Below are 54,629 nucleotides of genomic sequence, written 5' to 3'. Positions count from 1 at the left end.
ACGTTCCCTGGAGAAATCGTGCCCTGACCGTGATCCTGCACAGGTTCGACGCTGTACCACGGTCCGGAATGCGCGCACACCCGCGCGCGTTACCATTGCTCATCCGGAACCCGTCGCTGCGTTCCCGGTGTCTCGACCACTTCAGGTGCCGCCCCACGACACCCAGCCCACGAAGGGGACTCATGGACCAGCCGGATCCGTTCGGATTCATCGGACTCACGTACGACGACGTCATGCTCCTGCCCGGGCACACCGACGTCATCCCGAGCGAGGCGTCCACGACGTCCCGGCTCACCAAGCGCATCCAGGTGCACGTCCCGCTGCTCTCCGCGGCGATGGACACCGTCACCGAGGCCCGCATGGCGATCGCCATGGCACGCCAGGGCGGCATCGGCATCCTGCACCGCAACATGTCCATCGCCGACCAGGCCGCAGCGGTCGACAAGGTGAAGCGCTCCGAGTCGGGCATGATCACGAACCCGGTGACGACCACCCCCGACGCCACCGTGGCCGAGGTCGACGCGATCTGCGGTCAGTTCCGCGTCTCCGGCCTGCCCGTGGTCGAGGGCGACGGAAAGCTCGTCGGCATCATCACGAACCGCGACATGCGCTTCGTCGCCCCGTTCGAGCACCAGACCACGCTCGTGCGCGACGTCATGACGAAGGCGCCGCTCATCACGGCCCCGGTCGGCATCGACCCCGACGACGCCGTCGCCATCTTCGCCGAGCACAAGATCGAGAAGCTCCCCCTCGTGGACGAGTCCGGTCGTCTCAAGGGCCTCATCACCGTCAAGGACTTCGACAAGAGCGAGAAGTACCCCGACGCCACGAAGGACGACGCAGGTCGCCTGCGCGTCGGCGCGGCCATCGGCTTCTTCGGCGACGCCTGGCAGCGCGCGACCGCCCTGCTCGAGGCAGGCGTGGACGTCCTCGTCGTCGACACCGCCAACGGCGAGAGCGAGGGCGTGCTCGACATGGTCCGCCGGATCAAGGCCGACCCGGCGTTCGCCGGTGTCGACGTGATCGGCGGCAACGTCGCGACCCGTGCGGGTGCGCAGGCCCTCATCGACGCCGGCGTCGACGCGGTCAAGGTCGGTGTCGGTCCCGGGTCGATCTGCACCACCCGCGTCGTCGCGGGCGTCGGCGTCCCGCAGGTCACCGCCGTGTACGAGGCCTCCCTCGCGGCGCGTGAGGCCGGCGTCCCGGTCATCGCCGACGGCGGCCTGCAGTACTCCGGCGACATCGCGAAGGCCCTCGTCGCCGGCGCCGACACCGTGATGCTCGGCTCGCTCCTGGCGGGCACGGACGAGTCCCCCGGTGACCTCGTCTTCGTCAACGGCAAGCAGTTCAAGGCGTACCGCGGGATGGGCTCCCTCGGCGCGCTGCAGACCCGCGGCAAGAAGACCTCGTACTCGAAGGACCGCTACTTCCAGGCCGACGTCCCCTCGGACGACAAGCTCATCCCGGAGGGCATCGAGGGCCAGGTGCCGTACCGCGGCTCCGTCGCGAACGCCGTCTACCAGCTCGTCGGCGGCCTGCGGCAGTCGATGTTCTACGTCGGCGGCCGGACCGTCCCGGAGCTCAAGGCCCGCGGCAAGTTCGTCCGGATCACCCCGGCAGGGCTCAAGGAGTCGCACCCGCACGACGTGCAGATGGTCGTCGAGGCCCCGAACTACAGCCGCTGATCGGTCCGCGCGACCGCCCCGGACGCCCCGTTCCTCAGTGAGGAGCGGGGCGTTCGTGCATCCGGGGTACGGGACGGTTGTGCGGCTGCTCAGCTTTCATCACGGGTCTGTAACGAAACATCCAGGGGTGGATGATCGTCACACGGGCGAAACAGATCCGCTCTAGCTTTCTCGACATCCCACGCGGAGGACACCGCGCTCGACCCGATGCGGTCCGGCCCCCGCGCAGAGAAAGGGCTCCACGGATGATCAGAACCACCCGTGCCACCTCGGCACTGGCAGTGGCGGGGGCGGCAGCGCTCCTGCTCGCCGCGTGTTCCACCACCTCGGGCGGCAGCTCGCCTTCGGAGTCCGCCTCCGGCGGCGCGAAGAAGGACCCGGCCGCGAGCTGCAAGGCTCCGGACTCCCCCAGCACCGACGCGCTGAAGATCGGCACGATCCTGCCGCTCACCGGTTCGCTCGCGTACCTCAACCCGCCCGCCGAGTCCGGTGTGGGCCTCGCGGTCGAGGACATCAACGCGGCCGGCGGCGTGCTCGGCAAGGACGTCTCGATCAGCCCGGCGACGGACTCCGGCGACAGCAACGACATGACCGTGTCGAGCGCCGCGGCGACCAAGCTGGTCAATGCGAAGGTCCCGGTCGCGATCGGTGCCGAGTCCTCGTCCGTCACGCTCAACGTGATCGACCAGCTCACGAGCAACTGCATCGTGGAGATCTCCCCCGCGAACACCGCGACCGACCTCTCGGGCTACTCGTCCTACTACTTCCGGACCGCTCCGCCGGACTCGGTGCAGGGTTCGGCCCTCGGCCAGCTCATCACGGGTGACGGCAACGCCAAGGTCGCGTTCCTCGTCTTCAACGACACCTACGGCACGGGTCTCCGCAACTCGGTGCAGGCCGCGGTCGAGGCGTCCGGTGGCCAGGTCGTCTACGGCGGCAAGGGCAAGGGTCAGGAGTTCCCGCCCGGACAGACCACGTTCTCGTCCGAGGTGACGGCGGCGCTCGACTCGAAGCCGGACGCGATCGTCGTCCTGGCCTTCGACGAGACGAAGTCGATCATCCCGGAGCTCAAGGCCCAGAACGCGAAGATGTCGAGCATCTACATGTCCGACGGCAACACCGCTGACTACTCGAAGGACTTCGACAAGGGCACCCTCGAGGGCGCGCAGGGCACGATCCCCGGCGCCTCGCCGAAGGACGACCTGAAGAAGAAGCTCGCCGCGTTCTACAAGGAGTCCTCGGGCAAGGACCTCGCCGACTACTCGTACGCGGCCGAGTCCTACGACGCCACGATGCTCGCCGCCCTCGCCGCGGTGAAGGGCAAGGGCACCGACTCCGGCACGATCCAGGCCAACATGGCCGCGGTCTCCGGCGCGGACGGCGGCACCGAGTGCTCGACGTTCAAGGAGTGCTCGACGCTCCTCGGTGACGGGAAGGACATCCACTACACGGGTCCGTCCGGCATCGGGCCGTTCGACGACAACAACGACCCGTCGAGCGCCTACATCGGCATCTACAAGTTCGACGCGGACAACAAGCCCGTGTACCAGAGCGCCATCCAGGGCTCGGTCTCGAAGTAGGCACGACCAGGTAGGCACGACCAGTACGCGAAAGCGACAGTCCCCCGCAGTTCAACCGCGGGGGACTGTCGCTTTCGCGGTTGAGAGGGCGGATCGCGTCGCGTTCTCGGCATGACCGTCCGCCGGACCGGCCGGGAGGCACGGCGCGCGTCCGGCATGTCAGGCCGGGTCCGCCACCGGCGCGGCCTGGGCACGACGCCGCGACGACCGTGCCCAGGCGAAGCTGTCCACCGTGAGCACGACGAGCGCCAGCCACACGATCGCGAAGCCGATCCACCGCTCGGGCGGCATCGGCTCGTGCTGCACGACCACACCGACGAGCAGCTGCATCACCGGCGCGAGGTACTGCGTGAGCCCGAGGGTCGACAGGCTCACCCGCCGCGCCGAGGACGCGAACAGCAGCAGGGGCACCGCCGTCGCCGGGCCGGTCAGCACCGTGACGAGGACGTGCACCCAGCCCTCGCTCGTGAACGTCAGACCGCCGCCGAGGCCCGTCACGCCCATGACCACGAGGGCCACCACAGCGATCGGCAGCAGCCACACGGTCTCGATCGTCAGGCCGCTCAGCGCGTCGACCGTCCCGCCGACCCGCTTCTTCACGAGCCCGTACAGTCCGAACGAGAACGCCAGGGCGAGCGAGATCCACGGCACCTGCCCGTACCCGACCGCGATGACGACGACCGCGACGATGCTGATGCCCACGGCCGTCCACTGCGCCGGACGGAGGCGTTCGCGCAGCACGACCACGCCGAGTGCGATCGTGACGAGCGGGTTGATGAAGTACCCGAGCGCAGCCTCGACGGTGTGGCCGGTGGTCGTCGCGGCGACGTACACGGTCCAGTTCACGAGGATGAGCACCGCGGCGAGGCCCATCACGAGCATCACCCGACGCTGGGCGACCAGGGAGCGGGTCCGGAGCCACGACCGGGTCACGGCGATCGCGACGACGCAGAACACCAGGCCGAAGACGATGCGCCACGCCACGATCTCGAACGCGCCGGCCGGGGACATCGCCGCGAAGAGCAGCGGCATGAGTCCCCACAGCCCGTACGCCACGATCGCCTGGACGACACCGACGGATGCCTCGCTGCGGGCCGGGCGCACGGTCGTCGGTTCACTCACGGAACCATCCTAGGAAGCGGCGCCGACGCTGCGGATCACACCGTGCCTCCCGGCAGGAACGCTCGGTGACCACCCGCCGGACCGAGCGCGGACGCACGAACGCCCCGCCGACCAGGTGGCCGACGGGGCGTTCGAGGAGTGGGCTGGACTCAGCGCACGACGACCGCGAGGACGTCGCGGGCCGAGAGGACCAGCAGGTCCTCGCCCGAGTACTTGACCTCGGTGCCGCCGTACTTGGAGTAGATGACCTTGTCGCCGACGGCGATGTCCAGCGGGATGCGGTTGCCGTTGTCGTCGACACGGCCCGGGCCCACGGCCACGACCTCGCCCTCCTGGGGCTTCTCCTTGGCGGTGTCCGGGATGACCAGACCGGAAGCGGTGGTCTGCTCCGCCTCGACCTGGCGGATGACGATGCGATCCTCGAGCGGCTTGATGCTGACGGCCACGGTGACCTCTTCTTTCTCGGTACAGACTCGGTACAGATGAAAACCGGGTTGGCACTACGCACAGGAGAGTGCCAACGCCAACTCTAGGGGGTCGTTGGCACTCGGTCAATCCGAGTGCCAACACGGTGGACTCGGTGTGCACCTGGGAGGATCGGAGGATGGACGCCGCCGATCTCGCCCAGCTGCTCACCCCCGAGGGGATGGCCCTGCTCGACCGTACTCCGAGCGTCTCCGACGGCGGCGAGATCGTGCGGGTGGTCTCCCGGCTCCGCAGCGAGGGGCACGACCCCGGGCTCGTCGCCGCCGTCCTGACCCAGGCGAAGCTCCGACAGAAGGCGGGCGCGAAGTTCGGGCCGTTCGCGTCGCGCATGCTCTTCACCGAGGCCGGACTCGAGCAGGCCACCCGGCTGCAGGTCGCCGCGCAGCACGCCGGCCGGTTCGCCGCCGCCGGGCTCTCGCGGGTCGCCGACCTCGGGTGCGGCATCGGCGGCGACGCGATGGCGATGGCCGCGCTCGACCTCGACGTCACCGCGGTGGACCGCGACGAGGTCACCGCGGCGGTCGCGACGCACAACCTCGCGCCGTGGCCCGGTGCTCGTGTGGAGCTCGGCGACGCCGCAGCGTTCGACCTCTCCCGCGTCGACGGCGTGTGGATGGACCCCGCCCGCCGCACCGCCGGACACGGGAACACCCGGCGCCTGGCCGACCCGGACGACTGGTCGCCGTCGCTCGACACCGTGTTCGCCGCCGCGACGACCACCCCGACCGGCGTGAAGCTCGGCCCGGGCATCGACCGCGACCTCATCCCCGACACCGCCGAGGCGCAGTGGGTGTCCGTCGACCGCGAGGTCGTCGAGCTGGCCCTCTGGTTCGGCCCGCTCGCCCGCGACGGGGTCCGGCGCGCCGCGACCGTGATCGGGGCGCACGGGGTCGCCGAGCTGACCGGGGCCGCCGATGCGCCGGACGTGTCCGTCGGTGCCCTGGGTACCTACCTCTACGAGCCCGACGGAGCCGTGATCCGCGCACGGCTCATCGGGGACCTCGCCCGCTCGATCGACGGTCGCATGCTCTCCGACGGCATTGCCTACGTCACGTCGGACCGTGCCGTCACGACGCCGTTCGCGCAGGGGTTCCGGGTCGTCGACACCATGCCGCTCGACGTGAAGCAGCTCGCGGCACGGTTGGCCGCGGACGACGTCGGGACGGTCGAGATCAAGAAGCGCGGAGTCGACGTCGACCCCGCGCAGTTCCGGAAGCGGTTGCGGCTCCGGGGGCGGCGCGCAGTGACGCTCGTGCTCACCCGCCTGGAGGGACGGCACACCGCGATCCTGTGCGAGCGGCTGGGCGAGGTGGCCGGCTAGTCCCCCCGGACGCCGCGACGGCCCCCGCGGGTGCGGGGGCCGTCGTCGTGGGCGCGTCGTGTGCGGGTCGTGCGTCGGGTTCAGAGGACGAACGCGCCCGTGGAGCCGAAGTCGTCGGAGTAGCCCGACCCGCTGCGGGCAGCGATGGAGAGGGCGATCAGGAGTCCGATGATGAGGATCCAGAGACCCGTCAGCGCCCAGCCGCCGATGATGCCGGCGAGCGCCAGACCACGTCCACCCTCACCGGTCTGCTTGATCTTGCCGAGGGCGACGTGGCCCATGATCGCGCCGGCCGGGCTCGTGAGGATGATGATCGGCCAGATCAGGATGCCGGCGAAGGCGAACACGATCGACAGGATCGACAGTGTGTTCGTCTTCGGGCGCTGCGCGTAGGGCTGGTAGCCCGCCGCGGCGTACTGGCCGCCGTACTGCTGGCCGTACTGCTGCTGGCTGCCGTACTGCTGCTGGCCGTACTGCTGCTGGCCTCCGTACTGCGGCTGCCCGTACTGCTGCTGGTTCGGCGCAGCGTACGGGTTGCTCGGCGCGGCGTAGGGGTTCTGCGGCGCCCCGTACCCCGGCTGCTGACCCGGCGCGGCGTACGGGTTCTCCTGCCCGGGCGTCGCGTACGGGTTCTGCTGCGAGCCGGTCTGCTGCGCGCCGTACGGGTTCTGGCCGGACGGGTTCTGGCCGGACGGGTTTTGGCCGTACGGGTTCTCGGGCGGCTGCGGGGCGCTCGGCGGTTGCGGCGCGCTCGGTGCTTCACCGGGCGCCGGGGTCGACGTCGGGTCGGACGCACGGCTGCCGTCGGACGCACGGTCGCCGTCGGGCTGCGGGGCGCCGGAGTACCCGCCGCTCGCCTGCTCGTCGGACTGGCCGGGCCTCGGCCACTGGTTCTGATCGGACACCGCGTCCACCCCTCCCGGCACCCACTCGTCGGACACCGGCCCCCATCGTTCCACACGGAGCCCGAGCCCGTGCAGGACGCCGAGCCGCGCCGCCGGGCCTCAGACCTGGACGGTCGTGACCGGCAGCGTCGAGTCGGCGGCGATCCCGAGGTCGCTCGGCGCGTGCCCCTCGGCGACGAGCCGTGCACCGACTGCGGCGATCATCGCGCCGTTGTCGGTGCAGAGGTCGAACGGCGGGATGCGGAGCGCGACACCGGCGGCTGCGCAGCGTTCGGTCGCGACGGCACGCAGGCGGGCGTTCGCCACCACCCCGCCGCCGAGCAGGAGCCGGTCGACCCCGGTGTCGCGGCACGCGTTCAGGGCCTTCGTGAGGAGCACGTCGACCACGGCCTCGCGGAAGGACGCGGCGACGTCGGCGACGGGGACCTCGCGGCCCTCGTCGCGGCACTTCTCGACCCAGCGGGCAACGGCGGTCTTCAGCCCGGAGAACGAGAAGTCGTACCGGTGCGCCGCCATGTCCTTCGGCAGCGTCAGGCCGCGGGGGAACCGGATCGCGGTCGGGTCACCGTCCGCGGCAGCCCGGTCGATCTGCGGGCCGCCCGGGTACGGCAGGCCGAGCAGCCGCGCGACCTTGTCGAACGCCTCGCCCGCGGCGTCGTCGATCGTCTCGCCGAGGAGCTCGACGTCACCCACGAGGTCCCGCACGAGCAGGAGCGACGTGTGCCCGCCGGAGACGAGCAGCGCGACCGTGGGCAGTTCGATCTCGGAGCCGTCCGAGCGCAGCACGTCGGCGCCGACGTGCCCGACGAGGTGGTTCACCCCGTACAGCGGCTTGCCCGTCGCGACCGCGAGCGCCTTCGCAGCCCCGACCCCGACCATGAGCGCACCGGCGAGCCCGGGTCCGGCGGTGACCGCGACGGCGTCGAGCTCGTCGAGGGAGACGCCGGCGCGGTCGAGCGCTTCGTGCAGCGTCGGCGTCATGGCCTCGAGGTGCGCCCGTGCGGCGACCTCGGGCACGACGCCGCCGTACCGGGCGTGCTCGTCCATGCTCGACGCGATGACGTTCGCGAGCAGGGTGTTCCCCCGGACGATGCCCACGCCCGTCTCGTCACAACTCGTCTCGATGCCGAGCACGAGCGGTTCAGCTGTGCTCATCGAGCGCCTCCTGTCCGATCGGCCCGACGGAACCGGTGCCGGGTGCCGCGGGCAGCTCCGCGCGCATCACCCACGCGTCGACGCCGTCCGGCTGGTAGTAGCGGGGCCGCGTGGCGATGTGCTCGAAGCCGAACGCGGTGTACATCGCCTGTGCCACCGGGTTGTCCGCCCGCACCTCGAGGAAGACCTCGTGCACGCCGCGACGACGCGCTTCGTCGAGCAGCTCGGTGAAGAGCGCCCTGCCGATGCCACGCCCACGCTGCTCGGCGGCGACCGCGATCGTCTGCACGTCGGCGACCGGGTTGCCCGCGAGCGAGGACAGTCCGGCGTACCCCACGACCGTCGGCGCCGTGCCCTCGGCCACGGTCTCGACCACGACGTAGTACCCGTGCGGCGAGTACAGCTCGCCGGACATCTGCGACGCCGACCAGGCGTCCGTGGGGAACGACACGTGCTCGAGCCACATGATGTCGTCGAGGTCCTGCGGGTGGGCCGGTCGGAGCCGCAGCCCGTCGGGGAGGCCCGTCACCGGACGACCCGCTTCGGGGCTCCCGGCATCGTCACGTCGGGGTCGCGCAGGTAGAGCGGGGTGTCGTCGGCGAAGGGAGCGCCGGAGGCGAGACGTTCCGCGGCGAGCGCGCCGAGCCTCCAGGCCGGGATCGCGACCGCGGTGACGCGCTCCCAGGTGACCGCTTCCGGACGGGAGGCGCGGATCGCCTCGTCGAGGTCCGCCGGCTTGGCGAGTCCCGGGCCGGCGACGCGGACGCCGTCGGCGTCGTACGCCGACCAGTAGACCTCGCGCCTCCGCGCGTCCGTCAGGACGACGAAGGGGCCGGTCGGCGGCTGATCGGTCTGGGGCTGATCGGCCTGGGGCTGGTCGGTCTGGGGCTGGTCGGCCGCGACGGCGTCGTGACTCACGAGTGGGAGGAAGGGGACGCCGCGCGCCGCGGCGAAGGTGCGGGCGGCGGCGATGCCGACGCGGAGACCGGTGAACGGGCCGGGGCCCATGCCGGCGACGACGCCCGTCACCTCGGCAGGTGTGACGCCGGCCTCTGTCAGGACCTCGGCGAGGAAGGGTCCGATGACCTCGGCGTGACGGCGGGAGTCGTCGGTGCTGCGGCTCGCGAGCTGCTGCCCGGTCGACGGGTCGACGACGGCGACGGACGTCCCGGCGGAGGTGTCGATCGCGAGCAGCACCCGTCCATCGTAGGCGTCCCCGACGGTTGCTCCATCGCTGTGAGCGGAACGCCGGAACGGCGACCTCCCCACGACGTAGCGTCACCGACATGGAACTGCTCTTCGTGCACGGCGCCCTCGTCCGCGACGGCGACTGGTGGTGGTCGCCCACGGCAGCACTGCTCGACCGCGCCGGCGTCCGGAGCCGTTCGGTCACCCTCCCGAGCTGCGGCGAAGCACCGGCGGTGGACGGGACGTCCGGCCTCGTGGCTGATGCGGCTGCGCTCCGTGCAGCGCTCGACGACGTCGACGACCCCGACGGCGCGGTCGTCGTCGGGCACTCCTACGGCGGGACCGTCATCGCCGAGGCGGGCCACCACCCGGCGGTCGCTCGGCTGCTGTTCGTGTCCTCGTACCTCCCGGACGTCGGGACCGCCCAGGGCGCGATCATGGCCGACGAACCGGACCCGGTGTCGATCGGCGACGGGGGCGAGGGACGGCTCGCGGTCAGCGGGTACGACGCCGCGTCGTTCGGAGCGAGGTTCCTGCAGGACGCCGACCCGGACACGCAGCGGGCGGGCTGGGAGCGGGTGACGGCGCAGGACGCCACCGCCTTCGTCACGCCGACGACCGGTGCGGGATGGCAGGGCGTCGACTCGACCTACGTGGTGTGCACGGAGGACCGGAGCACCACCGTCGGCCTCCAGCGCTCCCACGCAGCGCGGGCGACGCGGACGGTGGACGTCCCCACGGGACACCACCCGTTCGTCACCCGACCGGACCTCGTGGCGGAGCAGGTGCTCTGCGGTGACGGGCCTAGAGCCGGACGCCGGCCCAGCGGCCACCGGTACCGGTCACGATGACCCGCCGGGGTTCGTCGGGCACGTCGTCCGGGTCGAGGTCCTCGTCGGCTGCCCGGTCACCGGCGCTGCCCGTCGCCCGGACGATCTCGACGTCGAGCACGTCGTCGGTGATGCCGTCGACGAAGCCGCGACCCCACTCGACCACCACGATCGAGCCGTCCCAGTCGAGGTCCAGGTCGTCGAGCTCCAGCGGGTCCGACAGGCGGTAGGCATCGACGTGCACGAGGTCCGGCCCGCTCGTCGTCGGGTGGGTCCGGGCGAGCACGAACGTCGGGCTGGAGACCTGCCCCCGGGCACCGAGTGCGGCACCGAGGCCCCGCGTGAGCGTCGTCTTGCCGGCGCCGAGGGGACCGGTGAGCACGACGAGGTCGCCAGCGCGCAGGACGCCCGCGAGCCGTGCACCGAGGTCGCCCATCTCCTCCGTCGTGGCGACGGTGGTGTCGAGGAGGACGCGCGGTTCGGTCATCGCTCGCCCCGGAGGTACTCGGCCACGTGCCCCTCGGCCTCGTGCCCCTCGTACACGCGGGGCACGCGCTCACCGATGCGGCAGACGATCTCCTCGCCGATGGTGTCGAGCGCCTCACCCCACTCGAGGACCGTCATCTCCCCGTGCTCCCCCGTGCCGAACAGCGTCACAGCGTCCCCGACCCGGACCTCGTCGTCGCCGACGTCCACGAGGAACTGGTCCATCGCGACCCGGCCCGCGATCGGGTACCGCTTCCCCTTGATCGCGACCTGCACCCGTCCCTGCGCGAGTCGCGGCACACCGTCCGCGTACCCGACCGGGACGAGCGCGAGGGTCGTCTCCGCGGTCGTGCGGTACGTGTAGTCGTACGAGACCCCCGTGTCGACGGGCACGCGCTTCGTCTTCGCGACGGAGGCACGCAGCGTCATCACGGCCTCCAGACCGAGGTCGGCTGCGGAGACGCCGTCCGCGCCCGGGATGCCGAACAGGTTCGCCCCCATCCGGACCATGTCCTTCCGGAACTCCTTGCGTTCGAGCCCCGCCAGCGATGCGGCGACGTGCCGCACCGGGAGGTCGAGCCCGGCGTCCTCGGCCTGCTCGACGGCCTCGTCAAACGCGGCGACCGCGGCGGTGTCCTCGTCGTCCGACGACTCCGCGAGGTGCGTGTACGCGGCGACGACCTCGATCCGACCGGCGCGCTGGGCGTCGAGTGCTGCGGCGACGAGGGCCGGCCAGTCCTCCGGCGTCGCGCCGTCACGGTGGAGGCCGGAGTCGAAGCCGAGGTGCACGCGCGCGGGTCGGTGGTCGACGGCGTCGACGATCCGCTGCAGCTCGGGCACGTTCGAGACCCCGAGGTCGACCGCGGAGTCGATCGCGTCGCGGAAGTCGAGGTCCGGGGCGTGCTGCCACGTGAACACGCGGACGTCCTCGTCGACACCGATGGCCCGGAGCCGGAGGGCTGCCGGGACGGTCAGGACGCCGATCCACCGCACACCGGCGTCCACCGCGGCGAGCGCGATCGGCTCCAGCCCGTGGCCGTACGCGTCGGCCTTCATGATCGCCATGAGCTCGACCGGTTCCATCCACTCGCGCACCAGGTCGAGGTTCGCCCGGTAGGCGTCGAGGTCGACCGATGCCTGTCGCAGTGATGCGCTCACGTGGTCCTCCGCTCGACGCTGCGGCCGACGCGGGCGACGATCTCGTAGTTGATCGTGCCGATGGCGTCGGCCCACTCCTCGACCGCGGGGTCGCCGTTCGCCGGGTCGCCCCAGAGGACGACCTCGTCGCCGACCTGTACGTCCGCGTCACCGATGTCGACGTGCATGGCGTTCATCGCGACGCGGCCCACGACCGGGAACCGCTGGTCGCCGATGCGCACCGACACGTGGTTGCCGAGCGCCCGGTCGAAGCCGTCCGCGTACCCGAGGCCGATGACCGCGAGGCGGGTGTCGTGCTCGGCGCGCCAGGTGAACCCGTAGCTGGCGCCCTCGCCGGCGCGGACCGGGACGGTCCGGAGCACCGCCGCGGTGACGCGCATCGCGGGACGGAGCCCGAGATCGGCCGAGGTGCGGTCCGCGAAGGGGCTCAGCCCGTACAGCGCGACACCGACGCGCGCGATGTCCCGGCGGGTCTCCGGCACGGCGATGCTCGCGGCGCTGGCCGCGAGGTGCACCATGTCCGGCACGATGCCGTTCGCCGCGAGGCCGTCGAGCGCACGCTGGAGCGCGGCGTCCTGGTCGAGGTCGTCCGACCGCGAGGCGTTCGCCAGGTGCGACATGAGCCCCTCGACACGGGTGCGGGAGCCGCTGCGGGCGAGCCGACCGGCGGTCTCGAAGAGCTCGGGCCACTCCGACTCGACGGCGCCGTTGCGGCTCAGCCCGGTGTCGACGCACACGTGCACGGCGGGCACCTCGGAGTCGGCCGCTGCCGACAGCTGCGAGACGCTGGAGACCGCCGGTGTGATGCCGTGCTGCGCGGCGCGACGGAAGTCCTCGTCTGGGGCGTGCAGCCACGCGAGGATGCGGGTCCCCTCGTCGATGCCGGCCTCGCGCAGGGCGATCCCCTCGTCGATGTCCGCGACGCCGAGCCACTCCGCCCCGGCGTCCACGAAGGCCCGCGCGGCGTCGGCCGCGCCGTGCCCGTACGCGTTCGCCTTGACGACCGCGATGACGCCGGACGGTGCCACCTGTTCGGCGACGGTCGCGTAGTTCGCGATGAGGGCCTCCCGGTCGACGGTGATCCCGGTGAACGCGCTCACCGCGCGTCACCCCCTCCGGCCTGGAGGCGCGGGTGCAGCCGCGCCGACCGGCGCGGCAACCGCAAGTGGCTGGTCAATCCGACTTCCCTTCGATGATCACGAACGCCGTCGCGATCCCTCCATCGTGCGACAGCGACAGGTGCACGCTCGTCACGCCACGCTGCTCCGCCACCCGCCGAGCACCCTCGTGGAGGGTCAGCGACGGGTTCCGCTGGTCGTCCGCGACGACCTCGAGCTCCTGCCAGCTCAGGCCCGCGCTCGTGCCGAAGGCCTTGATCAGTGCTTCCTTGGCGGCGAACCGCGCGGCGAGCGACGCGGCAGGGCGGGGTTCACCGTCGCGGACGAGCTCGGCGGGGGTGAACAGGCGCGTCCGGAGCGCCGGGGTGCGCTCGAGCACACCACGGAAGCGTTCCAGGTCGACGACGTCCACCCCGATGCCGATGATCACGAGCGACTACTCGACGGTGACCGACTTCGCGAGGTTGCGCGGCTGGTCGACGTCGAGGCCCTTGGCCGCGGCGAGCTCCATGCCGAACATGTGCAGCGGCGCGACCGCGAGCAGCGGCTCGAACAGCGGCGTCGCCAGCGGGATCCGCAGGACCTCGTCGGCGAAGGGCAGCACGGCGGCGTCACCCTCTTCCGCGATGGCGATCACCCGGGCGCCGCGGGCGCGGATCTCCTGGATGTTCGACACCACCTTCGGGTGCAGCGAGCGGCTGTCACGCGGCGACGGCACGATGACGAAGACGATCTGCCCGGGCTCGATGAGGGCGATCGGACCGTGCTTGAGCTCACCGGCGGCGAAGCCCTCGGCGTGGATGTACGCGAGCTCCTTGAGCTTGAGCGCACCCTCGAGCGCGATCGGGTACCCGACGTGGCGGCCGAGGAACAGGACGCTCCGTGTGTCCGCCATCCAGCGGGCGAGGTCCTTGATGCCGGACGCGTCGTCGATGGTCTGCTGCAGCTTCGGGGCGAGGCCCTCGAGCTCGGCGACCTGCTCGGCGATCTGCTCGGCCGTCAGCGTCCCGCGGAGGGTCGCGAGGTGCAGCCCGAGCAGGTACAGCGCGACACCCTGCGCGATGAACGCCTTCGTCGAGGCCACGGCGACCTCGGGTCCGGCGTGCGTGTAGATGACCGCGTCGGACTCGCGCGGGATCGTCGCGCCCTGGGTGTTGCAGATGGAGAGGACCTGCGCCCCCTGCTCACGGGCGTACTTGACGGCCATGAGCGTGTCCATGGTCTCGCCCGACTGGCTGATCGAGACGACGAGCGTGCGCTCGTCGAGCACGGGGTCGCGGTACCGGAACTCGTGTGCGAGCTCGACCTCGACGGGGACACGGGCCCACTGCTCGATCGCGTACTTGCCGAGGATGCCGGCGTACGCGGCGGTCCCGCACGCGATGACGATGACACGCTCGACGGTCGCGAGGCGCTCGGCGATCGGGTCGAGGTCCGTCAGGGTGACGGCGCCGTCGTGGACGCGGCCGAGGATCGTCTTCGCGACGGCCTCGGGCTCCTCGCTGATCTCCTTCGCCATGAAGGACGACCAACCGCCCTTGTCGGCTGCCGAGGCGTCCCAGTTGACCTCGAACTCGCTCGGCGACGCCGGGGTGCCGTCGAAGTGGATCACGTCGACGCCGTCGGGGCGGATCGTGGCGATCTCGTCCTGTCCGATCGCGAGGGCCCGCTGCGTGTACGCGACGAACGCGGCGACGTCGGAGCCCATGAAGTTCTCGCCGTCGCCGAGGCCGACCACGAGCGGGGAGTTCCGCCGGGCACCGACGACGACGCCGGGCTGGTCGGCGTGCACGACGAGGAGCGTGAACGCGCCCTCGAGCCACTGCACGGCCTGCTGCATGGCGTCCGTCAGGTCCCCGGTCTCGCGGAACGACCGCGCGACGAGGTGCGCCGCGACCTCGGAGTCGGTCTCGCTGAGGAACTCGACGCCCTCGGCCTGCAGCTCGGCGCGGAGCTCGGCGAAGTTCTCGATGATGCCGTTGTGGATGAGGGCGAGCTTGCCGCCGTCCGCGAGGTGCGGGTGGGCGTTGCCGTCGGTCGGCCCGCCGTGCGTGGCCCAGCGGGTGTGACCGATGCCGGTGCCGCCGTCCGCGATGGGGTGCGACTCGAGTTCGTCGACGAGCGCCTGGAGCTTGCCGGCCTTCTTGGCCGAGGCGAGGTCCGATGCGGCGTCCACGACGGCGATGCCCGCCGAGTCGTAGCCGCGGTACTCGAGCCGACGGAGTCCACCGAGGAGCACGTCCTGACTGCTGTTGCTGCCGACGTAGCCGACGATTCCACACATGGCCTCGATCCTACGGTCTGCCTGGGCGGTGACCCTGCGAAGCGGCCGGATCGATGCCGTCTCGTCATCTGTCGGTTTCTGCCGTAGTCTGATGTCCACCACAGACCGGATCAGATTGGGAGAGATGCGCGCCGAACTGAACCCGTACGCCCCCGGTGCCGGCTTGCGGCCGCCGGAACTCGTCGGACGCCAGCCCGAGGTCGACGCGTTCGACCTCCTGGTCGCGCGGTCCCGTCGCGGCCAGACCTCGCGCAGCCTCGTCCTGCACGGGCTCCGCGGAGTCGGCAAGACCGTTCTGCTGAACCAGTTCCGGGCGCAGGCCGACTCGGCCGGCTGGCTCGTGGTCGACGTGGAAGGGCAGACATCGGACTCGGGGCAGCAGACCACCCGTCGGCGACTCGCTCGTGAGATCGCCCTCGCAGCACGCCGTCTGCACCGAGGAAGGGCGCTGACCTCCGCGGTGCGGGACGCGTTGGCCACGGTGAAGGCGTTCAGCGTGCAGTTCGGGGGCATGGGGTTCTCCGTCGACGTCGAGGCCTCGGTCGGGCGCGCAGACACCGGCGTGATCGAGATCGACCTCGAAGAGCTCGTCGAGGACCTCGCGCCCGCACTCCGCGAACAGCAGCGGGTGCTCGCGCTGTTCGTCGACGAACTCCAGGACCTCGAACCCGCGCTGCTCGCCGCGTTGATCTCCGTGCAGCACCGGGCGGGCCAGCGCGAGTGGCCGTTCGTCGTGGTCGGAGCCGGGCTGCCGAGTGTGCCCGGGGCGCTCACCACGGCGAAGTCGTACGCGGAGCGCCTGTTCGACTACCGCGAGATCGGGTCGCTCCCCTCCGGGGCCGCTGCGGACGCGCTCGTCCTGCCGGCGCAGCGGTCCGGGGTCACGTTCGACCCGGACGCGCTCGACACCATCGTCGACGCAGCGGGCGGCTACCCGTACTTCCTGCAGACGTACGGATCTGCCGCGTGGGACCTGGCGGCGGACAAGCGGATCACCCGAGCGGACGCCGACGGAGCCATCGAACGCGGGAACGCCGAGCTGGACAGCGGGTTCTTCCCCGGGCGCTGGGCGAGTGCGACGCCCGCTGAGCGCCAGTACCTCGTCGCGATGTCCGACGACCCTGAGGGTGAGTCCTCGACCGGTGAAGTCGCGAGCCGCCTGGGCGTCCCCGCGAAGGCGACCAGTCAGGCGCGTCAGGCACTCATCGGCAAGGGCATCGTGTTCGCGCCGCAGCGAGGGCGGATCGCTTACACGGTGCCGCACATGCGGGCCTTCGTCCGGCGACAGGCTGATCTCGACCTGGTGGACTAACGTCCGTCACATGGGACGGTTCGACGACATCGAGATCACGACGCTGCACGGTGAGCACACCACGTTCGGGCAGTTCTCCGACAAGGCGGTGCTCGTGGTGAACGTCGCCTCGCGATGCGGCCTCGCGCCGCAGTACGAGCAGCTCGAGGCACTGCAGAAGGAGTACGGCCCGCGCGGCTTCACGGTCCTCGGCTTCCCGAGCAACCAGTTCCTGCAGGAGCTCGGCTCGTCCGAGGCGATCGAGGAGTACTGCTCGACGACGTGGGGCGTCACGTTCCCGATGTCCGAGAAGGTCAAGGTCAACGGCAAGGGCGCCCACCCGCTGTACCAGGCACTCAAGGAGACCCCGGACAGCGCGGGCAAGGCCGGCCGGGTCAGCTGGAACTTCGAGAAGTTCCTCGTCGCGCCCGACGGCGGGGTGACGCGCTTCCGTCCGACGACCAAGCCGGACGACCCCGAGGTCGTCGCCGCCATCGAGGCGGCCCTGCCCGCCTGACCGCACCGAGCGCAGACCGGCCCGCGTCCGGCGGACGCGCACCGGGCTCCGGACTGGAGGCACGGTGCACGGGAGCGCGCCTGCTCACGTGATCCGGGCCTCCCGTCGGTACGCTCGTCCCCATGCCGATCACGGACACCACCGTCGCGCACCCGACCCCCTTCGTGGAGATCCCCCGCGACGAGTGGGCACAGCTCGCGCCGCGGGAGCACCTGTCCCTCACCGAGACCGAGATCGTGCAGCTGCGCGGCCTCGGCGACCGGTTGGACATGCAGGAGGTCCAAGAGGTCTACCTGCCGCTGTCACGCCTCCTGACGCTGTACGCGGCCGGCGCGCGGAACCTGCACGCGTCGACGTCGAGCTTCCTCGGGGAACGAGCCGGCAGGACGCCGTTCGTCATCGGTGTCGCGGGCTCGGTCGCGGTCGGCAAGTCGACCGTCGCACGACTCCTGCGCGAACTCACGAAGCGGTGGCCGGACACGCCCCGGGTCGAACTCGTGACGACGGACGGGTTCCTGTACCCGAACGCCGAACTCGAACGCCGCGGGATCATGGACCGCAAGGGCTTCCCGGAGTCGTACGACCGTCGGTCCCTGCTGCGGTTCGTCAGCCAGGTGAAGAGCGGTGCGGCCGAGGTCCGTGCGCCGTTCTACTCGCACCTCGTGTACGACATCGTGCCCGACGCCGAGGTGGTCGTCCGGCAGCCGGACATCCTCATCGTCGAGGGACTCAACGTGCTCGCGGCACCGACCAACGGGCGTCTGGCGCTGTCCGACCTGTTCGACTTCACGATCTACGTCGACGCGAAGACGAAGGACATCGAGTCCTGGTACGTCGACCGGTTCCTCGCCCTGCAGGAGGAGGCCTTCTCCAGCCCGGACTCCTTCTTCCACCGCTTCGCCTCGCTCTCGCGCGAGGACGCCGTGCGCACGGCGACGGAGGTGTGGCGGGCCATCAACGAGCCGAACCTCATCGAGAACGTGCTGCCGACGCGCTCCCGGGCGACCCTCGTGCTCAAGAAGGGCGCGAACCACAAGGTCAACTCGGTGCTGCTCCGCAAGATCTGACGCGCGGCGGGCTCGCGCGGGAGCACGCGCACGCGGCGCGGATCGCGCTCGCACAACCAAAGGCCCTCGGAACCACGCGATGACGTGGTTCCGAGGGCCTTTGGTTGTGCGGCGGCGGTTCGCGCCGGTCGCAGCAGCAGGGTTCGGCGGGCGGACCCTACGCGGCGTCCTCGATCGCGAGCCGCGCACGCACGACGTCCGCGAGGTCCTCGGCGATGCGCTCGGCATCGGCCTGCGACGCCGCCTCGACCATGACCCGCACGACGGGCTCGGTCCCGGACGGGCGCAACAGCACGCGCCCGGAGTCCCCGAGCGCAGCGGTGTGCGCCGCGACGGCCTCCTGCACGCCCTGGTCGTCGAGGCCGGTGCGGTCGACGCCCCGGACGTTGAGCAGGACCTGCGGGAACACCGTCATGCACTCCGCGAGCTGCGCGAGCGACTTGCCCGTCCGCGCCATCTCCGCGACGAGGTGCAGGCCCGTGAGGATGCCGTCGCCCGTGGTGGCGTACTCGTGGAAGATGACGTGGCCGGACTGCTCGCCGCCGAGGGAGAACCCGCCCTCGTTCATGCGCTCGAGCACGTAGCGGTCCCCCACGGCGGTCTGCTCGACCGAGATGCCGGCGTCCGACATGGCCCGGAAGAGCCCGAGGTTCGACATGACGGTCGCCACGAGGGTGTCCGACGCCAGCTGCCCGCGCTCCTTGAGCGACAGCGCGAGGATCGCCATGATCTGGTCACCGTCGACGGCGTTGCCCGCGGCGTCCACCGCGAGGCAGCGGTCGGCGTCGCCGTCGTGGGCGATGCCGACGTCGGCCCCCGCCTCGAGCACGGCCCGCGCCAGGTTGTCGATGTGGGTCGAGCCGACACCGTCGTTGATGTTCACGCCGTCGGGGTCGGCGCCGATCAGGGTGACGCGGGCACCGGCGTTGACGAAGACCTCGGGCGAGACGGCCGAGGCCGCACCGTTGGCGCAGTCGAGCACCACGTGGATGCCGTCGAGCCGCGCCGGGAGCGTGCCGAGCAGGTGCACGACGTAGCGGTCCTCGGCGTCGGCGAAGCGCGTGATCCGCCCGACGTCGCCACCGGTCGGGGTGGGCGCCGAGTGGTCGTGCATGGCCGCTTCGATGCGGTCCTCGACCTCGTCCGGCAGCTTGCGGCCGCCGGCGGCGAAGAACTTGATCCCGTTGTCGGGGGCCGGGTTGTGCGACGCGGAGATCATCACGCCGAAGTCGGCGTCGATGTCCGCGACGAGGAACGCGGCAGCGGGGGTGGGGATGACCCCGGCGTCGAGCACGTCGACGCCGGCGGAGGCGAGCCCGGCGGCGACGGCCGCGCCGAGGAACTCACCGGAGACGCGTGGGTCGCGCGCCAGGACCGCGCGGGGGCGCGGTCGACCGGACGCCCGACGGGCGTCCGCATGGTGTCCGTGTGTGAGCACGGCCGCGCTGGCCTGGGCGAGACCCAGAGCCAGCGCGGCCGTCAGCTCGCCGTTGGCGAGACCACGAACACCGTCGGTACCGAACAGACGCGGCATTGCGATCGGGTTCGGTGAGCGACTAGCGCTTCGAGAACTGCGACGCCTTGCGGGCCTTCTTGAGACCGGCCTTCTTGCGCTCGATGACGCGGGCGTCACGGGTGAGGAAGCCGGCCTTCTTGAGCGCCGGGCGGTTGTTCTCGCGGTCGATCTCGTTCAGCGCACGCGCGATGGCGAGGCGGAGCGCACCGGCCTGACCCGAGGGGCCACCACCGGTGATGCGGGCGGTGACGTCGTAGGCGCCGAGGAGCTCGAGCACCTTGAACGGGTCGTTGATCAGCTGCTGGTGCAGCTTGTTCGGGAAGTAGTCCTCGAGCGTGCGGCCGTTGACGGTGAACGCGCCGCCACCGGGGACGAGGCGGACGCGGGCGATGGCCTCCTTGCGGCGCCCGACGGCACCGCCCGAGACGTTGAGGATCTGGCGGGGAGCAGCCTCGGCAGCGGCGGGTGCGCTCTCCGTGGTGAAGCTCTCCGGGGTCTGGTCGAGGGAGTCAGCGATCTGTGCCATGAGTTGTATCAGTCCTTGAAGTCGTCGTGGCCGTCGTTACTGCGCGACCTGGTCGAAGGTGTACGCCTTGGGCTGCTGCGCGGCGTGCGGGTGCTCCGCGCCGGCGTAGACCTTCAGCTTCTTGAGCTGCTCACGGCCGAGGGTGTTCTTCGGCAGCATGCCGCGGATCGCCTTCTCGACGGCGCGGGTGGGGTGCTTCTCGAGCATCTCCGGGTAGGAGGTCGCCGTGAGGCCGCCCGGGTAGCCCGAGTGACGGTAGTAGACCTTCTTGGCGAGCTTGGAGCCGGTGAGGGCGACCTTGTCCGCGTTGATGATGATGACGTAGTCACCCATGTCCATGTGCTGGGCGAAGGTGGCCTTGTGCTTGCCGCGCAGGAGCGCAGCCGCGTGGGTGGCGAGGCGGCCGAGGACGACGTCGGTCGCGTCGATGACGATCCAGTCGTGCTGGACGTCTGCCGGCTTCGGGGAGAACGTACGAGTCACAGGTGTGCTGCTTTCGTGTCGAGGTGAGGAGTCCGTGAATCCCGCTCCGGTGGGTGTTCCCCGCGCGATGCACGTGGAACTGCCCGGTGGAGGGCTCATCTGACTGTCCGGCGCACGGGGCGCACAGACCAAGGAGAGAGCCTACCCGACGCGACTCGCGTTGTCGAACGCGCCCGGCAACGGACTGGAGGCACGGTGCCCGCTGGCACCGCGCCTCCAGTCCGTCAGGTGGTCACGTCCGTCAGGACGGCCGTCACCCGAAGAGGCCGCGCAACCAGTCGATGAGCGCCGCGATGGCCGCCGCGATCGGGCCGGTCCCGCTGTTGCCGGGCTTCCCGGGTCCGTCACCGGGCTTGCCCGGACCGTCACCGGGCCCGCCGGGCTTCCCGACGCCCGGCAGGTCGATGCCCACCAGGATCGGGTCGTGGTCGCTCGCGCGGAACACGTCGTCGCGGTAGAGGTCCGTGACGTTGTAGTCGTAGCGCGAGTACTCGAGGCCGACCGACTCCACCGAGTTGATGTTCCAGATGTCCACGCCGGTGACGGTCTTCACGGCCGCCTTCGACGCGAACACGTGGTCGAGCGACCCGCTCAGCCCGCTGAAGACGTACGACCACTCGGTCGGGTCCTCGGTCGGGCCGAGGTCCGTGTAGCCGGCGTCGTCGAGGACCTTCACCGGGTCCTCCTGGCTGTAGGCGTTGAAGTCGCCGAGCATGAACACCTTGTCGGTGCCGGAGGTCTTCTGCATCGCGGTCGAGAACGCCACGAGCGCCTTCGACTGCGCCACACGGGAGGCGTTCGACGCACCCTGGCCGTCGCCCTGGTCGGCGTCGGCGCCCTCGCCGGAGCCCTTCGACTTGAAGTGGTTCGCGATGACGAGGAACGTGTCCGCCTTCTTCGGCTTCTCGACGCCCTTGCCCTTGCCGGGCCCGGTCACGACCGGCGCGAACGCCTGGGCGAGGGGCTGCCGGGCGTTGGCGAACGCCGTCGAGTCGGTGAGGATCGTCGACCCGCCGACCGGCTGCACGCGGTCCTGCTTGTAGATGAGTGCGAGCCGGATGACGTCCTCGCTCGACGGGAGCTTCGCCGGCGACTTCGCGTAGGCCCAGGTGTCCTTGCCGGTGGCCTCGTTGAGGGCGGCGACGAGGGCGGCCACGGCGGCGTCGCGGTCCTGGCCGAAGCGGGCCGAGTTCTCGATCTCCTCGAGCGACACGACGTCGGCGCCGAGGCCGTTGATCGCCTTGACGATCTTCACCTGCTGGCGGGCGAGGTCGTCCGCGTTCGCCGCACCACGGGCGTCGCAGCCGCCCTTGACGGTCACGGGGTCGCCGTCACGGTCCGTGTAGTACGTGCAGCCGGTGAGCTGGTCGCCGGTCGTCGGGAAGTAGTTCAGGACGTTGAACCCGGCGAGCTTGACGTCCCCGCCGACGTTCTCCGGCGCTGCGGTGCGGACGTTCGAGAACGACACCGGCAGGTCCGCTGCCGGGGTGGCCCCGGTGATCGGCGAGGTCGGCTGGAACTTCCACGCGTCGTTCCGGAAGTCGAGGACGACGGGCTCGTCGAAGGTCGCGGCGGCGCCGACCGTGACCGGGCCCTGGGTGAGCCAGGAGACCGGGATCGACTGGTTGGCGGCGCTGAGGAAGTTCGTGCTCGCGCCGTCGTCGAGCACGACCTTGCGCGCGGCGTTGTCGGCGACGACCGCGGCGGCTGCGGCGCTGCCCGGACGGGCGGCCTCCGTCGGCTGGAGCAGTCGCTGCTTCCCGCTCGCGAGCACGACCTCGCCGTACTGGTTCGTCGTGTAGTTGTCGGCGACCGTGTAGTCCCCCTGCGGCGCGACGAGCATGCTCTCGAGCGACTCGCGCTGTGCGTCGGTGCGCGGGAACGTGAGCGTCGCGGGCACGGGCTTGGCGACGCCGTCCTTCGGGAGCTGCTCGAGACCCGCGGCGGTCGGGACGGTGAGTTCGGTCAGACCGTTGAACTCGGAGACCGCGCCCGTGAGGCGCACGACGTCGCCGATCGCGACCTTCGCCGCGGTGGCCGAGGAGTACACGAAGACGGCGTCCGACGCCGTGTGCGTCGCCAGGTCGAGCGCCCCGCCGGTGCCGGCCGTCTGGATCGTGTAGCCGTTGAACCCGCCCGTGGCGTACACGGCGGTGACGACGCCGTCCGTGCGCACGGTCTTGCCGACGTACGGCGAGGTGTCCGCCGTCCCCTGCAGCTGCGCGATGGTGACCTGCTCGGCCGGTGTCGCCGGCGTGCCCGGGTCGGTGGGGTCCGTCGGGTCGGTGGGGTCCGTCGGCTGGGTCGTCTCGCCGGCCGCGTTCTCCGGGGTGACCGTGCTCGTCAGCGAGAAGTCCGCCGCGTTCGAGTCCGTGTCGGTCGTGCCCGTGCGGGTCAGCGCGTCCGGCACCGAGTTGGCGGTGCCGGTCGTGGCGGCCGCGGTCTCGAAGGTGTTCGACGTGCCGTAGCCGAGCAGGTCGACGACACCGGGCGTCCCGGTCGTGACGGCACCGGCGGGGAGGGTCAGCGCGGTCGCCTGGTCGGCGAGGACGAGCGTGCCCGTCGACCCCGACGGGTTCAGTCCCGTGACGGCGTCGGCTTCGGGCAGCGCCTGACCGGTCGACCCGTTGGACCCCATCTGCACGAGGTACGTGCCGTGCGCGGGGACCGAGCCGGCGAGCCTGCCGACCGACGGCGCACCCGTGCTGGTCGCGGCGCGGTACTGGAGCGACCACCCGTCCACGCTGATCGGGGCGTCGGTCGGGTTGCCGAGCTCGACGAACTTGTTCGTGAACGGCTGGTTCGCGCTGCCGCCCTTGAGGTAGGCCTCCTCGATGACGAGGCCGGTGCCGTCCGGGTTCGCCGACGCCGGGGCGGCGGCGACGAGCGGGGCGGCGACGAGGGCTGCGGCGGTGACGGCGCACACCAGCGTGCGGCTCGTCACCCCCGCCGAGCGTTCGGTTCGGAGCATGAGGACCTTCGCGTTCGTGGGTTGGCTCCCCCCGGTCGGGGGGCAACGACCCTCGGAACCTACCTGCCTGGACGGTCGCTCAGGTTGCGGACAGGTAAATGATTGCTTCCCGGTACGAACGTCCCGGGACGACTCAGTGCGGGACGGGCAGCCACTCCGACCCGACGCGGTGCACCGCCGGGCCGTGACCGGGGAGCAGGATGCCCGGCATCGGCAGCGCTCGCGCCGACTCGAGTGCCCGTCCCGGGTCGGCCGTGAAGAACGGCGTGATCATCCGGGGGCGCGGCGCCCAGGACGCCGGCTGCGTGTCGTGCCGCGACACCACCGCGTCACCCGTGACGATCGCGTCCGCGGCCGGGAGGAGGTACGCCGTCGACCCGGCGGTGTGGCCGTCGGCCGGGAAGGGGGTGATCGCGCGGCCGTCGAAGTCCGCAGCGGTGAAGGCGCGGACGGTCGGGACGGTCGTCGGTCGGAGCGCGTCGGACGCGATCGCCCGGGCGAGCCACCGGAGCACCCGTGGTGCCGCGAGCCGCCCGCCGATCTCCGCGGGGGTGACCTGCTGCCGCCCGGGACCGCGGACGTTGTCGACCTCGTCCGCGTGGGCGAGCACCTCGACGCGCGGGAACCGTTCGAGGATCCCGGGGATGCCGCCGACGTGGTCGACGTGCCCGTGGGTGACGTACACGCGGCGGAGGTCGTCGAGGTCGTGGCCCGCCCAGCGCACGGTGTCGAGCACGAGGTCCGTGTCCGCGGGGTACCCGGCGTCGATCAGGGCGACCCCGTCCTCCTCGGCGAGGACGACCCAGTTCGACACCGGTCCCTCGACGAACACCACACCGGGCGCGACGGAGACGACGGACCGGGCGGTGCGGGAGCTCATCCCCCGACCGTACCGGTGGCGGGTCCGTCCACCGTCCGGCGCGCACGGGTCTGGTCGGCCCGCGCCGCGAGCGCGTCGTCGGCCGGGTAGCCGACCTCGGTCAGGGTGAGCCCGCGGGCCGGCGCCACCTTGAACTCGCTGGTGCGCTGCTGCGCGCGCCGCAGCGCCTCGAGGCGCTCCAGGCCGAAGCGGCCCTCGCCGACGGCGATGGTCGCCCCGACCATCGCGCGCACCATGGAGTGGCAGAACGCGTCGGCCTGGAGGCTCGCCACCAGTGTGCCGTCCGGCTCGCGGTCCCAGCGGAACTCCTGGAGCGTCCGGATCGTGGTCGCCCCGTCGCGCGGCTTGCAGAAGGTCGCGAAGTCGTGCAGCCCGAGCAGCACCAGCGCACCGCGCTCCATCGCAGCGGGGTCGAGACGCGTCGGGTGCCAGGTGGTGTGTCCACGACGACGTGGGTCGCGGGGTGTGTCGGCGTCCGCGACCCGGTACTGGTAGCGACGCCAGAGGGGGGAGAACCGGGCGTCGAACCCGTCCGGGGCGATCGAGGCGCGCGTGACCACGACGTCGCCCTCGGGCGCCGCGATGCCGTTCACCCGCTTCACGAGACCGTCCAGCGGCGAGCGCCCGGTGGTGCCGCGCTTGGCCCGCAACGCCCCCCACTGTTCGGGCGAGAGGTCGAGGTGGGCGACCTGTCCGGTGGCGTGCACGCCGGCGTCCGTGCGGCCCGCGACGGTGAGGACCGGCGGCTCGCCCCACCGGGTGAAGACCGTGGCGAGCGCCGACTCGAGCGCGCCCTGCACGGTGCGGAGGCCCGGCTGGCGGGCCCAGCCGGAGAAGGCTGCTCCGTCGTACGCGATGTCGAGACGGAGCCGCACGCCGTCGGGGGTCTCGATGTCGGTCACGCCCCCACGGTAGCGGTGTCAGCGGCGCGTCAGTGGCGTGTGAGCGGGCGGCTGCACGATCGACCCCGACATCGACGAAAGGAACCTGCGATGACCACGACACCCCTCGCGGTGGAGGCATCCGGCCTCGTGAAGACCTTCGGGACGAACCGCGCCGTGGACGGTGTCGACCTCCGCGTGGAGGCCGGCACGGTGTACAGCGTGCTCGGCCCGAACGGCGCCGGCAAGACGACCACGATCTCGATGCTGGCGACCCTGCTCACGGCGGACGCCGGCGAGGCCCGCGTGTTCGGGCACGACGTCCGGCATGAGGCCCAGACGGTCCGCTCGCTCATCGGCGTGACCGGACAGTACGCGAGCGTCGACGAGACGCTCAGCGCGACCGAGAACCTCGTCATCTTCTCGCGGCTGCTCGGGCTCTCCCGTCGCGACGCGAAGGCGAAGTCGTCCGAGCTGCTCGACCGCTTCGGCCTGACCGAGGCGGCGTCCCGACCGCTCAAGGCGTTCTCGGGCGGCATGCGTCGTCGGCTCGACCTCGCGGCGAGCCTGATCGCGCAGCCGCCGCTCATCTTCCTCGACGAACCCACCACCGGGCTGGACCCGCGGACCCGGGCGCAGATGTGGGACACCATCCGGGAGCTCGTCGCGACCGGGTCGACGGTGCTCCTGACCACGCAGTACCTCGACGAGGCCGACCAGCTCGCCGACCGCATCGCCGTCATCGACCACGGCCGCGTCGTCGCCGAGGGCACGGGTGACGAGCTCAAGGCCTCGATCGGCACCTCGTCGCTGCAGCTCCGGTTGACCGACGGGCTCCGGCTGGACGCGGCGCGGACGATCGTGCGCACCACGCTCGGCGTCGACGCGGTCGCGAGCCCCGAGGGCTCCCGGCTGACCGCACCGATGACCGACCCCGACCGGGTGACCGACCTGCTCGTGTCGTTCCGCGAGGCGGGCATCTCCCTCGCCGAGATGAGCGTGCAGAAGCCGACGCTCGACGAGGTCTTCCTGACCATCACCGGCAGGCCGACGGACGCCGACGCGACCGACGGCGCCGACCGCGAGCTCGAAGGGAGCATCGCATGACCACCATCGCCCCCACCCCGACCTCGACACCCCGGGTCACGCCGCGCGCCGGCGTCGGCAGCACCGGACTCGGCGCGACCGTCCGGCAGTCGTTCACGATGGCCTACCGCGGACTCGTGAAGATCCGCCGGACGCCCGAGCAGCTCTTCGACGTCACGCTCATGCCGATCGTCTTCACCGTGATGTTCACGTACATCTTCGGCGGCGCGATCTCCGGCGACATCGGCAGCTACCTGCCCGTGATCATCCCCGGCATCCTCGTGCAGACGAACATCACGTCGTCGATCGTCACCGGCGTCCAGCTCCGCGAGGACATGGACAAGGGGGTGTTCGACCGCTTCAAGTCGCTCCCGATCGCGCGCATCGCACCCCTCGCGGGAGCCCTGCTCGCCGACACCGTCCGCTACGCCATCGCGACCACGATCACCTTCACGGTCGGGATCATCATGGGTCTGCGGCCCGAGGGCGGTCCCGCGGCCGTCGTGCTCGCCGGGCTCCTCGTGATCGTCGTCGCGTGGGCGATCAGCTGGATCTTCGCGTACTTCGGCGTGGTCGCGCGCACGGCGTCGAGTGTCTCCGGCATCGCGAACCTCGTGCTGTTCCCGCTGACGTTCCTGTCGAACGCGTTCGTCCCCGTCGACACCCTGCCGAGCTGGCTGCGCTGGTTCACCGAGGTCAACCCGATCTCGCACCTCATCACGGCGGTCCGTGAACTCGTGAACCACGGCGCGGTGACGGGTGACCTCTGGATCAGCCTCCTCGGCGCGGCGGTCGTCGTCGCGGTCTTCGCCCCACTCACCGTGCGGACCTACATGCGGAAGGCCTGAGCCCCCGCCCGCAGGTCCTCGAGCACCACGCGCGTCGCCGCCACGGCCTCGTCCCGGTCCCACCGGGCCGAGGCCGTCTCGGCGTCGCGGAGCACGTCGGTGCCGACCGCCGCGGCGATCACGGGCCGGAGCCGCTCGTGCGAGAGCACCGCGAAGTCCTGCCGCGTGCCGAAGCGCACGGCCAGTGCCCAGCACCGCGCAGCCGCATCGAGGGATCCCTCGCGGGCGGCGGCGAGCGCCAGTCCGGCGAGGGTCGTCCCGACCACGGGCAGGTCGGTCCACCACGGCCGGACCCGGAGCAGGGCGAGTGTCGCGTTCCGCATCCGTCGCGCGACGGCTCGCTCGGCCGGCCGGAGCCTGTCGAGACCGCCCGCGGTCTCGTCGACCGCGGCGATGCGGGCGGCGCCGGCCATCAGCCGCCAGTTCGGGGCGGGTCCGCGCCGCTCCGATGCCGCCTCCCACGCCGCCGTGTACCGGTCGGCGGCCGCTGCCGGGTCGCCCTCCGCCCGCCGGCACTCCGCCTCGATCGCCAGCGCGATCAGGGCAACCATCGCACCGTCGGCCTCGGGGCCACGACCGCTGGCCGGTCGGTGCTGCAGCTCGCGGGCGACCGACCTGGCTCGGTCGACGTCCCCGGTCGCGGCGGCGCAGAGCCCGACTGACCACGCGATCTCGGACAGGTCGTCGTCGGCGCCCAGGAGCTCGAGGCGTCCCCGTGCCCGTTCGGCCGCGTCCAAGGCATCCGTGTACCGGCCCGTCTGCGCGAGGAGCTGCGTCATCGTGACCGCGGAGGTCCCGGTGGTCCACACGTCGCCGGCACGGTTCGCGAGGTCCTGGGCGGCAACGGCGAAGCGGAGCGCCTCGGCGGGTTCCCCGCCGTTCTCGGCGAGCGGGGCGCTGAGCAGGTTCCCGATGCAGGCGACGCGGTCGTCCGGATCGGCACGGAACCCGGCGAGGAGTGCAGTCGCGGCATCCGGGCGGCCGAGCTCGACGAAGAGGGCGGCGAGGGCGTCGACGACGGGATCGTCGGCGGTCGCGGTCCGGCGCCAGCGGCGGAGCGTCGACACGGCCCACGCGGTCGTGCGGCGGTCGTCGAACGCGGACGCGCCACCCGCGACGACGAGCCCGATGTGCGCGGCGGTGCGGTCTGCCGCTGCCGGCTCGCGGGACCGCAGGACGGTCACGACGTCCGGAGCGACCGCGGTGATCTCCTCCTGCGTGCCACGGAGCGTCCAGTAAGCACCGAGGGCAGCGAACACCGCCGCGGTCGCCCCGGCGTCCTCGTCGCGGAGCGCCCATCGCAGGAGCCCGACGAGGTTGTCGGCTTCGCGGCGGACCTCGTGGAACCGGCCGAGCTGCTCCGGGCCGACGATGGCGAACAGGTCGTGGGTGGTGCCGAAGCCGTGGGCCCACCCGAGCATCGCACGTCGGACCTCGTCGGTGCGTCCGAGGTCGCGGAGCCGCGCCGCGCCGAACTCCCGGACGGTCTCGAGCAGGCGGTAGCGGACCGGCTCGCCCTCGTGTTCGACGAGTTGCACGAGGGACTGCTCGACGAGGTCGGCGAGATCGTCCAGTGCGTCGGCCTGATCCGGGGCCGCGACCGCCTCCACCGCGTCCACCGCGAGCCCGTCGGGGAAGAGCGCGAGTCGGGGCAGGAGGTCGCGGGCGCCGTCGTCGAGCAGGTGCCAGCTCCACTCGATGACCGCGAGCAGGGTGCGGTGCCGTTCCGGGGCGCTCCGGTCGCCGCCCCGCAGCAACGCGAAGCGGTCGTCGAGACGCCGTTCGATCTCGTCCGTGCTCATGCCTCGGATCCGTGCGGCGGCGAGCTCGATCGCGAGGGGTGAGCCGTCGAGACGGGTGCAGATCCGGCGGACGGCGTCCACCGGCAGCACCGCGCCGGGGCGGGCCGCGCGGGCACGCTCGGTGAACAGGCGCACCGCGGCACCGTCCGCCTCGACCGGCAGGGGCGCCAGGGGCGCCACGACCTCACCGGCGATCGCGAGGGGCGCCCTCGACGTGGCGAGCACCCGCAGGTCCGGGGCCGCGGCGAGCAGCTCGGCGGTCAGCGTGGCGACCGGCTCGAGCAGGTGCTCGCAGTTGTCGAGCACGAGCACCGTCGGCCCGTCCGACAGCGATCTGACGACCCTGGCCGACAGGTCGCTCACCACGGCGTCGCGCAGCGTCCGGGCCGATCTGACCTCCACGATCCCGAGCACCGCACCGAGCGCGGGGAGGACGTCCTCGGGCGCCGCGACGGACGCGAGCTCCACCACGACGACGCCGACGTCGTCCGGCAGCGCCGCCGCGACCGCCTGGGCGAGGCGGGTCTTCCCGAGCCCACCCGCACCGAGGACCGTGACCAACCGCTCCCGGGACAGGAGGTCCGTGACGGCGGCGAGGTCGGCCTCCCGTCCGACCAACCGGTTCGGCGCAGCCCGCAGGCCGATGTGTCGCGCCCGCCCCACCTGGTCTGCCGACCGGCGCAGGAGGTCCGCGTTCAGTCGGACGAGGTCGCCGGAGGGGTCGGCACCGAGTTCGTCGACCAGCCGGTCACGGTGCGCGGCGAACACGGCGAGCGCCTCGGCCGGTCGGCCGGCAGCGTCGAGCGCACGCATCGTGCCCGCGACCGTGACCTCGTCGAAGGGGTCCGCCTCGGCGGCGGACCGCCAGACCGCGACCGCCTCGTCCGCTCGTCCGGCCTCGAGCAGGACTGCTCCGAGCGTTCGACGCAGGGCGCCGCGTGCGGTGGCGGCCCGGGCGGCGAGCGCGTCGCCGAGGTCACCGTCGACGTCCTCGCCGGGAGCACCCCGCCAGAGCACGAGTGCGCCTTCCACGGCACCGACGTCGGTCGACGACGCCGCGCGCTCCGCCCGGAGCAGGTCGACGTCGTCCGCGTCGCACCCGAGGGCGTATCCCGTCGTGGTGGAGCGGACGAGCCCGTCGGCGGTCGTCCGGCGCAGGCGCGACACCATGGTCTGGAGCGCCGCCCGTGCCGCACGGGGCTGCTCGCCGGGCCAGAGGCCGTCGATGAGCGAGTCGGTCGACACGCCGAGCCCGGGCGCCAGGACCAGCGCGGTGAGGAACGACCGCGCGAGCGCGCCGGTGACGGCGGTGGGCGTCCCAGTCGTCCCCTCGACCAGCACGGGTCCGAGGACGGCGAGACGGGGACGCGCGGTCACGACCCGAGTCTACGGACGCTCGGGCGTCACGCCTCCCGCGCCGTTCTCCCGGTACCGCGTCCGGAGCTCCCGGTACCGGGCATCCCAGTCGAACGTCGCGGCTGCGGCCGTGTCGCCGTCCAGGTCGAGCTCGAGCAGCTCGAGGTACGTGTGCCACCCGGCGAGGTAGTCGATGCTGCCGACACCCTGGTGCTCGAGCCGGAGCGACGCACCGTGCTCCGTCGGCTCGACCGTGACCGTGATCGTGGTCTGCTGCTCCTCGACGGCGTGCCAGGTGGTCGTGAAGCTCCGGGGCGGGTCGCACGCTGTGACCTGCCCGACGGTGAACACGCTCCCGTCGTCGTAACGGGCGGTCCAGTGCCCGCCGAGTCGCAGGTCGCCCTCGTACGGGGCCATCCACCGGGAGAGTCGCTCGCGGTCGGTCACCGCGTGCCAGAGGTCTTCCGGGGTGGTCGGGTAGGTCTGGGCGAAGCGGATGAGGTACCCGCCCTCGGAGAGCGGTTCTGCGGTGCCGTCGGTGGTGCGCATGTCAGGACTCCTCGTCGTGTCGTGCGGGTCTTCTGGTCGTGTGATCGGGCTCATCTGCCGCCGGTCGAGCCTCGCGCTGCCCCCTGGCGATCTCGGTGCCCAGCGCATCGAGTCGTTGTCGCCAGAGCGCGCGGTAGCGTTCGACGGCTCCGTCGAGCTCGGCCACCACGCGGGGCTCGAGGCGGTAGATGCGGGCAGTCCCGTGTGCCTCCGACGATGCGAAACCCGCCTCGCGCAAGACCCGCAGGTGCCGCGAGACCGCCGGCTGCGAGATCCCGAACTCCGATGCGATGACGTCGACCAACTCGCCCGCGGGGCGATCGCCAGTGGCCAGGAGCTCGGTCAGACGTCGTCGAACCGGGTCACCGAGGACGTCGAAGGCGTGCATGCACGCACTCTATAACCTACGTGTTATCTTCGTCGAGGACCGCTGGCCCGCTCACCGTCCGGTCTGCTTCTTCCCGAACGGCCCGGTGTCGGTGTCGATGTCCTCCGTCGCCCGCTTCTCGGACTCGATGACACCCCGCAGCGCCACGATCGCACTCGCCGTCACGGTGACCTGGGACGGGTTCGACCGACTCGCGTCGAGCGCCGCCTCGAGCGTCGCGAGGGCTTCGTCCCCCTCCTCCGCCGGGCAGTCGCCCCGGACCACGCACGCCACCTGCCTTAGTGCGGCCGCGAACGGCTCGGCGAAGGCGGGGTCCGGCCGTCCGACGTTGTCGGCCACAGGGCCGGAGCGCGCGACGAGCTCGGTGAGGTCCGTCGTGTACCAGGCAGCACGTTCGACCGCACGGAACCGGGCACCGTCCGACTGCAGGCGCGCTCGGGAACCACGGAGCGCACCACGCGGGTTCATCCGCCGGCTCTCCTGTGCGGTGGCGACCCGGTCCCGCACGTCCGCGATGGCCTTGTCGAGCCGCTCCTGCTGCCGGTCCCACGCGGCGGTGTCGGGCTCACCGTCCACGAGCACGTCCGCCAGGTCGTCGAGCTGCTGCGCGAGCACCGCGTTCACCTGGTCGATGCGGCGCTCCGCGTCCCAGAAGTGCAGCGGCGGGAACACGGCGAAGTTCACGGCGAGGCCGATCGCGATCCCGATGGCCATCTGCACGATGTACGCGAACGAGTAGCCCTCCGCGTTGCCGCCGCCGACGAGCAGCACGAAGAGCGCGGCCATCGGCACCCAGGAGTACCCCTCACCGAGGATCCGGAACCCGCTCACGAGGACACCGATGCCGACCGCGAGGGCGACCGCGATCACGCCGGGGTCGCCGACGAGCATGGTCACCCAGGCGATGACGATCCCGAGGGTGATGCCCACGAGCGTCTGCACGCCCGAACGGATGCCGGCGAACACGGTCGTCCGCATGGCGACGATCGCGCCGAGGGGCGCGTAGTACGGGTACTCGGCCGCGACGCCCGGGGCGTACTTGGCGAGGACCCACGCGATGGTCGCGGCCAGAGCCGCCTTCGCGGCGAGCAGCAGGCGCGGCTGGGTGCCGGAGTCGCGGCTCCACCGCCAGATGCGGCGTCCGGCTCCCGTGATGCGTTCTGCTCGTGCCATGGCGTCGGCGAGGTTACGTGGGTGCGCCTGTGAGCCGTGGCCGTCCGGTCCGTGCTGCGCGGGGAGGGCCGGGAGGCGCGTGGCGGGCCGGCACCGTGCCTCCCGTCCGACGCGCGGTCGCGTCCCGACCCGCTTCCCGGCACCGGACACGAGGAAGCCCCCGCGACGTGCGTCGCGGGGGCTTTCTCGTATGGTGCTGGTGACTACTTGGCGTCGTCGGCCTTCGTGTCGTCCGCCTTGGCGGCAGCGTCGTCCTCGACCTCGGCGGCAGCCTCGGTCTCGGTCTCGGCCTCGACCGGCGCGGACTCCTCGGTGGTCTCGGTCTCGTCGACCGGGGCCTCGTCAGCGGCCGGCTCCTCGACCGGGGCGGCGGCGGCCGGAGCCGCGTCGCGCTTCACCGGGGCGGGCTTGCCCGACACCGGCTCGAGGACGAGCTCGATCGACGCGAGGGGAGCGTTGTCGCCCTTGCGGAAACCGAGCTTCGTGATGCGGGTGTAGCCGCCCTGACGGTCCTCGACCTGCGGGGCGATCTCGGTGAACAGCGTGTGCACGACGGACTTGTCGCGCAGGATGCTGATCACACGACGACGGGCGTGCAGGTCGCCGCGCTTCGCGAACGTGATGAGCCGCTCGGCGACCGGGCGGAGGCGCTTGGCCTTCGTCTCGGTCGTGGTGATGCGGCCGTGCGTGAAGAGGGCGTTGGCGAGGTTGCTCAGGAGCAGGCGCTCGTGGGCGGGACCGCCACCGAGGCGGGGGCCCTTGGTGGGCTTCGGCATGTCAGTTCTCCAGTGGTGATGGTGGTGCGCGCTGACTCAGCACGCGTGCGCTCGCGCGCGAGGTCAGTTGTTGGACTCGTCCTCGTCGTACCCGCTGTAGAAGTGGGCGCCGTCGAATCCGGGGACGGTGTCCTTGAGGGACAGGCCGAGCTCGGTGAGCTTGTCCTTGACCTCGTCCACCGACTTCTGACCGAAGTTGCGGATGTTCATGAGCTGCGTCTCCGAGAGGGCGACGAGCTCGGACACCGTGTTGATGCCCTCCCGCTTGAGGCAGTTGTAGCTGCGGACCGACAGGTCGAGGTCCTCGATGGGGGTCTGCAGCTCGTTCGAGAGCACCGCGTCGACCGGCGCGGGGCCGATCTCGATGCCCTCGGCCGCCGTGTTCAGCTCGCGGGCGAGACCGAACAGCTCGACCAGCGTGCGGCCCGCCGAGGCGATGGCGTCGCGCGGCGAGATCGCCGGCTTCGTCTCGACGTCGACGACCAGGCGGTCGAAGTCCGTGCGCTCACCGGCACGCGTCGCCTCGACGCGGTAGGTGACCTTGAGGACCGGCGAGTAGATCGAGTCGATCGGAATCTGACCGGCCTCGGAGAACTCCGAGCGGTTCTGCGTCGCCGACACGTAGCCACGGCCACGCTCGATCGTGAGCTCGAGCTCGAACCGCGCGGTGTCGTTCAGGGTCGCGATGACGAGGTCCGGGTTGTGGATCTCGACGCCGGCCGGGGCGGAGATGTCCGCCGCGGTGACCTGACCGGCACCCTGCTTGCGCAGGTACGCGGTGATCGGCTCGTCGTGCTCGCTGGAGACGACGAGGCTCTTGATGTTGAGGATGATCTCGGTGACGTCTTCCTTGACACCGGGAACGGTGCTGAACTCGTGGAGGACGCCGTCGATGCGGATGCTGGTGACGGCCGCGCCGGGGATCGAGGAGAGGAGCGTGCGGCGCAGCGAGTTGCCGAGGGTGTAACCGAAGCCCGGCTCGAGCGGCTCGATGACGAAGCGCGAGCGGTGCTCGGAGATCGACTCCTCGGTCAGGGTGGGGCGCTGTGCAATGAGCACTGTGGGATTCCTTTCGGCGGAGTGTCCGCTATATGACACTCGGCGGTACGACGGGGCCGACCGGGCCCCGACGGGTCTGTTGAGTTGTGATCACGCGCACCGACGGCCGCGAACGGCTCGTCGTGCGCGATCGAACGACCAGGAATGGCCGGCCCCGCTCGCCCCGGTCAGGGAACGAGCGGGGAACGGCCGGTTGCTCCTCGCGTCAGACGCGGCGACGCTTGGGCGGGCGGCACCCGTTGTGCGCCTGCGGCGTGACGTCGTTGATCGAACCGACCTCGAGGCCGGCGGCCTGGAGGGAACGGATCGCGGTCTCGCGGCCCGAACCCGGACCCTTCACGAAGACGTCGACCTTCTTGACGCCGTGCTCCTGCGCCTGACGCGCGGCGGACTCGGCGGCGAGCTGCGCCGCGAACGGCGTCGACTTGCGCGAACCCTTGAAGCCGACGGCACCCGAGGACGCCCAGCTGAGGACGGCACCCGACGGGTCGGTGATGCTGACGATCGTGTTGTTGAACGTGCTCTTGATGTGGGCCTGGCCCACGGCGACGTTCTTCTTCTCCTTGCGACGCGGCTTGCGCGCGGCAGTCTTGGGGGTAGCCATGATGATCTCCTATCGGGCCTTCTTCTTGCCTGCCACGGTGCGCTTCGGTCCCTTGCGGGTACGCGCGTTGGTCTTGGTGCGCTGACCGCGCACCGGGAGACCACGACGGTGGCGGAGACCCTCGTAGCTACCGATCTCGACCTTGCGGCGGATGTCGGCGGCGACCTCGCGGCGGAGGTCACCCTCCACCTTGAAGTTGCCCTCGATGTAGTCGCGGAGGGCGACGAGCTGGTCGTCGGTGAGGTCCTTGACGCGGATGTCGCCGGAGATGCCGGTCTCGGCCAGGGCCTGGACGGACCGGGTACGGCCGACGCCGTAGATGTACGTGAGTGCGATCTCCACGCGCTTCTCGCGCGGGATGTCGACGCCTGCTAGACGTGCCATGTGCTGGCTGCTCCTGTGGTTGGTGGAGGTGTGGCGCAGTACCGGTGCCCGGGCCTCCGCCCCGAGGTGTCCCCCGCTGCCGGAGCCGCGGGTTCTGGTACTGCGTGTTCGGTGTTGAGTTGTGGGTCCTGCTGGGAGCTCAGCCCTGGCGCTGCTTGTGGCGCGGGTTGCTCTTGCAGATCACCATGACGCGGCCCTTCCGGCGGATCACTCGGCAGTGCTCGCAGATGGGCTTGACGCTGGGGTTGACCTTCATGGTTGGTTCCTCGTGCTCGCTGGCTTCGTGCTCGGCGGGTTCGCCGGGCCGTTCCTTTCCAGCTCGCGGATCACTTGTAGCGGTAGACGATCCGGCCGCGGGTCAGGTCGTACGGGCTCAGCTCCACGATCACGCGGTCCTCGGGGAGGATGCGGATGTAGTGCTGGCGCATCTTCCCGGAGATGTGCGCGAGGACCTTGTGTCCGTTGGTCAGCTCAACGCGGAACATCGCGTTGGGCAGAGCTTCGAGCACCGAGCCCTCGATCTCGATGACGCCGTCTTTCTTGGCCATAGCCTCACTGTCGCTTGGTTGGATTACCGGTGTGATCCCCGAGCCGGTCTGCGGGTCGGGCGCCACGCCCGGAGGGCATGACACACCAAACATCGATCCTACTTGCCAGACGCCCGATTGCCAAGTGCGGACGGCTCCGGCCCCTCGACCTGGGGCTTCCCGGCGGGACCCTGAACGTTCCACAGTGGTTGCCTGGCCCGTTCTGGGCCGTCTCGAGTGCACCGGCCGTACCGTGTCACGGCAGCCCACCGAACGGAGAGAACCGTGCCGAAGACCCGCGGCCCCCTGGCCCGCCACGGACGCCTGCCCCGTCGTCGCGCCTGGGCGTCGGCCCTCGGGATCGTCGCGTCCGTCCTGGCGGTCGCCCTCGTCAGCGGCACCAGCGTGGCCGCGATCGCCGGTGGGACACTCGCGACGAAGCCGAAGACCGTCGCGCTCAGCAAGGACGACCAGCAGGTCGCGGACACCGCCGACATCACCGCGATGCCCGGTGGCGCGAACATCCTCCTCATCGGCAGCGACACCCGCATCGGCCAGTTCGACTCCGACGAGGACGTGCAGGGCGCCCGGAACGACGTCACGATCCTCGTGCACATCTCGCAGGACCACCAGCAGTTGACCGCCGTGAGCTTCCCGCGCGACCTCATGGTGCCGATCCCGGCGTGCAGCAACCCCGCCACCGGGACGACGTACCCGGCGTCGACCTCGGCGCAGTTCAACACCGCACTCGGCAACGGCGGGGTCTCCTGCGTCGTCGACACTGTCGAGAACCTCACCGGACTCCGCATCCCCTACGCCGGACTCATCACCTTCGACGGCGTCATCTCGATGTCCAACGCGCTCGGCGGCGTCGACGTCTGCGTGGCCCAGCCGATCAACGACACCTACACCGGACTCCACCTCACGGCCGGCGAGCACACGCTCCAGGGCTCCGACGCGCTCGCGTTCCTCCGCACCCGCCACGGCGTCGGGGACGGCAGCGACCTCGCCCGCATCAGCTCGCAGCAGGTGTTCCTCTCGGCGCTGCTCCGGAAGATCACCTCGGGCGACACCCTGTCCGACCCGGTCACGCTCTACCGCCTCGCGACGGCAGCCCTGCAGAACATGACGCTCTCCGACGGCCTCGCGAAGGCCCGTAGCCTCGTCGGCCTCGCCACCACCCTCCGGGGCATGAGCACGTCGAACATGCTCTTCGTGCAGTACCCGGTCGTGGATGACCCCGCGGACACCGCTCGGGTGATCGTGTCGCAGGAAGCAGCACACGTCCTCAACGTCGCGCTGCAGACCGACCAGCGGACGTCGCTCTCCGACTCGACCACCGGACGCGCGTCCGAGGAGTCGACGAGCGCGGGGACGTCGTCGTCCTCCGGCGGAACGTCCTCCTCCGGCGCAACGTCCTCCTCCGGCGGGACGTCCTCCTCCGGCGGGACGTCGTCCTCGGCGGCCGCGTCGTCGGCGACGCCGACGGCCACCGCGACGCCGCTGCCGTCCTCGATCACCGGACAGAACGCCGACGAACAGACCTGCTCCGTCGGCAACTGAACCGACGGGGCGGGGACGAGCCGCGCCTCCAAGCCGGTACCGTCGCGACCCGCTGCCGGGCGGCACCGTCGCGACCCGATGACGGGCGGTACCGCCTGGAGGCCCGTCCTACGGGATCGGGACCGGCGTCACACCCAGCGGGGCCAGGCCCGCAGCACCGCCGTCGGCGGCGGTGGTCACCCAGATGCCGTCGGCGTGCACCGCGACGCTGTGCTCCCAGTGCGCGGCGTCCGACCCGTCCAGCGTCCGGACCGTCCAGTCGTCGTCGTCGGTCGAGCTGTCGATCGTCCCCGCGGTCACCATCGGCTCGATCGCGACGACCAGGCCGGGCTTCACCGCCGGACCCGCGCCGCGCACCCGGTAGTTGAAGACGGGTGGGTCCTCGTGCATGGACCGTCCGATGCCGTGCCCTGTGTAGTCCTCGACGATGCCCCAGGCGCCGGTCTCCTCGATGGCGTCCTCGACTGCGGCGCCGACCTCGTTGAGGTGCTTCGCCGAGGCGAGCGCAGCGATCCCGTGCCACAAGGACCGTTCGGTCGTGTCGCAGAGCTTCTGCCGCGCCTCGGACACCGCGGCGTCGCCGCCGGGGACGACGATCGTGAAGGCGCTGTCGCCGTTCCACCCGTCGACCTCGGCACCCGCGTCCACCGACACGATGTCCCCGGGCTGCACCACCCGGTCACCCGGGATCCCGTGGACGACCTCGTCGTTCACGGAGACGCACAGGGTGTGCCGGTAGCCGGGGACGAGCTGGAAGTTCGGTACGCCACCACCGTCGCGGATGGTCCGCTCCGCGATCGCGTCGAGTTCACCGGTCGTGATGCCGGGGCGGACCGCGGCGCGCACCGCGTCGAGCGCCTGTGCCGTGAGCAGCCCCGGGCGCACCATGGCGCGGAGCTCCTCCGGCGTCTTGTAGACGGAGGGCCTGCGGAAGCGGACCACTTCGGGGTCAGACGCCCGCGGTGAGCCCGCGGGACGCGAGCGCCGACTGGATGCGGTCGCCGACCTCGTCGATGCCACCGAGGCCGTCGACGTCGAGCACGAGCCCACGCTCGGCGTAGGCGCCGACGATCGGGGCGGTCTGCTCGACGTAGACCTCCTGCCGACGACGGATCGTGTCCTCGTTGTCGTCGCTGCGGCCCTGGTCCTCCGCGCGCTTGAGGAGCCGACCGACGAGTTCGTCCTGGTCCGCGACGAGCTGCACGACGGCGTCGAGCTGGGTGCCCTGCTCGGTCAGCAGCGCGTCGAGGTACGCGACCTGGTTCAGCGTGCGGGGGTAGCCGTCGAGCAGGAAGCCGTGCTCGGCGTCCGACTCGGCCAGCCGCGACTTCACGAGTTCGTTCGTCAGCTCGTCCGGCACGTACTCACCGGCGTCCATCAGCTTCTTCGCCTCGATGCCGAGCGGGGTGCCCTCGGCGACGTTCTTGCGGAAGATGTCGCCCGTCGAGATCGCCGGGACGCCGAAGGCCTCGGCGATGCGGCCGGCCTGCGTGCCCTTCCCGGCTCCGGGAGGTCCGACGATGATGAGACGTGCGCTCAACGGAGAAGCCCTTCGTAGTGACGTTGCTGGAGCTGGGAGTCGATCTGCTTCACGGTCTCGAGGCCGACACCCACGATGATGAGGATGCTGGCGCCACCGAACGGGAAGTTCTGGTTCGCACCGAAGAACGCGAGGGCGCCCAGCGGGATGAGTGCGATCAGACCGAGGTAGAGCGAACCGGGCAACGTCACCCGGGTCAGGACGTAGTCGAGGTACTCGGCGGTGGGGCGTCCGGCACGGATGCCCGGGATGAAGCCGCCGTACTTCTTCATGTTGTCGGCGACCTCTTCGGGGTTGAAGGTGATCGCGACGTAGAAGTAGGTGAACCCGACGATGAGCAGGAAGTACAGGACCATGTAGAACCAGTTGTCACCCGAGGTCAGGTTGCTCTGGATCCAGGTCACCCACGCGGCCGGCGCGGAGCCGTCCGAGGGCTGGTTGAACTGCGCGACGAGGGCCGGCAGGTACAGCAGCGACGAGGCGAAGATGACGGGCACGACGCCGGCCATGTTCACCTTGATCGGGATGTAGGTGTTGTTGCCGCCGAACGTCCGACGCCCGACCATGCGCTTGGCGTACTGGACCGGGATGCGCCGCTGCGACTGCTCCACGAAGACGACGGCCATCATGATGACCAGGCCGACGAGGATCACGAACAGGAACAGCTCGAAGCCGTTCGACTGCTCGATCGCCCAGAGCGCCGACGGGAACTGCGCCGCGATCGACGTGAAGATGAGCAGCGACATGCCGTTGCCGATGCCGCGCTCGGTGACGAGCTCGCCCATCCACATGATGAGGCCGGTGCCGGCGGTCAGGGTGATGACCATCAGCATGATCGCGTACCAGCTGTCGTTCGAGATGATCGACGAGCAGGAGGCCGACGCGTTCGTGCCGAACAGGGCACCCGAGCGGGCGACGGTGATCAGGGTGGTGGACTGCAGGACACCGAGCGCGATGGTGAGGTAGCGCGTGTACTGCGTCAGCTTGGCCTGACCGGACTGGCCCTCCTTGTAGAGGGCGTCGAAGTGCGGGATGACCACGCGCAGGAGCTGCACGATGATCGACGACGTGATGTACGGCATGATGCCGAGCGCGAAGACGGAGAGCTTCAGCAGCGCGCCGCCGGAGAAGAGGTTGATCAGGTCGTAGAGACCCTGCTGCGAGGACGCGCTGGCGAGGCAGCTCTGCACGGACGCGTAGTCGACGAACGGGGCGGGGATGTACGACCCCAGGCGGAAGAGCGCGATGATCGCGAGGGTGAAGCCGATCTTCTTGCGAAGGTCTGGGGTGCGCATGATGCGCGCGACCGCTCTGAACACGAGGACTCCGAACTTCTGGGACCGGGGCCGTCGAACGCGACCGTTCCGGTGTCGGTCGGCAGGGCCGACCAGGCCGACGGACGCCGGCCACTGTCAAGGAAACCGTAACGGCGGCCCGTGCGCAAACGCACGGGCCGCCGACGGGGGTTACTGGGAGACGGTGCCGCCAGCAGCCGCGATCTTCTCGGCGGCGGACGCCGAGACCTTGTCGACCGAGACCGTGAGCTTCACGTTGATGTCGCCCTGACCGAGAACCTTGACCTTCTCGTTCTTGCGGACGGCGCCCTTGGCCACCAGGTCCGCAACGGTGACGTCGCCACCGTTCGGGTAGAGCTCCGCGATCTTGTCCAGGTTCACGACCTGGTACTCGACACGGAACGGGTTCTTGAACCCGCGGAGCTTCGGGGTGCGCATGTGCAGCGGCATCTGCCCACCCTCGAAGCCGACCTTGACCTGGTACCGAGCCTTCTGACCCTTGGTACCGCGGCCGGCGGTCTTGCCCTTCGAGCCCTCACCGCGACCCACACGGGTGCGGTCCTTCTTCGCACCGGTGGCCGGGCGGAGGTGGTGCAGCTTCAGGACCTGCACGCGCTCGTTCTTCTCGTCGCTCATGCGTCGACCTCCTCGACCTTCACGAGGTGCGCGACCGTCGCGACGTACCCGCGGTTCTGGGAGTTGTCCTCACGCTCGACCGTCTGGCCGATGCGCTTGAGACCCAGGCTGCGGAGCGTGTCGCGCTGGTACTGCTTCTCGCTGATAACGGACTTCGTCTGCGTGATCTTCAGCGTCGCCATCACGCACCTGCCTTCTCGGACGCGGCACGCGCTGCGGCGGCCTCGGCACGCAGCAGACGGGCCGGGACGACCGCGTCGACGTCGAGGCCACGGCGGACTGCGACCGCGCGGGGCTCCTCGAGCTGCTGCAGCGCCTCGACGGTCGCGTGCACGATGTTGATGGTGTTCGACGAGCCGAGCGACTTGCTCAGGACGTCGTGGATGCCGGCGCACTCGAGCACGGCGCGGACCGGACCACCGGCGATGACACCGGTACCGGCAGCGGCCGGACGCAGGAGCACGACACCGGCAGCGGCCTCACCCTGCACCGGGTGCGGGATGGTGTTGCCGACGCGCGGGACGCGGAAGAAGTTCTTCTTCGCCTCCTCGACGCCCTTGGAGATCGCCGTCGGGACCTCCTTGGCCTTGCCGTAGCCGACGCCCACGAGGCCGTTGCCGTCACCCACGACGACGAGCGCCGTGAAGCTGAAGCGACGACCACCCTTGACGACCTTCGAGACGCGGTTGATGGTCACCACGCGCTCGAGGAACTGGCTGTCGCCACCGCGGTTGTTGCGGTCGCGGCCCTGCTGACGGTCACGCCCGCCGCCACGACGGCCGCGCTGGTCGGCGGAGTCGCGGTTGTTCGACGCGGAGCCAGCGGCGGTCTCGACCGGACGCTCGGCCGTGGCCGCGGCCTCGGTCGTCGTCTCCTTGGCGGTGTTGCTGGTGGTGTTCGCGGTGTCGCTCACAGGTTCAGCCCTCCTTCACGGGCGCCATCGGCGATCGCGGCGACGCGACCGGCGTACTTGCTGCCACCACGGTCGAAGACCACGGCCTCGACGCCGGCGGCCTTCGCGCGCTCGGCGAGGAGCTCACCGACGCGACGGGCCTTGGCGGTCTTGTCGCCGTCGAACGAGCGGAGGTCGGCCTCCATCGTCGATGCGCTGGCGAGGGTGTGACCCTTCGCGTCGTCGATGACCTGCACGAACACGTGACGCGACGAACGCGTGACGGCCAGACGCGGGCGCGCCTCGGTGCCGGTGATCTTCTTGCGGAGTCGGTTGTGACGGCGCGCCTTGGCGGCCGACTTGCTCTTTCCTCGGATACCGAGAGCCATGATCACTTACCTGACTTTCCGGCCTTGCGGCGCACGATCTCGCCGGCGTAGCGGACACCCTTGCCCTTGTAGGGCTCGGGCTTGCGCAGCTTGCGGATGTTGGCGGCCACCTCGCCGACGGCCTGCTTGTCGATGCCGGTCACGGTGAGCTTGTTGTTGCCCTCGACGGCGAACGAGATGCCTGCGGGCGCCTCGACCGTGATCGGGTGGGAGTAGCCCAGCGCGAACTCGACGCTGGTGCCCTTCGCCTGCACGCGGTAACCGGTGCCGACGACCTCGAGGCCCTTGGAGTAGCCCTGGGTGACACCGACGATGTTGTTCGCGATCAGGGTGCGGGTCAGGCCGTGGAGCGAACGCGAGGAGCGCTCGTCGTCCGGACGGGTGACGAGGACCTGGTTCTCCTCGACCTTGGCCTGGATGGGCTCAGCAACGACGAGCGCGAGCTCGCCCTTCGGGCCCTTGACCGCCACGTTCTGGCCGTCGATGGAGACGGTCACGCCGGCGGGGATGTCGATGGGAAGACGTCCGATTCGAGACATTGTCGATCACCACACGTAGGCGAGGACTTCCCCACCCACGCCCTTCTGCTCGGCTTCGCGGTCGGTCAGGAGGCCGGACGACGTCGAGAGGATCGCCACGCCGAGGCCACCGAGGACCTGGGGGATCTCCGTCGACTTCGCGTAGACCCGGAGGCCCGGCTTCGAGACGCGCTTGATGCCGGCGATCGAGCGCTCGCGCTCGGGGCCGTACTTCAGGTCGATCGTGAGGGTCTGCCCGACGCGGGCGTCCTCGATCTTCCACTCGCTGATGTAACCCTCGCGCTTGAGGATCTCAGCGATGTTCTTCTTCAGCTTGGAGCTGGGAAGCGAGACGGCGTCGTGGTGCGCCGAGTTCGCGTTCCGCAATCTGGTCAGCATGTCTGCGACCGGATCGGTCATCGTCATGATGCGTATCCATTCTCGCCTGGTTTCGACACCCGTTCCACGAATGCCGACCTGAGCGATCGGGGTCCCCGGGCGGTTCCCGGAGACCTGTGTGTTCGTGCGTGCGGGCCGGAGGACGTGAATCCTCCGGCCCGCACCGCCCGAAGTATCTTAGACCGTCTGCTCGGCAGAACGGAACGGGAACCCGAGCTGCTTGAGCAGCGCGCGGCCCTCGTCGTCCGACTTCGCGGTGGTCACGACGGTGATGTCGAAGCCACGCACGCGGTCGATGCGGTCCTGGTCGATCTCGTGGAACACGGACTGCTCCGTGAGACCGAACGTGTAGTTGCCGTTCCCGTCGAACTGCTTGTCGCTGAGGCCGCGGAAGTCGCGGATGCGGGGCAGGGCGAGGGAGATCAGGCGGTCGAGGAACTCCCAGGCGCGGTCACCGCGGAGGGTGACGTGCGCACCGATCGCCTGACCCTCGCGCAGCTTGAACTGCGCGATGGACTTGCGAGCGATGTTGACCTGGGGCTTCTGACCCGTGATCGCCGTGAGGTCCTTGATGGCCCCCTCGATGATCTTCGAGTCACGAGCGGCCTCGCCGACGCCGGTGTTCACGACGACCTTGACCAGGCCGGGGACCTGGTTGACGTTCGCGTACCCGAACTGCTCGGTGAGGGCAGCCTTGATCTCGTTCTTGTACTTCTGCTTGAGGCGCGGCTCGACCTTGGTCGCCGGCGCGGCAGTCGTGTCGGTCATCAGAGCTTCTCACCCGACTTCTTGGCGTAGCGGACGCGGACGGTCTTCTTGACGCCGTCCTTCTCCACCTCTTCGGTACGGAAGCCGACGCGGGTCGGCTTCTTGGTCTTCGGGTCGACGATGGCGACGTTCGAGACGTGGATCGGAGCCTCGTGCTGCTCGATGCCACCGGTCTTCGAACCACGCTGGGTCTGGCCGACGCGGACGTGCTTCGTGACGAAGTTCACGCCCTCGACGACGACGCGCTCCGAGTCAACGAGCACCTCGATGACCTTGCCCTGCTTGCCGCGGTCGCCGCCACGCTCCTGCGTGGCGCCCGTGATGACCTCGACGAGGTCACCCTTCTTGATGTTCGCCATGGCTTACAGCACCTCCGGCGCGAGCGAGATGATCTTCATGAACTTCTTGTCACGGAGCTCACGACCGACCGGACCGAAGATGCGCGTGCCGCGCGGGTCGCCGTCAGCCTTGAGGATCACTGCCGCGTTCTCGTCGAACTTGATGTAGGAGCCGTCCTGACGACGGGTCTCCTTCTTGGTGCGAACGATGACCGCCTTGACGACGTCACCCTTCTTCACGTTGCCGCCGGGGATGGCGTCCTTCACCGTGGCGACGATGACGTCACCGAGACCGGCGTAGCGACGGCCCGAGCCGCCGAGCACGCGGATGGTCAAGATCTCCTTGGCACCCGTGTTGTCGGCGACCTTCAGGCGGGATTCCTGCTGAATCACTGTTGTCTCCTGTTCCGAAGCAGGCGGGGGCCTACTTGGCCTTCTCGAGGATCTCGACCAGGCGCCAGCGCTTGGAGGCGCTGAGGGGACGGGTCTCGCTGATCACGACGAGGTCGCCGACACCAGCGGTGCCGAGCTCGTCGTGGGCCTTCACCTTGGACGTGCGGCGGATGATCTTGCCGTAGAGCGCGTGCTTCACGCGGTCCTCGACCTCGACCACGATGGTCTTGTCCATCTTGTCGCTCGTCACGTAGCCGCGGCGCGTCTTGCGGTAGCCGCGGGTCGAGGCGGCGGAGGTGTTCTCTTCGTTCGCCATCAGTTCTCCTCGGCGGTCTCGGCCTCGGTCGACTCGGCGGGCTTGTCAGCCTTCTTCGTCGACTTCTTGGCCTTCGGGGCGGTCTCGACGGGCGCGGGGGTGGCACGGATGCCGAGCTCGCGCTCGCGGAGGACGGTGTAGATGCGGGCGATGTCGCGCTTGACGGCACGAAGACGACCGTGGCTCTCCAGCTGGCCGGTGGCCGACTGGAAGCGGAGGTTGAACAGCTCCTCCTTGGCCTTCTTCAGCTCGTCGGCGAGCCGCTCGTTCTCGAACGTGTCGAGCTCAGTCGGACGGAGCTCCTTGGAACCGATCGCCATTATGCGTCGCCCTCCTCGCGCTTGATGATGCGTGCCTTGAGGGGCAGCTTGTGGATTGCACGGGTCAACGCCTCGCGGGCGATGTCCTCGTTGACGCCGGAGAGCTCGAAGAGCACACGACCCGGCTTGACGTTGGCGACCCACCACTCGGGGGAACCCTTACCGGAACCCATGCGGGTCTCGGCCGGCTTCTTCGTGAGCGGACGGTCCGGGTAGATGTTGATCCAGACCTTGCCGCCACGCTTGATGTGACGGGTCATGGCGATACGAGCGGACTCGATCTGCCGGTTGGTCACGTACGCCGGGGTGAGCGCCTGGATACCGAAGTCGCCGAAGCTGACCTTGGTGCCACCGGTCGCCTGACCCGAACGCTTCGGGTGGTGCTGCTTGCGGTGCTTGACTCGACGGGGGATAAGCATGGTTACGCCTCAACTCCTGCGCCGGCCGGCGCGTCCTGCGGGGCCTGCTGCTGACGGCCGCCACGGTCGCCGCCACGACGGTCGCCGCGCTCGCCACGGGGGCCGCCACGACGCTCCGGGCGCGACGAACGCTGGTTCGCCTGCTCGCGAGCGAGCTCCTTGTTCGTGATGTCGCCCTTGTAGATCCAGACCTTCACGCCGATGCGGCCGAACGTGGTCCGGGCCTCGTAGAAGCCGTAGTCGATGTTCGCGCGGAGCGTGTGCAGGGGCACGCGGCCCTCGCGGTAGAACTCCGAGCGCGACATCTCGGCGCCGCCGAGACGACCCGACACCTGGATGCGGACACCCTTGGCGCCGGCGCGCTGTGCACCCTGCAGGCCCTTGCGCATGGCGCGACGGAACGCGACACGGGCGGAGAGCTGCTCGGCGATGCCCTGCGCGACCAGCTGGGCCTCGGTCTCGGGGTTCTTGACCTCGAGGATGTTGAGCTGGATCTGCTTCTTGGTGAGCTTCTCGAGCTCACCGCGGACGCGCTCGGCCTCGGCACCGCGACGACCGATGACGATGCCCGGACGCGCCGTGTGGATGTCCACGCGGACACGGTCACGGGTGCGCTCGAGCTCGATGCGGGCGACGCCGGCACGGTCGAGGGTCTTCTTCAGGTACTCGCGCACCTTGATGTCCTCGGCCACGTAGTCGGCGTAGCGCTGACCGGCCTTGGTGCTGTCGGTGAACCAGTGCGAGACGTGGTCCGTCGTGATCCCGAGACGGAAGCCGTACGGGTTGACCTTCTGGCCCATTACTTGCTCGCCTTCTTGCTCGTCGCGGCGGCCTCAGCCTCTTCCGGCGTCGCGAGGACGACCGTGATGTGGCTGGTGCGCTTGTTGATGCGGAAGGCGCGGCCCTGGGCACGCGGCTGGAACCGCTTCAGGGTCGTGCCCTCGTCGACGAAGACGCGGCTCACGTAGAGGTCGCGCTCGTCGAGGAAGCTGTTCGTCGAGTCCGCCTTCACCCGGGCGTTCGCGATCGCCGAGGCGACCAGCTTGTACACGGGCTCCGAAGCGGCCTGCGGCGCGAACTTCAGGATGGCGAGCGCCTCGTGGGCCTGCTTGCCGCGGATCAGCTCGATGACGCGACGGGCCTTCTGAGGCGTGACGCGGATGTGTCGCACGCGTGCGATCGACTCCACCATTTCGTTCCTCCTCTGCGTCCCCGCGTTAGCGGCGACGGCCCTTCTTGTCGTCCTTCACGTGACCACGGAAGGTGCGGGTCGGCGCGAACTCGCCGAGCTTGTGACCGACCATCGACTCGGTGACGAACACCGGGATGTGCTTGCGGCCGTCGTGCACGGCGATCGTGTGCCCGAGCATGTTCGGGACGATCATCGAGCGACGCGACCAGGTGCGGATCACGTTCTTGGTGTTGGCCTCGTTCTGCGTGACGACCTTGCGGAGCAGGTGCTCGTCGACGAAGGGGCCCTTCTTCAGACTGCGTGGCATCTTCTGAACTCCTACTTGCGCTTCTTGCCGGCGTTACGGCGACGGACGATGAGCTTGTCGCTCGGCTTGTTCGGCTTGCGCGTCCGGCCCTCGGCCTGACCCCACGGGCTGACCGGGTGACGACCACCGGAGGTCTTGCCCTCACCACCACCGTGCGGGTGGTCGACCGGGTTCATGGCGACACCACGCACGGTCGGGCGAACGCCCTTCCAGCGCATGCGGCCGGCCTTGCCCCAGTTGATGTTGGACTGCTCGGCGTTGCCGACCTCGCCGATGGTGGCGCGGCAGCGGGCGTCGACGTTGCGGACCTCGCCCGACGGCAGGCGGAGCTGCGCGTAGGGGCCGTCCTTGGCGACGAGACGCACCGAGGCACCGGCGGACCGGGCCATCTTCGCGCCGCCACCGGGGCGGAGCTCGATCGCGTGGATCACGGTACCGACGGGGATGTTGCGCAGCGGCAGGTTGTTGCCGGGCTTGATGTCGGCGCCGGGGCCCTGCTCGACGACGTCGCCCTGCTTGAGCTTGTTCGGCGCGATGATGTAGCGCTTCGTGCCGTCCACGTAGTGCAGGAGCGCGATGCGCGCGGTGCGGTTCGGGTCGTACTCGATGTGTGCGACCTTGGCGTCGACGCCGTCCTTGTCGTGACGACGGAAGTCGATCACGCGGTACTGGCGCTTGTGGCCACCACCGATGTGACGGGTCGTGATGCGGCCGGAGCTGTTGCGCCCACCGGTCTTCGGCAGCGGACGAAGCAGCGACTTCTCCGGCGTCGAACGGGTGATCTCGGCGAAGTCGGCGACCGACGAGCCGCGACGACCGGGGGTCGTCGGCTTGTAGTTACGAATAGCCATGATTTATCCCTCTGGTCCTCAGCCGACAGCCGTGAAGATGTCGATCGAACCGGACTTGAGCGTCACGATGGCGCGCTTGGTGTCCTTGCGCTTGCCCATGCCGAAACGCGTGCGACGGGTCTTGCCCGGACGGTTCAGCGTGTTGATGCTCGCGACCTTGACGTCGAAGATCTTCTCGATGGCGAGCTTGATCTCGGTCTTGTTCGAACGGGGGTCCACGATGAACGTGTACTTGCCCTGGTCGATCAGGCCGTAGCTCTTCTCCGAGACGACCGGCGAGATGATGATGTCGCGCGGGTCCTTGTTGAAGCCGCTCATGCGGAGACCTCCTTCGCGGACTTCGACGCGATGAAGGCGTCGAGTGCGCTCTTGCTGAAGACGAGGGCGTCGGACTTGAGCACGTCGTAGGCGTTGAGCTGGCCGTACGAGAGTGCGTGGACACCCGGCAGGTTGCGGATCGACTTGAGCGTGAGCTCGTCGTCCTGCTCGAGCACGACGAGCACGTTCTTGACGGGCGCGACCTTCTCGAGGAGCGTGCGGGCGGTCTTGGTCGACGGCACCTCGGCCGGGACGAAGGACTCCACCGCGGAGATGCGGCCACCGCGGGCGCGGTCCGAGAGCGAGCCGAGCAGAGCAGCGGCGATCATCTTCTTCGGGGTGCGCTGCGAGTAGTCGCGCGGGGTCGGTCCGTGGACGACGCCACCGCCGGTGTGCTCCGGAGCGCGGACCGAGCCCTGACGGGAGCGGCCGGTGCCCTTCTGCTTGAACGGCTTGCGACCGGCGCCGCGGACCTCGCCGCGGTTCTTGGTCTTGTGGGTGCCCTGACGCGCGGCGGCGAGCTGCGCGGTGACGACCTGGTGGATCAGCGGGACGTTGGTCTCGACGTCGAAGAGCGCGGCGGGCAGCTCGATGCTGCCGGCGACGGCCCCGGTCGCGTCGAGGACGTCGATCGTGGTTGCGGTCTCGGTGGCCATGATCACTTACCCTTCACGGCGGTGCGGACGAAGACGGAGCGGCCACGAGCACCGGGGACGGCGCCCTTGACGAGCAGCAGACCCTTCTCGGCGTCGACGGCGTGCACCGTGAGGTTGAGGACGGTCACGCGCTCGCCACCCATGCGACCGGCCATGCGCATGCCCTTGAAGACACGCGACGGGGTCGACGAGGCGCCGATCGAACCGGGCTTGCGGTGGTTGCGGTGCGCACCGTGCGATGCGGAAACGCCGGCGAAGCCGTGACGCTTCATGACACCGGCGAAGCCCTTGCCCTTGGAGGTACCGACGACGTCGACCTTCTGGCCCGCCTCGAACGTGTCGACGGTGAGCTCCTGGCCGAGCGTGTACTCAGCGGAGTCGTTGGTACGGATCTCGGTGAGGGTGCGACGCGGGGTCACGCCTGCGGCCTCGAAGTGGCCGGCGGTCGGCTTGTTGACCTTGCGCGGGTCGATGGCACCGGCGGCGATCTGGATCGCCTCGTAGCCGTCGCGCTCGACGTTGCGGATCTGGGTGACCACGTTCGGGCCGACCTCGATCACGGTCACGGGGATGAACTTGTTGTTCTCATCCCACACCTGGGTCATCCCGAGCTTCTTGCCGAGGAGGCCCTTGACGGTCTTGGTGGAGTTCGCCATTGGTCAGCCCCCTTACAGCTTGATCTCGATGTTGACGTCGGCCGGGAGGTCGAGTCGCATGAGCGAGTCGACGGCCTTCGGCGTCGGGTCGACGATGTCGATGACCCGCTTGTGCGTGCGCTTCTCGAAGTGCTCGCGCGAGTCCTTGTACTTGTGGGGAGAACGGATCACGGTGACCACGTTCTTCTCGGTGGGGAGCGGCACCGGGCCGACCACGGTCGCACCGGCACGGGTCACCGTGTCGACGATCTTCCGGGCCGACGTGTCGATGACCTCGTGGTCGTACGACTTGAGCCGGATGCGGATCTTCTGTCCCGCCATGTGTCTCTTTGTCCTCTCTGCGCCGCGCACCCTCTCGGGCCGCCTGACGCCGCCTGCACTCCGCATTCCTGCGGGCCAGGCCGTTTACCTGAACCAACCGGCCGCATCCACTGGGGATGACCGCTGTTCTCCTGTCAACCGCGCGGGCGACCTGGGCCGTCCAGCGTGGGCATGTCGCTTCCCCCACACTCCGGGCACAGCAGTGCTCGTCGTGCTTCGCGGGGGATTCGATCGTGTTCTGCTGCCTGCGGCCCAACCCAGCCCTGCTGAACAAGGGGGTTGTGCACTGCCAGAGCAGTGATCCTGCGGGCGCGGACGCCCTGCGGAATTCGGAACCGGACAAGTCTCCCATAGGCACGGCATCCGTGCAACCCGGGCGTGTCGCGGATCGCGGGCGTGTCGGGATCGGCGCACTTCCCCGGAACGGCGGGGATCGGCCGGCCTGGAGGCACGACCCGCCCCCGCCACGCAGCGTGCCCTCCCGACGTGGTCGGGAGGGCACGACGAACGCGGCCTGGAGAACGCGGCCGACTCGCGACGCGAGTCCTACTCGGCGGTCACCGGGGGCACGAACCACGGCGGGAAGACGGCGACCCGGGGCGCGTGGCCGCCGTGCTCGGCGAGGATCGCCTTCACCTGCTGCCGCGCGCGGTCGTTCGGGACACCGATCACCGCGACGGACGAGAACGGCACGCTCGGCCCGGCGAGCAGCTCGAGGCCGTGCATCTCCGGGTCGGTGAAGTCGGTGCGGCGGATGAGGTTCGTCGCCGCCTCCGGGCCCACGGCGAACCGGACGTCCTCGGCCTCGGCGTCCTGGTCGGCCACGATCACCGAGGCGCCGAACGCGGACACCGGCACGACGAGCACGACGTAGTCGGTCGCGCGGGTCCGGCGGGCGGCGTCGGACCACCGCTCCCCCTCGGCACCGCGGCGGAGCTCGTCCCAGCGCGTGGCGTCGGGCGACAGCGAGAACGTGACGTGGGCGGCGACGGGCGACCCGTCCGGCGCCGCGGCCTCGGAACGCGCGGCACGGGTGTCCGTCGAGCTGACGTCGACGGCGGGCGTCGCGTCGGTCGCGGCGACGATCGCGCCGTCCGACACGATGCCCGGCAGGTTGTCGATGTGGGTCGCGTGGTGCGCCCGCAGCGAGGCGAAGACGCGGGGTTCGGGCAGGTCCGGGACGGCCGAGCGGAGCGGCCCGCCGGGAACGCGCGCGGGAGCGGGCGTTGAGCGGAGGTCGGTGGTGATGCGGGTCCGGCGGGGTGCCGGGGCGGTGGGTTCAGCGGGGGTCTCCCGCTGGCGGGGGGAACAGATGTCGCAGAGCTCGGTGGGGAAACCGTGGATGCACTCGTCGGTCACGACTGTCGGGGGTCCTTCCGTGCCGGGTGTGGGGTGGGCGGCACGGTGGTCAACGGTACGTCATCCGACGCGCTCCGCGGTCACTGCCGGTAGAGCAGTGCACGGACCTCGGACTCGGCGGCGTGCAGGCGCCCGGGGTCGATCGTCTCGCCGTGGTCGTACGCGTCCAGGAGCCGGGGGTCGATGTAGCTCTGCCGACACACCGTCGGGGTGTTCCCGAGCTCGTCGCTCGCGGCCTTCACCGCGTGCGAGACCGCCTTCTTGCGCTTCGCCTGGCTCGACTGGGGTCCGGTCCTCGCGAGGTCCACGGCGGCGGCGACCGTGCCGTGCAGCGTGCGGAAGTCCTTCGCGGTGAACTCGTCGCCGGCGCGCTCCTTGACGTAGGCGTTGATGTCCTCGGCGGAGAGCGGCTCCCACTCGGCCCCGCGGCGCTCGCGGAACGAGAGCAGTCGGGAGTTCGGCCCGCGACGCTTCATGCCCGCGATCACCGTCGCGAGGTCGGGGTCGTGGATCGACGACGACCACTCCTGTCCGCTCTTGCCCGGGAAGTCGAGCTCGATGTCGTCGCCCGAGACGTGGGCGTGCGCGCAGAGCAGCGTCGAGAGCCCACGGCTGCCGTGCTCGGTCGCGTACCGCTCGGACCCGACGCGGAGCGAGCCCTGGTCGAGCATCCGGAACGCCGCGGCGAGCGCGCGCTGTCGGTCCGGCTCCGGGCGACGCAGGTCCTGCGTCACCATCCGTCGTGCTGACGGCAGAGACTCGGCGAGGGCGAGCGCACGGTCGTACTTGATCCGGTCCATGCGTTCGCGCCAGCCGGGGTGGTACATGTACTGCCGTCGTCCGGCCCCGTCGATGCCGGTGGCGAGGATGTGTCCGTTGTCGTACGGCGAGATCCAGACGTCGTCCCACGCCGGCGGGATGACGAGGTCCTCGAAGCGCTGGCGGACCGCCGGGTCGGTGACGGTCTTCCCGTCGGGGTCACGGTACGAGAAGCCGCGGCCGGAACGGACGCGGTGGTAGCCGCGACCGCCGGTCGCGGAGCGTCGGAGACGGGTCACGCCTCCGAGCATGCCCACCCGACCCTGTGACGGACGGGAGGCACGGTGCCAGCCGGCACCGTGCCTCCCGTCCGGTGGTGGGTCACCACCCGGTCGTCAGCGCGACCCTGCGCGCTTCCGCCGTCGGAGGACGAGGGTCGTCCCACCGGCCACCAGCAGGAGGAGCGCCGCGATCGAGCCCTGCCAGGCGACGTCGGTCCCGGTGAAGGCGAGCCGGCCGCCGTCGGCGGTCGGTCGGACGGTGCCCGCTGCCACCGCCGGGTAGGTGATCGTCAGCGTGGCGGTCGCGCGGCTGCCGTCCTCACCCGCCACCGAGTAGGACACCTCGGCCCGGCCGTGGAAGCCCTCCACCGGCGTGAAGGTGATCGCTCCGTCGTTCCCGACCGTGAAGGTGCCCTTCCCGGGAACGGTCACGCTGGTCACGAGCGCACCCGTCTCCGGGTCGACGAGCCGCACGGACGTCGGGTCGACCGGCGACGACCCGGCACCGTCGTTGCCCGTCACCGAGACGGTGATCGGCTTGCCCGGGGTTCCGGTCCGGACGTCGTCCACGGCGCGGGGGGCGGCACCGACCGTGACCGTGACGGTGGAGGAAGCCGTGCCGCCGTCGGCGTCGGCGATCTGGTACGGAGCCTCGAGCGTCCCGGTCCAGCCCTTCGCCGGGGCGAAGGTCACCTCACCGGTCGTCGTGTCGACCGTGAAGGTGCCCTTGCCGGGGACCGCGAGGGTCGTGACCGGCCGGCCGTCTGCGCCGAGCAGGCGAACCGATCCACGCACGATCGGGGTGCGGTCGTTGCCGGCGCGGTCGTTCCCGAGGACCGACACCGTCACCGGGGTGTCCTGCGGGGTCCGAGCGGTGTCAGCGGTTGCCGTCGGGAGAGCGGCGACGACGGTCACGGTGATCGTGGCGGTGGCGGTCCGGCCGCCCGTGTCCCCGACCTGGTAGGTCACCGGGGCAGTGGTGCCCGACCATCCCTGCATCGGGGTGAACACCACCGCGCCGGACGTCGGGTCGGCCACGTAGGCGCCCTGGCCGGGGACGGTCAGGGTCCGGCCGTCGACCGACACGACCGCGCCCTGCGGCTGGCTCGAGGTCGGGAACACGACGGACGTCGGGTCGATGGGTGTCCCGCGCTCGACGCCGGGGCGGTCGTTGCCGATCACAGGGACCGACACGGGCGTGTTCTGCCCGGTCCTCGCGGTGTCGGCCTGGGCGACCGGTCCGACCGCGGAGACCGTGACGGTGAGGGTCGAGGACGTCCTCGTGCCGTCGACGTCGGCGACGCGGTAGGTCGCGGGCGACGCCGTGCCACGGAACGTGGGCTCCGGGGCGAAGGTGATCTTCCCGGTGGCGGGGTCGATCGTGTACGCGCCCTGACCGGGGACGGCGAGCTGCTGGCCGTTCCCTGAGACCGTCGCGCCGGCCGGCTGTCCCGCCGTCGGGAACGCCTCGGTGGCGGGGTCGAGCGGTGTCTCGGCGTTGCCGGCGGTGTCGTCACCGAGGACGTCGGTGCTGATGCTCTCGCCCTGGGTGGTGGTCGCGGTGTCCGGGTTCGCGGTCGGGGACACAGGGGTGACCGTGACCACGATGGTGCCGGTGCCCGTCGCGCCGCCCGTGTCGCCGACCTGGTACGTCACCGGGGTGGTCGTGCCGGCGTATCCCGGTGCGGGTGTGAAGGTCACCTTCCCGGTGGCGGGGTCGATCGAGTAGATGCCCTCGGCCGGGACGGTGAGCTGCTTGCCGCCGTCCGACACGGTCGCGCCGTCCGGCTGCCCCGCGGCCGTGAACACGACCGAGGTCGGGTCGATCGGGTTGCCTCCGTTGACCCCGGGCTTCGCGTCCCCGGCGACGTCGACCGTGACCGGTGTGTTCTGCTGGGTGCTCACGGTCTCGGCCGCAGCCTTCGGTCCGACCGGGGTCACCGAGATCGTGACCTGGGCCGTCGAGGTCCCGCCGTCCGCGTCCGCCACCCGGTACGTCACCGGTGTCGTCGTGCCGCGGAACGTCGGTTCCGGGGTGAACGTCACCGCGCCGGTGCTCGGGTCGGCCGAGTACGAGCCCTGACCAGGCACGATGAGCGTGCGTCCGCCGTCCGCGACGGTGGCCCCGTCCGGCTGGCCCG

Annotated in this window: 63 protein-coding genes (1 of these 63 running past the window's edge); 10 read left to right on the top strand and 53 right to left on the bottom strand. The window is 70.6% G+C overall.

From position 1 onward, the window contains the following. The first annotated feature begins 182 nt into the window (after window positions 1–182). Together guaB and QPJ90_RS06435 are read left to right on the top strand one after the other, a co-directional pair. A complete protein-coding gene (guaB, locus tag QPJ90_RS06440; RefSeq protein WP_290133608.1) occupies window positions 183–1,685 on the top strand; it encodes an IMP dehydrogenase in 1,503 nt (500 codons plus the stop codon). 245 nt (window positions 1,686–1,930) lie between these two features. After that, entirely contained in the window at window positions 1,931–3,265 is a 1,335-nt protein-coding gene (locus QPJ90_RS06435; RefSeq protein ID WP_290133607.1) for an ABC transporter substrate-binding protein, read from the top strand. Between the two features lie 159 nt (window positions 3,266–3,424). Here QPJ90_RS06435 and rarD read toward each other — a convergent pair whose 3' ends face one another. After that, the gene (gene rarD / locus QPJ90_RS06430; RefSeq protein WP_290133606.1) at window positions 3,425–4,387 is read right to left on the bottom strand and encodes an EamA family transporter RarD; all 963 of its coding nucleotides are present in this window, start codon (window positions 4,385–4,387) and stop codon (window positions 3,425–3,427) included. 149 nt (window positions 4,388–4,536) lie between these two features. Further along, window positions 4,537–4,833, bottom strand: a complete 297-nt coding sequence (gene groES / locus QPJ90_RS06425; RefSeq protein ID WP_022904625.1) for a co-chaperone GroES — start codon at window positions 4,831–4,833, stop codon at window positions 4,537–4,539. A gap of 158 nt (window positions 4,834–4,991) precedes the next feature. Between groES and QPJ90_RS06420 the strand changes: the two genes are divergently transcribed. Then, window positions 4,992–6,194 (top strand): class I SAM-dependent methyltransferase, encoded by a 1,203-nt coding sequence (locus tag QPJ90_RS06420; RefSeq protein WP_290133605.1) that lies wholly within the window; start codon window positions 4,992–4,994, stop codon window positions 6,192–6,194. Window positions 6,195–6,274: 80 nt separating this feature from the next. Here the strand turns inward: QPJ90_RS06420 and QPJ90_RS06415 are convergent, their stop codons facing one another. The 4 genes from QPJ90_RS06415 to tsaB all read right to left on the bottom strand — a co-directional run bounded on the left by QPJ90_RS06415 (window position 6,275) and on the right by tsaB (window position 9,451). Continuing rightward, the gene (locus QPJ90_RS06415; RefSeq protein WP_290133604.1) at window positions 6,275–7,135 is read right to left on the bottom strand and encodes a DUF4190 domain-containing protein; all 861 of its coding nucleotides are present in this window, start codon (window positions 7,133–7,135) and stop codon (window positions 6,275–6,277) included. Window positions 7,136–7,198: 63 nt separating this feature from the next. After that, window positions 7,199–8,254 carry a tRNA (adenosine(37)-N6)-threonylcarbamoyltransferase complex transferase subunit TsaD gene (gene tsaD, locus QPJ90_RS06410; RefSeq protein ID WP_290133603.1) on the bottom strand — a complete coding sequence of 352 codons (1,056 nt, stop codon included), beginning with the start codon at window positions 8,252–8,254 and terminating at the stop codon, window positions 7,199–7,201. Beyond that, window positions 8,241–8,783 carry a ribosomal protein S18-alanine N-acetyltransferase gene (gene rimI / locus QPJ90_RS06405; protein WP_354670492.1) on the bottom strand — a complete coding sequence of 181 codons (543 nt, stop codon included), beginning with the start codon at window positions 8,781–8,783 and terminating at the stop codon, window positions 8,241–8,243. The genes tsaD and rimI overlap by 14 nt, the downstream gene beginning before the upstream one ends. Further along, the gene (tsaB, locus tag QPJ90_RS06400) at window positions 8,780–9,451 is read right to left on the bottom strand and encodes a tRNA (adenosine(37)-N6)-threonylcarbamoyltransferase complex dimerization subunit type 1 TsaB (protein ID WP_290133602.1); all 672 of its coding nucleotides are present in this window, start codon (window positions 9,449–9,451) and stop codon (window positions 8,780–8,782) included. Before tsaB ends, rimI begins: the two co-directional genes overlap by 4 nt. Before the next feature lie 89 nt (window positions 9,452–9,540). On the opposite strand from tsaB, the gene QPJ90_RS06395 reads away from it, so the two are divergent. Continuing rightward, window positions 9,541–10,293: an alpha/beta hydrolase gene (locus QPJ90_RS06395; protein WP_290133601.1), complete on the top strand. Its 753-nt coding sequence runs from the start codon at window positions 9,541–9,543 to the stop codon at window positions 10,291–10,293. On the opposite strand, the gene tsaE is transcribed toward QPJ90_RS06395, so the two are convergent. The 5 genes from tsaE to glmS form a co-directional block, all read right to left on the bottom strand. Beyond that, window positions 10,247–10,759, bottom strand: a complete 513-nt coding sequence (gene tsaE / locus QPJ90_RS06390) for a tRNA (adenosine(37)-N6)-threonylcarbamoyltransferase complex ATPase subunit type 1 TsaE (protein ID WP_290133600.1) — start codon at window positions 10,757–10,759, stop codon at window positions 10,247–10,249. The genes QPJ90_RS06395 and tsaE overlap by 47 nt on opposite strands. Beyond that, on the bottom strand, window positions 10,756–11,916 hold the full coding sequence (gene alr / locus QPJ90_RS06385) for an alanine racemase (RefSeq protein WP_290133599.1): 1,161 nt from the start codon (window positions 11,914–11,916) through the stop codon (window positions 10,756–10,758). The genes tsaE and alr (QPJ90_RS06385) overlap by 4 nt, the downstream gene beginning before the upstream one ends. After that, window positions 11,913–13,016, bottom strand: a complete 1,104-nt coding sequence (gene alr / locus QPJ90_RS06380) for an alanine racemase (protein ID WP_290133598.1) — start codon at window positions 13,014–13,016, stop codon at window positions 11,913–11,915. Before alr (QPJ90_RS06380) ends, alr (QPJ90_RS06385) begins: the two co-directional genes overlap by 4 nt. Before the next feature lie 73 nt (window positions 13,017–13,089). Next, on the bottom strand, window positions 13,090–13,464 hold the full coding sequence (locus QPJ90_RS06375) for a holo-ACP synthase (protein WP_290133597.1): 375 nt from the start codon (window positions 13,462–13,464) through the stop codon (window positions 13,090–13,092). Window positions 13,465–13,470: 6 nt separating this feature from the next. Further along, entirely contained in the window at window positions 13,471–15,318 is a 1,848-nt protein-coding gene (glmS, locus tag QPJ90_RS06370) for a glutamine--fructose-6-phosphate transaminase (isomerizing) (RefSeq protein ID WP_290133596.1), read from the bottom strand. 91 nt (window positions 15,319–15,409) lie between these two features. Between glmS and QPJ90_RS06365 the strand changes: the two genes are divergently transcribed. The 3 genes from QPJ90_RS06365 (at window position 15,410) to coaA (ending at window position 18,193) form a co-directional block, all read left to right on the top strand. Next, complete coding sequence (locus QPJ90_RS06365; protein ID WP_290133595.1) at window positions 15,410–16,630, top strand: ATP-binding protein; 1,221 nt, start codon at window positions 15,410–15,412, stop codon at window positions 16,628–16,630. A 10-nt stretch (window positions 16,631–16,640) separates the two neighbouring features. After that, window positions 16,641–17,126 carry a glutathione peroxidase gene (locus QPJ90_RS06360; protein WP_290133594.1) on the top strand — a complete coding sequence of 162 codons (486 nt, stop codon included), beginning with the start codon at window positions 16,641–16,643 and terminating at the stop codon, window positions 17,124–17,126. A gap of 122 nt (window positions 17,127–17,248) precedes the next feature. Continuing rightward, window positions 17,249–18,193 (top strand): type I pantothenate kinase, encoded by a 945-nt coding sequence (gene coaA / locus QPJ90_RS06355; protein ID WP_290133593.1) that lies wholly within the window; start codon window positions 17,249–17,251, stop codon window positions 18,191–18,193. A gap of 157 nt (window positions 18,194–18,350) precedes the next feature. On the opposite strand, the gene glmM is transcribed toward coaA, so the two are convergent. From glmM to QPJ90_RS06325, 6 genes are all read right to left on the bottom strand, one after another. Beyond that, a complete protein-coding gene (glmM, locus tag QPJ90_RS06350) occupies window positions 18,351–19,727 on the bottom strand; it encodes a phosphoglucosamine mutase (protein ID WP_290133592.1) in 1,377 nt (458 codons plus the stop codon). 22 nt (window positions 19,728–19,749) lie between these two features. Further along, complete coding sequence (gene rpsI, locus QPJ90_RS06345; RefSeq protein WP_175328271.1) at window positions 19,750–20,235, bottom strand: 30S ribosomal protein S9; 486 nt, start codon at window positions 20,233–20,235, stop codon at window positions 19,750–19,752. Window positions 20,236–20,271: 36 nt separating this feature from the next. Beyond that, window positions 20,272–20,718, bottom strand: coding sequence for a 50S ribosomal protein L13 (gene rplM, locus QPJ90_RS06340; protein WP_022904636.1), 447 nt, complete (start codon window positions 20,716–20,718; stop codon window positions 20,272–20,274). Between the two features lie 253 nt (window positions 20,719–20,971). After that, complete coding sequence (locus QPJ90_RS06335; RefSeq protein ID WP_290133591.1) at window positions 20,972–23,689, bottom strand: ExeM/NucH family extracellular endonuclease; 2,718 nt, start codon at window positions 23,687–23,689, stop codon at window positions 20,972–20,974. 133 nt (window positions 23,690–23,822) lie between these two features. After that, window positions 23,823–24,569 carry an MBL fold metallo-hydrolase gene (locus QPJ90_RS06330; protein WP_290133590.1) on the bottom strand — a complete coding sequence of 249 codons (747 nt, stop codon included), beginning with the start codon at window positions 24,567–24,569 and terminating at the stop codon, window positions 23,823–23,825. Next, complete coding sequence (locus QPJ90_RS06325; RefSeq protein ID WP_290133589.1) at window positions 24,566–25,471, bottom strand: tRNA pseudouridine synthase A; 906 nt, start codon at window positions 25,469–25,471, stop codon at window positions 24,566–24,568. The genes QPJ90_RS06330 and QPJ90_RS06325 overlap by 4 nt, the downstream gene beginning before the upstream one ends. 90 nt (window positions 25,472–25,561) lie before the next feature. Here QPJ90_RS06325 and QPJ90_RS06320 point away from each other — a divergent pair, with 90 nt between their 5' ends. After that, window positions 25,562–26,557 (top strand): ATP-binding cassette domain-containing protein, encoded by a 996-nt coding sequence (locus QPJ90_RS06320; RefSeq protein WP_290133588.1) that lies wholly within the window; start codon window positions 25,562–25,564, stop codon window positions 26,555–26,557. Then, window positions 26,554–27,384, top strand: coding sequence for an ABC transporter permease (locus QPJ90_RS06315; protein WP_290133587.1), 831 nt, complete (start codon window positions 26,554–26,556; stop codon window positions 27,382–27,384). Before QPJ90_RS06320 ends, QPJ90_RS06315 begins: the two co-directional genes overlap by 4 nt. On the opposite strand, the gene QPJ90_RS06310 is transcribed toward QPJ90_RS06315, so the two are convergent. From QPJ90_RS06310 to infA, 10 genes are all read right to left on the bottom strand, one after another. Next, window positions 27,366–30,563 carry a BTAD domain-containing putative transcriptional regulator gene (locus QPJ90_RS06310; RefSeq protein ID WP_290133586.1) on the bottom strand — a complete coding sequence of 1,066 codons (3,198 nt, stop codon included), beginning with the start codon at window positions 30,561–30,563 and terminating at the stop codon, window positions 27,366–27,368. The genes QPJ90_RS06315 and QPJ90_RS06310 overlap by 19 nt on opposite strands. Before the next feature lie 9 nt (window positions 30,564–30,572). Next, a complete protein-coding gene (locus tag QPJ90_RS06305; protein ID WP_290133585.1) occupies window positions 30,573–31,091 on the bottom strand; it encodes an SRPBCC domain-containing protein in 519 nt (172 codons plus the stop codon). Window position 31,092: 1 nt separating this feature from the next. After that, window positions 31,093–31,479 (bottom strand): metalloregulator ArsR/SmtB family transcription factor, encoded by a 387-nt coding sequence (locus QPJ90_RS06300; protein WP_290133584.1) that lies wholly within the window; start codon window positions 31,477–31,479, stop codon window positions 31,093–31,095. Window positions 31,480–31,530: 51 nt separating this feature from the next. Then, window positions 31,531–32,652 (bottom strand): hypothetical protein, encoded by a 1,122-nt coding sequence (locus QPJ90_RS06295; protein WP_290133583.1) that lies wholly within the window; start codon window positions 32,650–32,652, stop codon window positions 31,531–31,533. 203 nt (window positions 32,653–32,855) lie between these two features. Further along, on the bottom strand, window positions 32,856–33,428 hold the full coding sequence (gene rplQ / locus QPJ90_RS06290; protein ID WP_290133582.1) for a 50S ribosomal protein L17: 573 nt from the start codon (window positions 33,426–33,428) through the stop codon (window positions 32,856–32,858). A gap of 63 nt (window positions 33,429–33,491) precedes the next feature. After that, window positions 33,492–34,487: a DNA-directed RNA polymerase subunit alpha gene (locus QPJ90_RS06285; protein ID WP_058725394.1), complete on the bottom strand. Its 996-nt coding sequence runs from the start codon at window positions 34,485–34,487 to the stop codon at window positions 33,492–33,494. A gap of 205 nt (window positions 34,488–34,692) precedes the next feature. Then, entirely contained in the window at window positions 34,693–35,091 is a 399-nt protein-coding gene (gene rpsK / locus QPJ90_RS06280) for a 30S ribosomal protein S11 (protein ID WP_017885507.1), read from the bottom strand. A gap of 9 nt (window positions 35,092–35,100) precedes the next feature. Next, entirely contained in the window at window positions 35,101–35,475 is a 375-nt protein-coding gene (gene rpsM / locus QPJ90_RS06275; RefSeq protein WP_058725393.1) for a 30S ribosomal protein S13, read from the bottom strand. A gap of 139 nt (window positions 35,476–35,614) precedes the next feature. Further along, complete coding sequence (gene rpmJ / locus QPJ90_RS06270; RefSeq protein ID WP_022903266.1) at window positions 35,615–35,731, bottom strand: 50S ribosomal protein L36; 117 nt, start codon at window positions 35,729–35,731, stop codon at window positions 35,615–35,617. 70 nt (window positions 35,732–35,801) lie between these two features. After that, complete coding sequence (infA, locus tag QPJ90_RS06265) at window positions 35,802–36,023, bottom strand: translation initiation factor IF-1 (RefSeq protein WP_017885509.1); 222 nt, start codon at window positions 36,021–36,023, stop codon at window positions 35,802–35,804. A gap of 264 nt (window positions 36,024–36,287) precedes the next feature. Here infA and QPJ90_RS06260 point away from each other — a divergent pair, with 264 nt between their 5' ends. Then, window positions 36,288–37,565: an LCP family protein gene (locus QPJ90_RS06260; RefSeq protein WP_290133581.1), complete on the top strand. Its 1,278-nt coding sequence runs from the start codon at window positions 36,288–36,290 to the stop codon at window positions 37,563–37,565. Between the two features lie 108 nt (window positions 37,566–37,673). Here QPJ90_RS06260 and map read toward each other — a convergent pair whose 3' ends face one another. The 26 genes from map to QPJ90_RS06130 all read right to left on the bottom strand — a co-directional run. Next, window positions 37,674–38,507 carry a type I methionyl aminopeptidase gene (gene map / locus QPJ90_RS06255; protein WP_290133580.1) on the bottom strand — a complete coding sequence of 278 codons (834 nt, stop codon included), beginning with the start codon at window positions 38,505–38,507 and terminating at the stop codon, window positions 37,674–37,676. 7 nt (window positions 38,508–38,514) lie between these two features. Next, a complete protein-coding gene (locus QPJ90_RS06250) occupies window positions 38,515–39,105 on the bottom strand; it encodes an adenylate kinase (protein ID WP_290133579.1) in 591 nt (196 codons plus the stop codon). Next, the gene (gene secY, locus QPJ90_RS06245) at window positions 39,102–40,424 is read right to left on the bottom strand and encodes a preprotein translocase subunit SecY (protein ID WP_290133578.1); all 1,323 of its coding nucleotides are present in this window, start codon (window positions 40,422–40,424) and stop codon (window positions 39,102–39,104) included. Before secY ends, QPJ90_RS06250 begins: the two co-directional genes overlap by 4 nt. Before the next feature lie 147 nt (window positions 40,425–40,571). Then, on the bottom strand, window positions 40,572–41,036 hold the full coding sequence (gene rplO, locus QPJ90_RS06240) for a 50S ribosomal protein L15 (RefSeq protein ID WP_031273239.1): 465 nt from the start codon (window positions 41,034–41,036) through the stop codon (window positions 40,572–40,574). Then, window positions 41,033–41,218: a 50S ribosomal protein L30 gene (rpmD, locus tag QPJ90_RS06235; RefSeq protein WP_083513518.1), complete on the bottom strand. Its 186-nt coding sequence runs from the start codon at window positions 41,216–41,218 to the stop codon at window positions 41,033–41,035. The genes rplO and rpmD overlap by 4 nt, the downstream gene beginning before the upstream one ends. Beyond that, window positions 41,218–41,949, bottom strand: coding sequence for a 30S ribosomal protein S5 (gene rpsE, locus QPJ90_RS06230; protein WP_058725387.1), 732 nt, complete (start codon window positions 41,947–41,949; stop codon window positions 41,218–41,220). Before rpsE ends, rpmD begins: the two co-directional genes overlap by 1 nt. Continuing rightward, window positions 41,946–42,317 (bottom strand): 50S ribosomal protein L18, encoded by a 372-nt coding sequence (rplR, locus tag QPJ90_RS06225; protein WP_058725386.1) that lies wholly within the window; start codon window positions 42,315–42,317, stop codon window positions 41,946–41,948. Before rplR ends, rpsE begins: the two co-directional genes overlap by 4 nt. Window positions 42,318–42,319: 2 nt before the next feature. Next, on the bottom strand, window positions 42,320–42,856 hold the full coding sequence (gene rplF / locus QPJ90_RS06220) for a 50S ribosomal protein L6 (RefSeq protein ID WP_058725385.1): 537 nt from the start codon (window positions 42,854–42,856) through the stop codon (window positions 42,320–42,322). Between the two features lie 6 nt (window positions 42,857–42,862). Next, window positions 42,863–43,261, bottom strand: coding sequence for a 30S ribosomal protein S8 (gene rpsH, locus QPJ90_RS06215; protein ID WP_058725384.1), 399 nt, complete (start codon window positions 43,259–43,261; stop codon window positions 42,863–42,865). A gap of 150 nt (window positions 43,262–43,411) precedes the next feature. Beyond that, window positions 43,412–44,002 carry a 50S ribosomal protein L5 gene (gene rplE, locus QPJ90_RS06210; RefSeq protein WP_058725383.1) on the bottom strand — a complete coding sequence of 197 codons (591 nt, stop codon included), beginning with the start codon at window positions 44,000–44,002 and terminating at the stop codon, window positions 43,412–43,414. Next, entirely contained in the window at window positions 44,002–44,361 is a 360-nt protein-coding gene (gene rplX / locus QPJ90_RS06205) for a 50S ribosomal protein L24 (protein WP_058725382.1), read from the bottom strand. Before rplX ends, rplE begins: the two co-directional genes overlap by 1 nt. A gap of 3 nt (window positions 44,362–44,364) precedes the next feature. Further along, entirely contained in the window at window positions 44,365–44,733 is a 369-nt protein-coding gene (gene rplN, locus QPJ90_RS06200) for a 50S ribosomal protein L14 (protein ID WP_017885523.1), read from the bottom strand. A 31-nt stretch (window positions 44,734–44,764) separates the two neighbouring features. Next, window positions 44,765–45,049 (bottom strand): 30S ribosomal protein S17, encoded by a 285-nt coding sequence (rpsQ, locus tag QPJ90_RS06195; protein WP_022903277.1) that lies wholly within the window; start codon window positions 45,047–45,049, stop codon window positions 44,765–44,767. Next, complete coding sequence (gene rpmC, locus QPJ90_RS06190; RefSeq protein WP_290133577.1) at window positions 45,049–45,369, bottom strand: 50S ribosomal protein L29; 321 nt, start codon at window positions 45,367–45,369, stop codon at window positions 45,049–45,051. Before rpmC ends, rpsQ begins: the two co-directional genes overlap by 1 nt. Further along, complete coding sequence (rplP, locus tag QPJ90_RS06185; RefSeq protein WP_022903279.1) at window positions 45,369–45,788, bottom strand: 50S ribosomal protein L16; 420 nt, start codon at window positions 45,786–45,788, stop codon at window positions 45,369–45,371. The genes rpmC and rplP overlap by 1 nt, the downstream gene beginning before the upstream one ends. Before the next feature lie 2 nt (window positions 45,789–45,790). Then, window positions 45,791–46,588 (bottom strand): 30S ribosomal protein S3, encoded by a 798-nt coding sequence (gene rpsC / locus QPJ90_RS06180; protein ID WP_022903280.1) that lies wholly within the window; start codon window positions 46,586–46,588, stop codon window positions 45,791–45,793. Next, entirely contained in the window at window positions 46,588–46,980 is a 393-nt protein-coding gene (gene rplV, locus QPJ90_RS06175; protein WP_058725380.1) for a 50S ribosomal protein L22, read from the bottom strand. The genes rpsC and rplV overlap by 1 nt, the downstream gene beginning before the upstream one ends. A gap of 25 nt (window positions 46,981–47,005) precedes the next feature. After that, complete coding sequence (rpsS, locus tag QPJ90_RS06170) at window positions 47,006–47,287, bottom strand: 30S ribosomal protein S19 (RefSeq protein WP_017885529.1); 282 nt, start codon at window positions 47,285–47,287, stop codon at window positions 47,006–47,008. An 11-nt stretch (window positions 47,288–47,298) separates the two neighbouring features. After that, window positions 47,299–48,138: a 50S ribosomal protein L2 gene (gene rplB / locus QPJ90_RS06165; protein WP_022903282.1), complete on the bottom strand. Its 840-nt coding sequence runs from the start codon at window positions 48,136–48,138 to the stop codon at window positions 47,299–47,301. 18 nt (window positions 48,139–48,156) lie between these two features. Further along, on the bottom strand, window positions 48,157–48,456 hold the full coding sequence (gene rplW, locus QPJ90_RS06160) for a 50S ribosomal protein L23 (protein WP_022903283.1): 300 nt from the start codon (window positions 48,454–48,456) through the stop codon (window positions 48,157–48,159). Further along, complete coding sequence (gene rplD, locus QPJ90_RS06155; RefSeq protein WP_290133576.1) at window positions 48,453–49,112, bottom strand: 50S ribosomal protein L4; 660 nt, start codon at window positions 49,110–49,112, stop codon at window positions 48,453–48,455. The genes rplW and rplD overlap by 4 nt, the downstream gene beginning before the upstream one ends. Before the next feature lie 2 nt (window positions 49,113–49,114). Next, entirely contained in the window at window positions 49,115–49,768 is a 654-nt protein-coding gene (gene rplC, locus QPJ90_RS06150) for a 50S ribosomal protein L3 (RefSeq protein ID WP_058725377.1), read from the bottom strand. A 12-nt stretch (window positions 49,769–49,780) separates the two neighbouring features. Further along, window positions 49,781–50,089, bottom strand: a complete 309-nt coding sequence (gene rpsJ / locus QPJ90_RS06145; protein ID WP_022903286.1) for a 30S ribosomal protein S10 — start codon at window positions 50,087–50,089, stop codon at window positions 49,781–49,783. Window positions 50,090–50,635: 546 nt separating this feature from the next. Then, window positions 50,636–51,448: a DarT ssDNA thymidine ADP-ribosyltransferase family protein gene (locus QPJ90_RS06140; RefSeq protein WP_290133575.1), complete on the bottom strand. Its 813-nt coding sequence runs from the start codon at window positions 51,446–51,448 to the stop codon at window positions 50,636–50,638. A gap of 80 nt (window positions 51,449–51,528) precedes the next feature. Next, on the bottom strand, window positions 51,529–52,506 hold the full coding sequence (locus QPJ90_RS06135; RefSeq protein ID WP_290133574.1) for a DNA topoisomerase IB: 978 nt from the start codon (window positions 52,504–52,506) through the stop codon (window positions 51,529–51,531). A gap of 96 nt (window positions 52,507–52,602) precedes the next feature. Next, on the bottom strand, window positions 52,603–54,629 hold the 3' portion of the coding sequence (locus QPJ90_RS06130; RefSeq protein ID WP_290133573.1) for a tandem-95 repeat protein. It continues 1,663 nt past the right edge of the window; 2,027 of the gene's 3,690 nt are visible here — the last part of the coding sequence; the start codon falls outside the window, past its right edge; the stop codon is at window positions 52,603–52,605.

It is taken from the genome of Curtobacterium sp. 458 (assembly GCF_030406605.1).
Lineage (GTDB): Bacteria > Actinomycetota > Actinomycetes > Actinomycetales > Microbacteriaceae > Curtobacterium.
This window is presented reverse-complemented; position numbering and strand designations above follow the sequence as displayed.

What these genes read in the sequence shown, in the direction of transcription:
- rplW (WP_022903283.1), bottom strand. Translation starts at nt 48,456, where the DNA reads ATGAGCGGCTTCAACAAGGACCCGCGCGACATCATCATCTCGCCGGTC.
- QPJ90_RS06330 (WP_290133590.1), bottom strand. Translation starts at nt 24,569, where the DNA reads ATGAGCTCCCGCACCGCCCGGTCCGTCGTCTCCGTCGCGCCCGGTGTG.
- rpsI (WP_175328271.1), bottom strand. Translation starts at nt 20,235, where the DNA reads ATGGCACAGATCGCTGACTCCCTCGACCAGACCCCGGAGAGCTTCACC.
- rpmD (WP_083513518.1), bottom strand. Translation starts at nt 41,218, where the DNA reads ATGGCGACGCTGAAGATCACGCAGACGAAGTCCGTTATCAGCGAGAAG.
- rplQ (WP_290133582.1), bottom strand. Translation starts at nt 33,428, where the DNA reads ATGCCGAAGCCCACCAAGGGCCCCCGCCTCGGTGGCGGTCCCGCCCAC.
- rplP (WP_022903279.1), bottom strand. Translation starts at nt 45,788, where the DNA reads ATGCTTATCCCCCGTCGAGTCAAGCACCGCAAGCAGCACCACCCGAAG.
- QPJ90_RS06395 (WP_290133601.1), top strand. Translation starts at nt 9,541, where the DNA reads ATGGAACTGCTCTTCGTGCACGGCGCCCTCGTCCGCGACGGCGACTGG.
- rplX (WP_058725382.1), bottom strand. Translation starts at nt 44,361, where the DNA reads ATGGCGAACATCAAGAAGGGTGACCTCGTCGAGGTCATCACGGGCGCC.
- QPJ90_RS06360 (WP_290133594.1), top strand. Translation starts at nt 16,641, where the DNA reads ATGGGACGGTTCGACGACATCGAGATCACGACGCTGCACGGTGAGCAC.
- glmS (WP_290133596.1), bottom strand. Translation starts at nt 15,318, where the DNA reads ATGTGTGGAATCGTCGGCTACGTCGGCAGCAACAGCAGTCAGGACGTG.
- glmM (WP_290133592.1), bottom strand. Translation starts at nt 19,727, where the DNA reads ATGCCGCGTCTGTTCGGTACCGACGGTGTTCGTGGTCTCGCCAACGGC.
- rplR (WP_058725386.1), bottom strand. Translation starts at nt 42,317, where the DNA reads ATGGCTCTCGGTATCCGAGGAAAGAGCAAGTCGGCCGCCAAGGCGCGC.
- rpsS (WP_017885529.1), bottom strand. Translation starts at nt 47,287, where the DNA reads ATGCCACGCAGTCTGAAGAAGGGCCCCTTCGTCGACGAGCACCTGCTC.
- QPJ90_RS06295 (WP_290133583.1), bottom strand. Translation starts at nt 32,652, where the DNA reads ATGGCACGAGCAGAACGCATCACGGGAGCCGGACGCCGCATCTGGCGG.
- coaA (WP_290133593.1), top strand. Translation starts at nt 17,249, where the DNA reads ATGCCGATCACGGACACCACCGTCGCGCACCCGACCCCCTTCGTGGAG.
- guaB (WP_290133608.1), top strand. Translation starts at nt 183, where the DNA reads ATGGACCAGCCGGATCCGTTCGGATTCATCGGACTCACGTACGACGAC.
- QPJ90_RS06365 (WP_290133595.1), top strand. Translation starts at nt 15,410, where the DNA reads ATGTCCACCACAGACCGGATCAGATTGGGAGAGATGCGCGCCGAACTG.
- rplD (WP_290133576.1), bottom strand. Translation starts at nt 49,112, where the DNA reads ATGGCCACCGAGACCGCAACCACGATCGACGTCCTCGACGCGACCGGG.
- rplV (WP_058725380.1), bottom strand. Translation starts at nt 46,980, where the DNA reads ATGGTGGAGTCGATCGCACGCGTGCGACACATCCGCGTCACGCCTCAG.
- rpsH (WP_058725384.1), bottom strand. Translation starts at nt 43,261, where the DNA reads ATGACGATGACCGATCCGGTCGCAGACATGCTGACCAGATTGCGGAAC.
- QPJ90_RS06315 (WP_290133587.1), top strand. Translation starts at nt 26,554, where the DNA reads ATGACCACCATCGCCCCCACCCCGACCTCGACACCCCGGGTCACGCCG.
- QPJ90_RS06420 (WP_290133605.1), top strand. Translation starts at nt 4,992, where the DNA reads ATGGACGCCGCCGATCTCGCCCAGCTGCTCACCCCCGAGGGGATGGCC.
- QPJ90_RS06335 (WP_290133591.1), bottom strand. Translation starts at nt 23,689, where the DNA reads ATGCTCCGAACCGAACGCTCGGCGGGGGTGACGAGCCGCACGCTGGTG.
- tsaD (WP_290133603.1), bottom strand. Translation starts at nt 8,254, where the DNA reads ATGAGCACAGCTGAACCGCTCGTGCTCGGCATCGAGACGAGTTGTGAC.
- rpsM (WP_058725393.1), bottom strand. Translation starts at nt 35,475, where the DNA reads ATGGCACGTCTAGCAGGCGTCGACATCCCGCGCGAGAAGCGCGTGGAG.
- QPJ90_RS06300 (WP_290133584.1), bottom strand. Translation starts at nt 31,479, where the DNA reads ATGCACGCCTTCGACGTCCTCGGTGACCCGGTTCGACGACGTCTGACC.
- infA (WP_017885509.1), bottom strand. Translation starts at nt 36,023, where the DNA reads ATGGCCAAGAAAGACGGCGTCATCGAGATCGAGGGCTCGGTGCTCGAA.
- rplC (WP_058725377.1), bottom strand. Translation starts at nt 49,768, where the DNA reads ATGGCGAACTCCACCAAGACCGTCAAGGGCCTCCTCGGCAAGAAGCTC.
- rpsQ (WP_022903277.1), bottom strand. Translation starts at nt 45,049, where the DNA reads ATGGCGAACGAAGAGAACACCTCCGCCGCCTCGACCCGCGGCTACCGC.
- QPJ90_RS06320 (WP_290133588.1), top strand. Translation starts at nt 25,562, where the DNA reads ATGACCACGACACCCCTCGCGGTGGAGGCATCCGGCCTCGTGAAGACC.
- rplO (WP_031273239.1), bottom strand. Translation starts at nt 41,036, where the DNA reads ATGAGCGACGAGAAGAACGAGCGCGTGCAGGTCCTGAAGCTGCACCAC.
- rpsJ (WP_022903286.1), bottom strand. Translation starts at nt 50,089, where the DNA reads ATGGCGGGACAGAAGATCCGCATCCGGCTCAAGTCGTACGACCACGAG.
- rplB (WP_022903282.1), bottom strand. Translation starts at nt 48,138, where the DNA reads ATGGCTATTCGTAACTACAAGCCGACGACCCCCGGTCGTCGCGGCTCG.
- rpmJ (WP_022903266.1), bottom strand. Translation starts at nt 35,731, where the DNA reads ATGAAGGTCAACCCCAGCGTCAAGCCCATCTGCGAGCACTGCCGAGTG.
- rpmC (WP_290133577.1), bottom strand. Translation starts at nt 45,369, where the DNA reads ATGGCGATCGGTTCCAAGGAGCTCCGTCCGACTGAGCTCGACACGTTC.
- QPJ90_RS06305 (WP_290133585.1), bottom strand. Translation starts at nt 31,091, where the DNA reads ATGCGCACCACCGACGGCACCGCAGAACCGCTCTCCGAGGGCGGGTAC.
- rpsC (WP_022903280.1), bottom strand. Translation starts at nt 46,588, where the DNA reads ATGGGCCAGAAGGTCAACCCGTACGGCTTCCGTCTCGGGATCACGACG.
- rplF (WP_058725385.1), bottom strand. Translation starts at nt 42,856, where the DNA reads ATGTCTCGAATCGGACGTCTTCCCATCGACATCCCCGCCGGCGTGACC.
- QPJ90_RS06435 (WP_290133607.1), top strand. Translation starts at nt 1,931, where the DNA reads ATGATCAGAACCACCCGTGCCACCTCGGCACTGGCAGTGGCGGGGGCG.
- tsaE (WP_290133600.1), bottom strand. Translation starts at nt 10,759, where the DNA reads ATGACCGAACCGCGCGTCCTCCTCGACACCACCGTCGCCACGACGGAG.
- rplE (WP_058725383.1), bottom strand. Translation starts at nt 44,002, where the DNA reads ATGACCGACACGACTGCCGCGCCGGCGACCAAGGTCGAGCCGCGCCTC.
- rpsK (WP_017885507.1), bottom strand. Translation starts at nt 35,091, where the DNA reads ATGGCTACCCCCAAGACTGCCGCGCGCAAGCCGCGTCGCAAGGAGAAG.